We start from the raw sequence: 45,479 nt of genomic DNA, 5'->3' as shown, positions 1-45,479 counted from the left end.
GCCTGCGGCAGCTCCTACAGAGGGGGCGGGGAGTTATCACGTTTAATTTAACTTTACGTGAGGATTTGGCGACCTTCGCGCTCCCATACTCGGCCCCAACGAACAACAACAACCGGGAGCCGGACATGTCGCAGTCAACTGCTTCACCCAAGGCCAGCCATCCACGCTGGCTCAGGCTGACCCACTGGCTCAACGCCCTGGCGGTGCTGGTGATGGTCACCAGCGGTTGGCGAATCTACAACGCCTCACCCATTTTCGAATTCAGCTTTCCCAAGTCGATCACCCTCGGTGGCTGGCTCGGCGGCGCGCTGCAATGGCACTTCGCGGCGATGTGGTTCCTGGCGATCAATGGTGTCATCTACCTGATCATCAACCTCGCCAGTGGTCGTCTCAAGCGACGATTTTTCCCGGTGTCGCCTAAAGGTGTTTTGCATGACCTGGGGGCTGCGTTGCGAGGAAAACTGGGGCATGCCGATCTCAGTCACTACAACCAGGTGCAGCGGGTCGCGTACCTGTTCGTGATGGTCGACATCACGATGCTGGTGATCTCCGGACTGGTGTTGTGGAAGTCCGTGCAGTTTCCGCTGCTGCGTGAGTTGTTGGGCGGTTACGAAGGCGCACGCCGCGTGCATTTCTTCGCGATGGCGCTGCTGGTGGCTTTCGTAGCGGTACATCTGGTGATGGTCGCGCTGGTTCCCAAAACGCTGTTGGCCATGATTGTCGGCCGCAAGGAGCACGTATGAAAAAGCGCATTCAAGGACTGGGGCTGGACGAGTCTTCCATCCTCACCGACGCCCGGAAAATCCTCGCACCTCAGATCGAAGACCGCTCACGCCGTTCGTTTCTGATGCGCGGCCTGACCCTCGGTGGCGTGGCCATGCTGTCCGGCTGCAACCTGACCGACAACGAAAGCGTCGACACGGCGCTGTCGTCCATGTCGCGCTTCAACGACCGTGTGCAGGGCTGGCTGTTCAACCCCAATGCGATGGCGCCGACCTACCCGGAATCGATGATCACCCGGCCGTTCCCCTTCAATGCCTTTTATGGCATCGATGAGGCACCGACGGTGGAAGAAGAAAGCTATCGCCTGGAAGTGACCGGACTGGTGGCGGACAAGCGCAGCTGGCGCCTCGAAGAGTTGCGGGCGATGGCCCAGACCGAGCAGATTACCCGGCACATTTGTGTCGAAGGCTGGAGCGCGATCGGCCGCTGGGGCGGCGTACGTTTCAGCGAGTTCCTCAAGCGAGTCGGCGCCGATACCGACGCCAAATACGTCGGCTTCAAGTGCGCCGACGACTACTACACCAGCATCGACATGGCCACCGCGCTGCATGCGCAAACCCTGCTGACGCTGACCTACGACGGCGCGGTGCTGCCACGCGAGTACGGCTTCCCGATGAAGCTGCGCATGCCCACCAAGCTTGGCTACAAAAACCCCAAACACATTCAGGCGATATTCGTCAGCAACACCTACAGCGGCGGCTACTGGGAAGACCAGGGCTACAACTGGTTCGGTGGCAGCTAATGAACGCCCGGCAACTTCACCCGTCCGCAACCCGTGCTTCAAGGAGTTTCATCATGAAAAAGTTGACCACCGTTGTTCTGTCCATGTGCCTGGCCGTCGGTGCCGCTAGCGTGTTCGCGGCTGACACCATGAGCAACGACAACATGAGCAAGGATTCGATGTCCAAGGACGCCATGTCCAAAGACACCATGAAAAAAGACACGACGATGAAAAAGGATTCCATGGCCAAGGACACCATGAAGAAAGACACCATGTCCAAGGATGCAATGTCCAAAGACACCATGAAAAAAGATGCAATGTCCAAGGACAACATGAGCAAAGACACCATGAAAAAGGACGCCATGTCCCAGTAATCAACCGATACCCCCTGTAGGAGCTGCCGCAGACTGCGCTCTTTTGATCTTTAAAATCAAGATCAAAAGAGCGCAGCCTTCGGCAGCTCCTGCATGCCCTCCCCAAAAACCTGAGGGCCGCGCCATGCGATACATTCGTTTGGGTAACTCCGGCTTCGAAGTCTCCCGCCTGGGCACCATGAACATGGGCATGCACGCCTGATTTGACGTCTGGTTGTATCAAAAGTGAATTTCCGCCGAGTCCGCTGCTCATACCTTTTAGGTAGCGGATTCGAGCCCGCAAAATCATTGATGCAATCAGGGAACGGCACGGTCATGAGTCGAGTATCGACGGCGGGTGAATACCTTCCTGGGGGCGTGATTCTGGTGGTTGAGGACGATCCGCTGATCCTTGAGTTTCTCTGTGAAATTCTTCAGGACGAGGGCTTCGTGGTGCATCCGCACACCAGCGCCGACGCTGCTTGCGAGTATCTGCAACAGCACGCCAACCAGGTGCGCCTGCTACTGACAGATATCACCATGCCCGGCAAGCTCAATGGCGCAGACCTGGCCAACTATTTCGGCGATCGCTGGCCGGACAAGCCGATCATGATCATGTCCGGCTACGAAACCCCTGAAAGCTCTGGCGTGCGGTACGAGGTTGCGTTCATCAAGAAACCTTGGGCGCTCGGGCAGTTGCTCGATTGTGTGGAAGCCGCCCTGAAATCACGCAATACCCTGCGCTGAAACTCTGCATACCCTGTAGGAGCTGCCGAAGGCTGCGATCTTTTGATCTTGATTTTCGGCGGTCTTACATTCGCTGAAAAATCAAAATCAAAAAATCGCAGCCTTCGGCAGCTCCTACGTTGATCGTGTACATTTGGGCGATCGCCATCTGAAACAGGAAGGACCCTTTGTCCACTCCCAAGTCCGTTCTGAATGTCCCGTACCGTGCCTTCCTGTTCGATATGGACGGCACTGTCCTCACCTCCATTGCCGCTGCCGAACGTGTCTGGACCCAATGGGCCGTGCGCCACGGCGTCGATGTCGAAACCTTCCTGCCAACCATCCACGGTGCCCGCGCCATCGACACCATCAATCGCCTGGCATTGCCCGGTATCGATGCCGAGGCCGAGGCCGCGTGGATCACCGAGGCGGAAATCGAGGACGTCGAAGGGATTGAAGAGGTCGCTGGCGCAGGTGCTTTCCTCAAATCATTGCCGGCTCATCAATGGGCCATCGTCACTTCGGCCCCGAGGGAACTGGCGTTGCGGCGAATGGCGGCGGGCGGGATTCCCGAGCCGCAAGTGATGGTCACCGCCGAGGACGTCAGCGCCGGGAAGCCCGACCCTGCCGGTTACCGATTGGCTGCCCGGCGACTGGGCGTTGAGATAACGGATTGCCTGGTTTTCGAGGACGCCACGGTGGGGATACTCGCGGCCGAGGCGGCAGGGGCGGATTTGATGATCGTGACGGCGGCGCATGATCAGCCGATTCGGACGTTGCATTCCACCTTGGCGAGTTATAACGCGGTTGTGGCGCGCGTAGACCCCGATGGCCTGATCCGCCTGCAAACCCTGTAAGAGCTGCCGAAGGCTGCGATCTTTTGATCTTGTCTTTAGCGATTTGACGACCGCCAAAGATCAAGATCAAAAGATCGCAGCCTTCGGCAGCTCCTACAGAGGGAGGTCAGTAAAGGCCGGGGATCAAGCGCCAGCTGTGGGCGCAATAAGCCTCGTATTCACCATCAAACTGCGCCCGCAACAGCGCCTCTTCAGAATGTATCCGCGCAATCAACGGGACCAGCGTCAGCGCTGCCAATACCAGACCCACCACCGAGCGAAACGCCAACGCCCAACCCACGGCGTTTATCACCAGCCCCAAATAACTGGGGTTGCGCAGGCTGCGGTAAATCCCGTCGGTGACCAAGCGATGCCCAGGCTGAATTGCCACCAGTCCACTGAACCGCTTGCCCAGCACGAACACCGGCCACATCCGCAGCGCGCCGCCGATGATAAACAGCAGCACTCCTAACCAGCGCATGCCTTCGCCGCCGAAGGTCCAGACATCGACGCGGTCGGTGTAGGCCGGCAAGTATCCGCTCAACAATCCAATCACCGCGAACGCCGGCAGCACCCAGCGATTGGCCCGGTCTTCACGTTCGCCGGCGCTCAGGTTGACCTCGGTGAACAGCGAGGCAATCGTCATCAGCAGCGTTGCAATCGCGATGACCACCAGCGGCGCATGGGAGAAAAACGCAGCAAAACCACCCAGGCCCCAAACCGCCAGTCCGAGATAGGCGAGGGTGGACACGATGGCGAAAAATGCCAGTTTGGCCGAAATTTTCATGATGCCTCCACGTGTGGCACTCCACTCATTGTAGGAGCTGCCGAAGGCTGCGATCTTTTGATCTTGCTTTTTAAGATCAAGATCAAAAGATCGCAGCCTGCGGCAGCTCCTACATAGAAGCGTCCGCCCTGGCGTTACGCCGGATGACTTGCGGTGGTTGCCCGAACGCACGCAGGAACGCTTCACGCATGCGCCGGCAGTCACTGAAGCCGGTTTCCATGGCAATCTGGTCCAGGGTCAGCCGCCCGCGTTCGAGCATTTGCCGCGCGGCTTCCAGGCGCAGGTTTTCAATGGCTTTGGCCGGCGACTGGCCGGTTTCAGCACGAAACGCGCGGCTGAACTGACGCGGACTGAGGCGAGCAACGTCCGCCAGTTGTTCTACAGACAAGGTCTGCGCAAGGTGCTCGCGGGCGTAGCCGAGCACGGTTTGAATGCGGTCGGATTTCGGTTCCAGCTCCAGCAATGCCGAGTGCTGCGACTGGCCACCGGCGCGGCGGTGGTACATCACCAGTTTCTGCGCCACCGAACGCGCCAGTTCGGCACCGTGGTCCTTTTCGACCATCGCCAGTGCCAGGTCTATGCCGGCGGTCATGCCCGCCGACGTCCAGATCGAGCCATCGACCACATAGATGCGGTCGGCTTCCACCTTGACCGATGGGAAGCGCTCCTGCAGTTGTTGCGCATAGGCCCAGTGCGTGGTCGCGCGTCGCCCATCGAGCAACCCGGCCTGGGCCATGACGAAGGCCCCGGAACAGATAGACGCGGTGCGCCGCGCGGTTGTGGCGCTGGCACGCAGGTAGTCGAGTACACCTTGGGGCGCCTGTTCGAGGATGGAGTCACCGCCGACCACAATCACGGTATCGATCACCCGCTCATCGAACGCTTCGGTGCCGACACTCAGGCCACCGGAGGCGCGCAATGTGCGGCCGTCCTCGGACACCACGCGCACGTCATACAGCGCCTCGCCAGCACTAAAGTTGGCGTACTCAAACACCGGCATGGCGGCCAGCGCCATGGACTGGAAACCCTCGAAAACCACAAACGCCACGGAAATCATCGTTATGTCCTCAAACGGTCATGTCCTGAAAACGTACTTTAAACGTCATTTGAGACGCAGGCGAGTGGCTTTATAACTGCTTACACCCGGCGACTGTCTCGCCTCACTGTGAAGGAAATCGACCATGGCTCTCTCATCCAAAGGCACTGCTCTAATCACCGGCGCCTCGTCGGGCATCGGCGCGGTGTATGCCGATCGCTTGGCCCGGCAGGGTTACGACCTGATTCTGGTGGCCCGCAGCCAGGTAAAACTCAATGCGCTGGCCAATCATCTGAGCGACCAGACTGGTCGTAACGTCGAAGTGGTCGTAGCAGATTTGAAAGACAAGACTGACTTGCTGCGGGTCGAGCAGATCCTGCGCAGCGACGCCAGCATCACATTGCTGGTCAACAACGCCGGGGTCGGCGCGGTTATGCCGCTGCTTGGCAGCCCCGTGGATGACATGGAAGACATGATCACCCTCAATATCACTGCACTCACGCGCCTGGCTTACGCTGTGGCTTCCGGCTTCGTTGCGCGCGGCACCGGAACCGTGATCAACATTTCCTCGATCGTCGCCATCGCCCCTGAAATCCTCAACGGCGTGTACGGCGGGACCAAGGCTTTTGTCCTCGGCTTGAGCCAGTCGATGCACCGCGAATTGGCCGACAAGGGTGTGCGCGTCCAGGCCGTGTTGCCGGGTGCGACCGCCACTGACTTCTGGAGCGAGGCCGGCAACCCGGTGGAGAACCTGCCGCAGGAAATCGTCATGTCCGCCGAGGACATGGTCGATGCCGCACTGGTGGGTCTGGCGAACGGTGAAGTGGTGACCATTCCGGGCCTGCAGGACGGCGCGCAGTGGGACCAATACGAAGCGCAGCGCCAGGTACTTTCCGGGTTGTTCGGCAACTCCACGGCGGCGCCGCGTTACCGTTAGATTGAGGGTGTTTTTTCGGACGCCTTCGCGGGCAAGCCTCGCGCCTACGGGGTAACGCCAAATTCCTGTAGGAGCGAGGCTTGCCCGCGATGGCGTCATCAGCAACACCTCTTTGAACTAAGCTTGGAAAAGGACCGTTCACCGCTGACCCGTGGAACATTCGACGGGCCGGCGGCGTGCAACAGGAGCCGCCATGCTTCACATCAGAACGCCGTTGATTCTGTATCCAGGCCTCTCGACCCCCAGCCGCCGTATCTGGTTAAAACTGGAAAACCTGCAACCGAGCGGCTCATTCAAACTGCGCGGCATGGGGCTTTTGTGCAGTCAGGCCGCCGCTCAGGGCAAAACCAAAGTGGTCTGTCCTTCCGGGGGGAACGCCGGTTTTGCCACTGCTGTGGCTGCTGCCAGCCTTGGGTTGCAAGCCTGCATCGTGGTGCCACACACCACCCCTGAAAGTACCCGCGCCAGGATCAGGAAAACCGGTGCCGAAGTGATCGTCCATGGCAAGGTCTGGGACGACGCCAATCAACGGGCCAAGGAACTGGCGCAGGGCGCGGACACCGAATACGTGCCGGCCTTCGATCACCCGGTGTTGTGGCAAGGGCACAGTACGATGGTCGATGAAATCCTCGAAGACTGTCCGCAGGTCGATGCGTTGGTCACGTCGGTGGGTGGCGGTGGCTTGCTCGCCGGTATTCTCACCGGGTTAATCCGCCATCAGCGCACGGACTGCCGGATCATTGCCTGCGAAACCATAGGCGCAGCGTCGTTCGCGGCAGCTGTCGCGGCGGGGCATCCGGTACGCCTGACGCGTATCGACACCGTCGCCACTTCGCTCGGCGCCTCTGAAGTGGCGGCGTGGCCGGTGCAGCACATCCTCGATTTTCCCCATGACTGTGCGGTGCTCAGCGATGAGGACGCGATCATGGGGGTGGTGCGTTATGCCAGTGATTTTCGTCAGCTGGTCGAGCCGGCGTGCGGTGTTTCGCTGGCGATTGCTTACCTGGATCATCCGGCGATTGCCGAGGCCCATGACGTGGTGATTGTGGTGTGTGGCGGGGTGAGCATCACCGCAGCGCTGGTGGCCGGTTGGTCACGTTGAAAAAAACCAGGCGGGGCTGGAAACGCATCCAGGTTTCACAAGCCCCACCGCTGAGGTTGGCCGTGGTTACTGGCCTGCCGCAACACCTTCCTGGACGAGAATGGCGCGGGCCAGGTCTTCGTCGCTGGCGTTGTTCAGATCCGGATGTTCCTGACGGAGCTGTTTCAGGACCGACTCCAGATAAGCGCCACGAATCGTACCGCCACTGGCCACGAAGCTGGAGGCGTCATCCCGGGCAGGAATCATGAGTTTGTGGTCCTTGAACGTCGAGTACAGCGATGCGGAAACCCCGGCCGAAGTGGCGACATCGCCCGCGTCCACTTTGGCCATTGCGGAACCGAAGGGTAAACACAGCAAAAGAGAAGAAACGATAATCAGACGGCGCATGACGGTGTCCTCTGAAAGCGAAAAGCAAAAAGGAAGTACCTCATCTTTTAGGATGCATGGCGATCGTCAGGAGTTCCCTGCACTCGGCTTCTCGATGGGGCGCCCAGATCAAAAGCAGGATCAGGATCAAAAGATTGCAGCCTTCGGCAGCTCCTACATTCATCCCCTGTAGGAGCTGCCGAAGGCTGCGATCTTTTGATCTTGGAAACCCGTTACCGCGAAAAACGGTTGCGATAATCCCGCGGGGACACGCCCAGGTTGCGTTGGAACGTCAGGCGCATGCGCTCTTCATCGCCGAACCCGCACAGTCGGGAGATTTGATCGATGTTGCGTTCGGAATCTTCAAGCAGGCGTCGGGCGGCTTCCACCCGCAGCACTTCCACGGCTTTGGCCGGGGTGCGGCCGGTCTTGAGTTTGTAGACCCGGGCGAAGTTGCGCGGGCTCATTTGCACCTGCTGCGCGAGCGAGTCGACCGTGAGGTTTTCCCCCGCCAGATTCTGCGTAATCCATAAATGCAGATCGTCGAAAGCGGCGCCGTCGCTGGTTTGGGCTTGCAGCAATTGACTGTACTGGGCCTGTCCGCCAGGACGCTTGAGAAACACCACCATTTCCCGCGCCACCCGTAATGACACTTCACGACCGCAATCTTCCTCGACCAAGGCCAGTGCCAGGTCGATACCGGCACTGACACCCGCCGAAGTCCACATCGCACCGTCCTTGACGAAAATCGCATCGCTGTCGACTTCGATTGATGGGTAGCTTTCCTTGAGCACGTCGCACATCGCCCAGTGGGTGGCGGCACGTCGGCCTTCGAGCAATCCGGCCTTGGCCAGCAGGAACGTCCCGCTGCACACCGATGCGGTGCGTTTGGCTTTTGGCGAGGCCTCTTTGAGCCAGGCGACCAGATCCAGGGAATTGTTCATCGCCTTGAGAATGTACGGTGCGCCCGGAGCGATCAGGGTATCGATCGATTGGCCCGCAAAGTCGAGCAGGGGCACGGTGTGGACGGCCAGCCCTTCCGCCGAGTGCATCAAGCCGCCCGGCATGCTTGCGGTGTGCAGGCTGTAACCCGGCAAGCCACGGCTGTTCATGTAGCGAGAGGCGGCCCAAAACACGGTTTGCGCCCCGGTCAGATCCAGCAGGCCCATTTCGGGATAGGCGAGGAACACGATCAGTCGCGGTTGGTCGGGTTGAAATTCGATGTTGTCGGGAGAGCGGGTGATGTCGTTCATGGGCTTCTGTTTTAGCGAGTAGGAATAATCATAATTCGCAAACGGTATAAGCGTAATCGCACGTCATCGGCTGTCAGGAATTCAGGGTTTTATGTCACTCGGCGGCACAAAATTCAACCCCGACCCGATCCAATCTGTAGGAGCTGCCGAAGGCTGCGATCTGTTGATCTTGATCCTGAAAAACAAGATCAAAAGATCGCAGCCTTCGGCAGCTCCTACAGGTAGCAATGTGATTCGTGACAATCCAGAACAATTGTATTGTCGACAGCGATCTGTTTCCGCACAAAAGGGCTGCGTACCTTTCATGCCTGCCGAGGGGGATGACAAACGCTCATTCCCCGGCCCGTTGTTGTCATTTGTTCGCCTGTGACCCCGCCCCTAGAGTGAAGCGTGCGCGTTAGGCGTATCCCTTCAATTTCAGTGATCGCCTGCCAAACGCAGGCGAGGGAGTTTTTGATGTCCGATATTTTCGGCCAGCAGTTCATCGACGGGCAGCGCAGTGCCTTGGGCCACGAGACGTTGCAAAGCGTTGACGCCAGCACCGGGCAGGCGCTGCCTTATGTTTTTCATCAGGCCACCGATCAGGAAGTGGCGCTGGCGGTAGCGGCGGCAACGCGTGCTTTTTCGCCGTACCGTCAATTGTCGCCGCAGCGCCGTGCCGGATTCCTCGACGCCATCGCCGAAGAAATCGATGGGTTGGGGGACGATTTCATCGCGCTGGTATGTCAGGAAACCGCATTGCCCGCGGGGCGGATTCGCGGCGAGCGCAGCCGCACCACCGGCCAGTTGCGCTTGTTCGCTCAGGTGCTGCGTCGTGGTGATTTCCTCGGTGCACGGATCGACCAGGCACAACCCCAGCGCGCACCATTGCCACGCCTGGATATTCGCCAGTACCGCATCGGCGTTGGCCCGGTCGCGGTGTTTGGCGCGAGCAATTTCCCGCTGGCCTTTTCCACCGCTGGCGGCGACACCGCTTCGGCCCTGGCCGCCGGTTGCCCGGTGGTGTTCAAGGCCCACAGCGGGCACATGGCGACTGCCGACCGGGTGGCGAGCGCTATCGTTCGCGCCGCGCAACGCACGGCCATGCCGACGGGCGTGTTCAACATGATCTACGGCGCGGGCGTTGGCCAGGCGCTGGTCAAGGCCGATGGCATCAAGGCTGTCGGTTTCACCGGTTCGCTCAAGGGCGGTCGGGCTTTGTCGGATCTGGCGGCCGCGCGGGCGCAGCCGATACCGGTGTTCGCCGAGATGTCGAGCATCAATCCGGTGATCCTGCTGCCGGAAGCGTTGATCAGCCGTGGCGAAAAAGTCGCTGAAGAGCTGACGGCGTCAGTCAACCTCGGTTGCGGCCAGTTTTGCACCAGCCCCGGTTTGATCATCGGCTTGCGCTCGCCGCAGTTCAGCGCGTTCCTCGACGTATTTGCGCAAGCCATGGGCAGCCAACCGGCACAGACCATGCTGAATGCCGGCGCACTGAAAAGCTATCGCGCAGGCCTGCAACACATTGCTGCCGATGACCGGGTCGATCATTTGGCCGGTCAACCCCAAGGCGATTCCAGAGCGCAGCCACAACTGTTCAAAGCCGACGTGCAACTGTTGATCGAGGGTGATCCGTTGTTGCAAGAAGAGATCTTCGGCCCGGCCACCGTGGTTGTGGAGGTGGCCGACCAGCAGCAATTGCGCGCTGTACTCGACAGTCTGCACGGTCAACTGACCGCCACGTTGATTGCCGACGCTGCGGATCTGGATCGCTTCAGCGAACTGCTGCCGCTGCTCGAAGACAAGGTCGGACGCCTGCTGCTCAACGGTTACCCCACCGGCGTCGAAGTCAGCGATGCGATGGTGCATGGCGGACCTTATCCGGCCACGTCGGATGCGCGCGGAACCTCGGTTGGCAGCCTGGCCATCGATCGCTTCCTGCGACCGGTCTGCTACCAGAACTATCCTGATGAATACCTGCCCCCAGCACTGCAAAACAGTAACCCGCTGGGCCTCAATCGACTGGTCGATGGCCAGTGGAGTGTGGCGCCCCTGACCTGACCCTCTGGCCCACGCAAGGCATCGGGCAGATGCCGGCGTGGGCTATCACGGATCTACACATTGAATCGAGCACCCACAGACATGGTTCCTTCACTTGGCAGCATCGCTTCACGCCTGCGCCTCAAACAACTGCGGTTGCTGATCGCATTAGATGATCGCGGCTCCCTGCACAAGGCCGCCGAGCAGATTTCGATTTCCCAGTCCGGTGCCACCAAAGCCTTGCATGAAGTTGAATCGCTGCTCGGCATGCCGCTGTTTGAACGTCAGCCCAAGGGCCTGGTGGCCAATGAAATGGGGCGTTGCATGATTCGGTATGCGCGGCTGATCTACAGCGACGTAGAACACCTGCGCGAGGAAATGCTCAGCATCATGCAAGGGCAGGGCGGGCGATTGTCGGTGGGGGTGATCATGGGCGCGGTGCCGTTGCTGACCCGGGCGCTGACCGAGTTGCGGCTCAAGCAACCGGAGTTGTCAGTGGAACTGGTGGAAAACACCAGCGCGACATTGCTCGGGTTGCTGGATCAGGGACGGCTCGACCTGGCGATTTGTCGTACCAGCGTCGGCCAGCGTTCGGACGCCTATGACTGCATCGAACTGAGTGAAGAACCCTTGGCCGTGGTCGCGAGCAAAGATCATCCATTGGCCAGGGCCGAGTCGTTGCAGCTGTCGCAGTTGAGCGATTACCGCTGGGTGGTCTACCCCAAAGACATGCCGATGCGCCAGGCCCTCGAGCGTGAGCTGAATGAGGCAGGGCTGGAGATTCCGCGTTATCCGCTGGAAACCTCATCGACGTTCGCCACCATTTTGCTGGTGCAACAAGACCCGACATTGCTGGCGGTAATCCCGGTAGAAGTCGCGCAGTTTTGCGAGAAATTCGATTTGCTGGTGAAGCTGCCGGTGTCTCTGCGCGCATTGATCGAACCTTATGGCGTGATCAGCCGGGCTGGTGCCGATTTGTCACCGGCGGCGACCCTGCTGATCAACGAACTACAGCAGCTATCGATTACGTAGCCTGCCTCCACCTGTAGGCGCTGCCGAAGGCTGCGATCTTTTGATCTTGATCTTAAAAAAACTACATCAAAAGATCGCAGCCTGCGGCAGCTCCTACCGGGGAGGTCATTTGATCACGATCGGGTTCACCGGTGCGCCCGTGCCGCCGACGATCTTCAGCGGAGCGGCGGTGTAGAGGAACTGCCACTGGCCATCTTCGGCACAGTCGTTGGCCAGCTCATCGAGCAAGGCCACTTCAGTGAAGGTCACGCCGAGGTTGCGCATCAGCGCGTTGTGCAGCGGGATCAGCACGCCAGAAGTCGGGTCGACCGCGATCTCGTTGGCCATGGTATCGGTCACCAGATTGGGGATTTCCATCTGGTGGAACCACTCCACCAATTCACGGCTGAAGGTCAGGCCCGGCTCGGCGAAATCCTTGTAGAACTCTTCCGGTTCTCGCTCATAGAACGAGCCGATCCAGCCGGTGCGGATAATCAGGATGTCGCGTTTCTGGATCTCGATGCCTTGGGCTTTGGCGGCGGCGAGCAGGTCGAGGTGGTTGAAGGTCTCGCCCTTGTCCAGCACCGCTTTGCCACGATGGCGGGCCATGTCGATCAGCACCGCACGCCCGACAATCCCGCGCTCGGCAATCGGCAGGATACTGGCCTTGTCCATGCCGCCAATGGTGCTCATGGCGTCGTAGCCGTTCCACAGTTTGTTGTCGTGCCAGACATGGCCCAGCGCGTCGTATTGGGTCGAGCCTTGCAGGTGCATGAAGATCACGTCGTCGGCGTATTCCACGTGGCCGTCGAAGTGGGTCTTGCCGGCGAGGAAATGCCCCTTGTCCAGCACGTTGACGCGCATCGAGGGGCGGCGGCCGGGCCACAGCGGTTCACCTTTGGGATGACCGATCTGCACTTGCAGGGTGAAGGTCTTGCCCTGGCGCACAGAGGCAATACCGCGCAGGATTTCCGCGCTTTGCAGGTAATTCAGGGCACCGACTTCATCGTCCGGCCCCCACTTGCCCCAGTTGGTCGGCAGGCCTTCGAGCAGGGCTTTGACATCGGGAGAACGGTCGGCGGCGGTGTTATTGGTGTTGTGGTCGCACATGAGGTTGTCCTTTTTATTAACAAATCCCCCTGTAGGAGCAGCCTGTGGCAGCTCCTACAGGGGGTGTGTATTTATCCGGCGGATAACGGTGGCGTTGCGGGGTTATTTGATGGGTGAAAACTGCGCCGGCATCAGCAGCTTCGATTCCATTTTTTCCAGCATCGGGAAGGCGATCGGCACGAAGCCTTCAAGCCAGTCCGAGTCCTGGTACAGCGCGGCGCGTTTGTTGATCCGCTCGTCCAGGCTCTCGTAGGCCCAGATGTGGATCACCTGATTGAGCTCGCCGATTTCCGTGTACCACCAGCCCACCAGCGTGGCGTAACGGGAGATCACCGGCAGGCCGTTTTCCTCGAAGTGCTTGAGGTAGGTTTGCATTTTTCCGATCTGAATCGTGTAGGTGCGCATTTCGTAAAACATGGGTGTCATCTCTCAAGAATGAATGCCGTGGTACGCGTTGCTGATGATTCGTTCGACGTCGGTGGCGCTGGTCAGGCGTGGGTTGACCAGCACGTTGCCGCTGCGCATCGAGTCGCTGACCATTTGCGGCATGTAGTCCAGGTCCACGCCCAGGTCCTTGATGTTGTCGGGGATGCCGATGGCCTTGTTCAGCGCCATGACGTGTTCCACCACTTTGTGCCCGGCGCGGGCAGCGCTCAGGCCGTCGACGTTTTCGCCCATGGCGAGGGCGATGTCGCCGAACAGTTCAGGGCAGGCCGCCAGGTTGAACTCGATGACGTAGGGCAGCAGAGTGGCATTGGCGATGCCGTGGGGAATGTTGAACACGCCGCCGAAGGTGTGGGAGATCGCATGCACGTTGCCCAGTTTCGATTGGGCGAACGCAACGCCGGCGAGGAACGACCCGAGCAGCATCTGTTCCCGGGCATGCAGGTCGGAGCCTGTAAAAAAGGCTTTCGGCAAGTGCGTGCAAATCATCTTGATCGCTTGCAGGGCCATGGCCTGGCTCACCGGGTTGGCCTGCTTCGATACGTAGGATTCGATGGCGTGGGTCAGGGCGTCCATGCCGGTGGCGGCGGTGATTGATGGCGGCAGTTTCAGTGTCAGCTCGGCATCAAGAATCGCCAGTTTCGGAAACAGCGCCGGGCTGATGATCACCGTTTTGAACAGGGTTTTAGTGTTGGTAAACACCGTGGACGCAGTGCACTCGCTGCCGGTGCCCGAGGTGGTCGGAATGGCGAAAACCGGCAGCGGCGGGTGCAGCAGTTTGTCGTAGCCCTCGTAGTCGAGGATGTTGCCGGGGTTGGTGGCCATGGCCGCGACACCCTTGGCGGTGTCGATGCTGCTGCCGCCACCAACGCCGATTACCGAATCGCACTCGTGGTTTTTCAGGAACGCCACGGCGCGTTCCAGCACATCCGTGGTCGGGTTGGGCTCGACGCCGGCGAACACTTCATAGGCAATCTCGCTGGCGGCCAGCGAAGCAAAAAAACTTTCCATCACGCCCGACGCCATCAGACCTTCGTCGGTGACCACCAGCAGTTTTTTTCGAACATGCGGCTTGAGCAATGTGCCGGCCTGACGCACCAGGCCGTTGCCGCTTTTCAACGTCGTGGGGAAATAAAACTGGAACGGGTTCATGTGCTTCTCCGGTTCTTATTGGTCCCGGAACAGTAATTAGCGCGACGGCCCGCCGATAATGAAAAGGTCTGATACAACGATCACCCGTTGTCATCCCCTGACTGGCGGGTGGGCAGTGGTAACGTGAGCGCTTTGAACAATTCAGGAGCATCGTCATGGATTTGGGTATTTCGGGACGCTGGGCGATCGTCTGCGCCGCCAGCAAGGGCTTGGGCCTGGCTTGTGCGCGAGCCTTGGCGAAGGAAGGCGTGAACCTGGTGATCAACGCCCGTGGCGACGCCAAGTTGCAGGTCGCCGCCAATGAATTGCGCAGCCTGGCGCCGACCATCGAGGTGCGCACCGTGGCGGGTGACATCAGCGAAGCGGCGGTGCGCGCGAACGTACTGGCGGCGTGTCCGCAGGTGGACATCCTCGTCAATAACGCGGGTGGACCGCCGCCCGGCGACTTCCGCGACTGGCAGCGCGAAGACTGGCTAAAGGCGCTGGACGCCAACATGCTCACGCCCATCGAGATGATCAAGGCCTGCGTGGATGGTATGGCCGAGCGCGGTTTCGGGCGCATCGTCAACATCACCTCGGGCGCGGTGAAGGCACCGATTGATGTGCTCGGCCTGTCCAACGGTGCTCGCAGTGGCTTGACCGGTTTCATCGCCGGGCTGGCACGTCAGGCGCGATTGGCCGGCAACAACGTCACCGTCAACAACCTGTTGCCGGGGCCATTCGAAACCGAACGCCTGCACAAAACCTTGAGCGCGGCGGCCGATGCCAATGGCAGCAGCGTCGAAAGCGTCGCCGAGCAGCGGCGCAAGAATGTGCCCGCGCAGCGCTTTGGCCAGCCCGATGAATTCGGAGCCTATTGCGCGTTCATTTGTAGCGCCCAGTCCGGTTTTCTGACCGGGCAAAACCTGTTACTGGATGGCGGCAGTTATCCCGGTACGTTCTAAGCGTTTTTTCTGCTGTTGTGGCGAGCGAGCTTGCTCGCGCTGAACTGGGCAGCGGCCCCAAAATCTGACCACCATGGAGATTGTGTGAGTGCTGCGCACTCAAGCGGGAGCTAACTGTGTAAACCCAAAGATTTTTTTCTGACTCAAGGTGAGCTGCTGGGGGATGACTGTCAGTGATCCCCCTATCAGATCCCATCATTATTCAGGGCCTGGGGGCGTGATTAGAGTGGGGCCGCTTGTTCCCACAACAATAAGAGCGCCCCCCACATGAATAATCCGAGTGCCGAAAGCCTGTCGCTGACAGCCGCGACCGCAACCGAGCGTGCCACCAGCGTCCGCTGGCGAATCTTCCTCATCATGCTGTTGCTGACCGCGATCAATTACATCGACCGTGCCTCGCTGTCGGTGGCACTGCCGCTGATTTCCAGCGAATTCCAGATCCCGCCGGCGCTTGAAGGCTTGATGCTCAGCGCGTTTTTCTGGTCCTACGCGTTGATGCAGATCCCCGGCGGCATGCTGCTGGATCGCTTTCAGACCCGCCGCGTGATCGTCGTTGCGACGGTTGCCTGGGGCGCGTTCCAGGCCTTGGCCGCTGGCGCGCACAACTGGATCATTTTGCTGATCACCCGCATGGGCCTGGGCGTCGCCGAATCACCGATCATGCCTGCCGGGGCCAAGCTCAACGGCGCGTGGCTGACCCCCAACGAACGTGGGCGCGGCGCGGTGCTGGTCGACGGCGGTGCACCACTGGGCAGTGCCTTCGGCGCGATCATCATTGCCGGCCTGATCGGCTGGTTCGATTCCTGGCGCATCGCTTTCGTGATTGCCGGCGTTGGCACCATGCTCGCCGGTGTGCTGGCCTGGAAATACATCCGCAACCACCCCAGCGAACACCCCGGCGTCAACGCCGCTGAACTGGCGCACATCACCGAAGGCAATGCCACGGTCAGCAAACCCGGTGCGGTCACCAGCATTGCCTTCAAGGAACTGCTCAAGGACCGCTCGGTGCTGGCGATGTTCGCCGGTTACTGCTGCATTCTCAGCGTGTTCTACGGCTTGCTGACCTGGATGCCGAGTTACCTGCACCAGACCCACGGCCTGAACATTTCGGGCATGGGCGGCGCGACCTTCCTGATTTTCATGTGCGGTTTCGTTGGCGAACTGGTCGGCGGCTACCTGGGGGATAAATGGAAATCCAGCGGTGCCTCGCCGAACCTGGTGATGCGCAGCATGTTCAGCGGCTCGGCACTGGTCGCCGCTCTGTGCATGTTGGGTACCGCCTATACCGCTGACGCCGCCCAAGCGATCGGATTGCTTTGCGTGGCGATGTTTTTCATTCGTTGGTGCGGGATGTACTGGTGCATTCCGTCGATCCTCGGTGGCACCTCGAAAACCGGCGTTCTGGCTGGCACCATGAACTTCTGCGGCAACATGGCCGGGGTGATCGTGCCGATCCTGATCGGCTTGATCGTGCAGTTCACCGGTTCATATTTCCTGGTGTTGATCTTCTTCGTGGTCATGGCCTTGCTGCTGGCCATATTCTCCAGCCTGATCGATTATCGGGAACGAGGACTGGTTTGATAGGGGGGGCAGGTCAGGTGAGTGTCGATATCGACAGTGTGGTGGTGGGTGCCGGTGTAGTCGGGCTGGCGGTGGCCAGGGCACTGGCGTTGAGCGGGCGTGAAGTGATCGTGGTCGAGGCCGGCGAAGGTATCGGTGTGGGCATCAGTTCGCGCAACTCCGAAGTGATCCACGCCGGTATTTATTACCCCGGCGGCAGCCTCAAGGCGCAGTTGTGCGTGGAGGGCAAGCAACGCCTTTACGCCTACTGCGACGAGCGCGGTGTCGATTATCAGCGGCTGGGCAAGCTGATCGTCGCCACGGACGACGCGCAACGTGCTGCGTTGCAAGGGTTGCTGGAGCAGGGGCGGCGCAATGGTGTCGATGATCTGCAGTGGCTGGAAGCCGATCAGGCTCGGGAGCTGGAACCGGCGTTGTCCTGCGTCGCTGCGCTGTGGTCGCCCTCCACCGGCATCGTCGATTCCCATGGCCTGATGCTGGCGCTGCAAGGCGATGCCGAAGCTTGCGGCGCGTCGCTGGTCTTTCACACGCCGTTACTGTCGGCCCGTTGCATCGAACAGGGTTTCGAGTTGCACATGAGCGGTGCCGAACCCATGAGCTTGACCTGTCGTGAGCTGATCAATTGCGCCGGATTGTCCGCCCCGCAAGTGGCCAGTCGAATCGAAGGCTTGCCAGCGCAACACATTCCCCAGGCTCATCTGTGCAAAGGCAGCTATTTCAGTCTCAGCGGCCGAGCGCCGTTTCGCCATCTGGTATACCCGGCACCGGAAAGCGCCGGGCTGGGTGTGCACATGACCCTGGATCTGGGCGGCCAAGCGCGTTTCGGGCCGGACGTGGAATGGGTCGACGCTATCGATTACGTTGTGGATCCACATCGGGCCGAAGGCTTCTATGAGGCGATCCGGCGTTACTGGCCGGGCTTGCCCGAAGGCAGTCTGCAACCGGCCTATAGCGGCATACGGCCGAAAATCACTGACCCCACCGAACCGGCTGCCGACTTTCGCCTCAGTGGCCCGAAAGAGCACGGCGTGCCGGGATTGGTGAACCTGTTCGGCATCGAATCGCCGGGCCTGACCAGTTGCCTGGCACTGGCCGAGCGTGTAACGGATTCGTTGGCGGCATAGCGCTTGTACCGATGATCAGAGGCGGCGCCACGGCGCGTGGATAGCGCTATCCTTGGGAGATGCGCTCATCGCCATCGGAGAAGTCTGATGATCAACGTACGCACTGCCCGCATGCTCGCCGATTACAAAACCTGGGCCAATCAGCGCCTCTTCGACAACCTGGCGCAATTGCCGCCAGGTGAAGTGGAAAAAGAACGCGCTTCGGTGTTCAAGACCATGATCGGTACGTTGAACCACATCTATGTGGTGGACTGCATCTGGCAGGCCCACCTCGAAGGCCGAGGGCACGGCTTCAAAACCTCACATGAATTGGTGCATCCCGCGCTGACCGATTTGCGGCTGGCGCAGCAAGACGTTGATCACTGGTACAGCGACTGGACCGCCAGGCAAACCGACGCCTCGCTGGACAAGCCCGTCCGGTTCACTTTTGTCTCCGGCGAAAGCGGCACCATGAGCGCTGGCGCGATGTTGATGCACGTGGTCAATCACGCCAGCTATCACCGTGGCTGGGTGATCCAGATGTATTTCGAGATTCCGGCCATGCCGCCCATGACGGACCTGCCGATTTACCTGCGTGAGACCGATCCGAATTTCAACTCGCTCAATGCCCCGGCAGTGGAGCCGACATGTGCTCCGCAATTCGCGAGCGCAACCAACGTTCTGCCGGATCGTTATCGTTGACGCCGTTCCAGACCATGGACAGTTCGGACAGCACAATGTCGAAAGGCGGGTCGTCGGCGCGCAACTGGTTGCTGCCTTCGATCAACGCGCACGCCGCGTAATCCGGCACGGTGGCGAGCATGTCGGTGCCCGCCAGCAACGCGCGCAGGCCGGCAAACTGCGGCACCGCCAGTACTACCCGGCGTGAGCGGCCGATGCGTGCGAGGTCGGTATCGATAGCCCCGGACAGATCCCCGGAAAACGACACCAGCGCATGTGGACGTTCGCAGAATTCATCCAGGGTCAGGGCACCGGGACGGTCATCGCCACGCAGGATTTTTACGCTCAAATCCCGCAGTTTCTTGCGCTTGGCGTTGGCCGGCAGTTCAGTGGTGTAACTGATCCCGACGGAAACCTCCCCGGTGGCGAGCATCGACGACATCAGCAGGAAATTAACCCGCCGCACCACCACCACAACGTTCTGCGCCTCTTCGCGAATCTGCTTGAGCAGCGGCGGAAACAGACCGAACTCAGCGTCGTCGGACAGGCCGATGCGAAATACCTCGCGACTGGTGGAAGGGTCGAAATCCTTGGCCCGGCTGACGGCACCGGAAATAGTGTCCATCGCTGGCTGCAATTCCTTGAGGATCACCAACGCTCGTGGAGTCGCCTCCAGCACACGGCCGTTGCGCACCAGCAACGGGTCGTCAAACAAATCACGCAAGCGCGCCAGCGCCGCACTGACGGCAGGCTGGCCGAGGAACAGTTTCTCCCCGGCCCGGGTCAGGTTCTTTTCGAACATCAGGGTTTCGAAAATCACCAACAGGTTCATGTCCACGCGGCGCAGGTCGTTGCGGTTCATGGTCGGGTTCTCGCAAGGAGAAATGGGGTCTATCCAGTAAAGCACCAAACCCCGAACATGCGGTGCACCTGGGTGTTTACCCCTGACCCGTGTAGGCGCGCGCCTGCTCGCGATAGCGTCCTCACGATCGCCATCGCCGACAAGCCGTGCTCTTACAGTCGATTTGGTCGTTCAATCGATCCACGTCGACAGCCATCACCCCTCCAACCCCCGCTCCGTCAACACCTTTCTGAACGTCTCCACCAACGGCCGCAAATTGATCCGGTGCCACGCCGCCCACAGCGGTCGGGTGAAGGCAATCCACGGCACTTCCCGCAGCACCACGCCCGGCGGTGCGTTGCGGCTCAAGCCTTTTTGAATCATGGCGATGCCCAGCCCCGAGCTCACCAGCGCCATTGCGGTGAAGGGGCCGGTGGCTTCCATGCGGATGTCCGGGGTGAAGCCGGCGCGGATGCAGGCGCTGACGAAGTCTTCGCGGCTGGTGTGGTGTTGCACGCCGATCCACTCCTGATCGGCGAGGTCGGCCGGGGTCAGTGTTGCCTGGTGAGCCAGTGGATGATGCTCGGGTAATGCCAGCAACATCGGGTCGTCCAGCACCTGGAAGCCCAGCAGATCCGGATCGTCTTTGGCCGGTGGTTCGCTGACCAGTGCGACGTCGAGGCTGCGCTGGCGCAGGCCTTCAAGTTGTTCGGTGGAGCGCAGGTTGTACAACGCGACGTGCACGTTCGGCCGGTCGACCCGCAGGATGCGCAAGGCATTGGGCAACACCCCGGCGTGCATGGCGTTTTCGATGTAGCCGATGCACAACCCGCCTTCTTCGCCGCGGCCCAGACGTTTGCCGAGGGATTCCAGGCGACTGGCGTGGGTCAGCAGGGCGCGGGTTTCGGCGAGGAACGTCTGGCCGTCGCGGGTCAGGCGGATGCGTTGCTGGCTGCGCTCGAACAGGGTCAGGCCCAGGCGTTCTTCGAGCTGGGCGATCTGCCGGCTCAGCGGTGACTGGGAAATGTGCAACCGTTCGGCGGCGCGACCGACGTGTTCTTCTTCGGCGACGGCGACGAAGTAACGCAATTGGCGGATGTCGATCATGTCAGACCTCGTGGGACTCAAGTGCTGCACATTATGTCTTGGACGGTCCGATGCTCGCAATCTAGGATCTGCTCAACGGTCACAACCGCTGACCCCTGACACTCAAGAGGACACACCCATGAGCTTGAAAGACAAACTGCCCGGCGCGCTGGGTTTCGGTACTGCCCCCCTGGGCAACATGTTCCGCGCCATTCCTGAAGAAGAAGCGTTGGCCACGGTTCACGCGGCTTGGGACGCCGGTGTGCGTTACTTTGATACCGCGCCGTTCTACGGTTCGGGCCTGTCGGAAATTCGTCTCGGTGCCGCACTGTCCCGCTACAACCGCGACGACTATGTGCTGAGCAGCAAGGTTGGCCGGGTGATTCTCGACGAAGTCGAAGACGCCGCTAACCGTGACCTGGGTGAGAAGAGCGGAGTGTTCGCCCATGGTCGCCCGAACAAAATCGTCAACGACTACAGCGCCGACGCAACGATGCGTTCGATTGAAGACAGCCTCAAGCGCTTGCAAACCGACCGACTGGACATCGTCTGGGTGCATGACATCGCCCAGGATTTCTACGGCGATCAATGGCTGGAGTACTTCAATCAGGCTCGCACCGGTGCTTTCAAAGTGCTGACTCGTTTGCGCGAAGAAGGCGTGATCAAGGGCTGGGGCCTGGGTGTGAACAAGGTCGAGCCGTGCGAATTGACCCTTGATCTGAGCGAAGCGCAACCGGACGGCTTTTTGCTGGCGGGTCGCTACACTCTTCTCGACCATGACCGCGCCTTGCAACGCTTGATGGATGCGGCCCTGGCGCAGAATGTCGAAATCGTGGTCGGTGGCCCTTATAGCTCGGGCATCCTGGCCGGTGGCGCGCACTTTGAATACCAGAAGGCCAGCCCGGCGATCATCGACAAGGTCGAGCAAATCAAACGCATCGCGGCTGCCCATGGTGTTGACGTCAAGGCCGCTGCATTGCAGTTCTCCCTGGCAAACCCGGCCGTGGCGGCGGTGATTCCTGGTTCCAGCCGTCCGGAGCGGATTGCTGAGGATGTGGCTGCTTTGTCGGCGGTGATTCCTGCCGCGTTCTGGCAGGCCATGCGTGAGGCTAAATTGGTTTCTGAGCGTGCTCCGCTGCCAAATCAAAAGATTTCAGCCTTGGGCAGCTCCTACATATAAGGGCGGTGACTTATGAAGATTGATTTGAGCGGGAAACTGGCGATTGTCAGTGGTAGTACGGCCGGCATCGGCTTGGGTATCAGCAAGGCACTGGCCGAGTCGGGTGCCACGGTGGTGGTGATCGGTCGTGAAACCGCCAAGGTCGAGCAGGCATTGGCGAGCATTCGCCAGAGCGTACCGGGTGCGCAGTTGCGCGGTTTGACCGCGGACCTCGGTACTGCCGAAGGTGCCGAGCAGCTGTTTGTCGCCGAACCTCGGGCCGACATCCTGGTGAACAACCTCGGGATCTTTAACGAGGTGGATTTTTTCGAGACCCCGGACAGTGAGTGGACGCGGTTTTATGAGGTCAACGTGATCTCCGGCGTACGCCTGTCCCGGCATTACGTGCCGGACATGGTCAAGCAGGGCTGGGGGCGGGTGATATTTCTGTCCTCGGAATCCGGGATCGCCATCCCGGCCGACATGCTCAACTATGGCGTGACCAAAAGTGCCAACCTGGCGGTGTCCCACGGTCTGGCCAAACGGCTGGCGGGCACCGGGGTGACGGTCAATGCGATCCTGCCCGGCCCGACATTGACCGATGGCCTGGAGCAGATGCTCAAGGACGCCACGACTGAGTCCGGCCGCAGTGTGCGGGAAGAGGCCGATGCGTTCGTGCGCAAGGCGCGGCCGACGTCGATCATCCAGCGCGTGGCAAATGTCGAGGAGGTGGCGAACCTGGTGGCCTACATCGCATCACCGTTGTCCTCCGCAACGACCGGCGCGGCGCTGCGGGTCGACGGTGGCGTCGTCGACAGCATGGCCATCTGAGCCTTATTGATTAAGAGAGAACTGTACATGGCAACTGCATCAGCGTTCATCGACATCCCGGCCTCGGCCGATCAGGTCTGGCAATTGATCGGCGGCTTCAACGCGCTGCCGGACTGGCTGCCGTTTATTCCCAAAAGCGAACTCAGCGAAGGCGGGCGCGTGCGCAGCCTGCAAACGGCGGACGGCGGCGTGGTGATCGAGCGTTTGCAAGCGTTCGACAATGACGCGAAAGCCTACAGCTACTCGATTTTGCAGGCACCGTTTCCGGCCACGGCTTACTTGGCAACAATCAAAGTCGAGGCACAAGGCGACGGCGCTCGGGTGACCTGGTCCGGGCAGTTTGAACCGGTTGGCGTAAGTGACGAGGAAGTGGTGGCGTTGTTTACCGGGATTTATCAGGGCGGCCTTGAAGCCCTGCGGGCGAACTACCCGGCCTGAACCCATCACCAATCCCCCTCAGATCAAAAGATCGCAGCCTGCGGCAGCGCCTACAGAGATTCATGTAGGCGCTGCCGCAGGCTGATCTTTTGATTTTCAGGTCTGCACAATCAAACCCTGCCGACAATCCAGCACCAACTGCGCACCGCCCAGTTCGCCACGGCCCACCTCCAGCGTAAAGCCGTGCAAGCTGACAATCGCCGCGACGATCGACAGCCCCAACCCGAAACCGCTTTTCTGATTGCCCGCCTCGGCGCGATAGAAACGCTGGAACACCGCTTCGCGTTCGGCCTCCGGGATGCCGGGCCCGGAGTCGAGTACTTCGATGCGGGTATGCCCGCCCTCATTGACGCCGCGCAAAATCACCCGGCCGCCGGGCGGGGTGAATTTGATCGAGTTGCTCAGCAGGTTCGCCACCGCTTCAAACAGCAATGCGCGATCACCGTTCAGTGGCGGCAATGACGCCGGCAACTGCAACTCAAACGCCAGGTCATCGTCTTCCGCCAAGGGCAGATAAAACTCATGCAGTTCCTGTAACAACGAAACCGGGTCCAGTTGCACGAAGCCTGATCGGCGCTGGCGATCTTCCAGTTCAGAGATGCGCAACAAACCACGAAAACGCGCCATCAGTGTGTCTGCCTCACCCAGCACCGAGTCCAGTTGCGCCGCCTGGGTCGAGCCTTCACCGGCCTGTTGTTGCATGCGGTAGAGCTGCGCGCGCAAGCGGGTCAGCGGGGTGCGCAGGTCATGGGCGATGTTGTCGCACACGCCTTTGACTTCGTTCATCAGGCGCTCGATGCGTTCGAGCATCGCGTTGACGATGGCCGCGAGCATGTCCAGTTCATCGCGGCGATTGGACAGCGGCAGGCGCTTGGTCAGGTCTCCGGCGACGATGGCCTCGGCGCTGGCCTGAATGGCGCGGATGCGTCGCAGCGGACGACGGCGCAACAGGTGCCAACCGACGATGCCCGGCAGGATGGTCAGGGTCACGCCCCAGAACAAGGCGTGAAGGATGATCCGGGTCACGGCAAACAGCGAACCGTTATCCCGCACCAGCACCAGCCAGCGCCCGTCCCGGGTTGGAGTCGCTACCGCATCGCAGCTGTCGGCGGGCAGGGTCGGGTCGTCGGAATCGGTGCAGTCGCTGAGCATGTGGATCTGGCCGTCCAGCGGCAAACCACTCGGGATGTGGCGCAGGGCACCGCTGAGGTAACGGTGTTGGGCATCGAACAGACCATAAGCGTCGAGGCCACGGATGTCGAAAGTCATGCTGACGGCAAGCGCGTCGACCAGCTGTTCGCCGGAAAAACGCGAGAACAAATGCTGACGTTGCATCAGCGAATGTTTGGCCAGGTTGTCCAGGTACGCGGAGACCTCGTAGTACATGACGCCCATGAGAATCCCGCTCCAGATCACGAACAGCGAACTGTAGAGCGCCAGCAAACGACTGCTGGAAGAACGCCAGCCTTTAGACGGGTTCGGCAATGACATAACCCGAGCCTCGCACGGTTCGAATCAGGGGCGCATTGCCAGGTGGGTCGATTTTCTTGCGCAGGCGGCCGATGTGCACGTCGATCAGGTTGGTGCCGGGATCAAAGTGATAACCCCAGACCTCTTCGAAAATCATCATTCGCGAGAGGATTTGCCCGGTGTTGCGCATCAGGAATTCCAGCAGTTTGTATTCGGTGGGCAGCAGGGTGAGCAGTTGCCCGTCGCGACTGGCTTCATGACTGATCAGGTTCAGTTCCAGATCCGCCACCCGCAGTGTGGTGGCGTGCGCGGTCCCGGTGTTCTGCCGACGTAGCAGGACTTCGACGCGGGCGGCCATTTCATCGGTAGCAAAGGGTTTGGTCAGGTAATCGTCGCCGCCGGCACGCAAACCGCGCACACGCTCGTCGACATCGGAGAGGGCACTGATCATCAGGATCGGCGTGGACACACCCATGGTCCGTAGCGTGGTGACAATCGCCAGGCCATCGAGCTCGGGCAGCATGCGGTCGAGGGTAATCAGGTCGTAGTTGCCGCTGACCGCACGCTCCAGCCCCTCACGACCATTGTCGACCCAGTCGACGTCGAGGCCGTGGCTGCTCAGTTCGGCGACTATTTCCTGGGCGGTCACGGCGTCGTCTTCGATGGTCAAGATGCGGGTCATAGGGCTGGCCTGATTAAAGTGTTCACAACGTTGTGCGCCATTTTGCCAAGAAATGATCGCAGGCTTACTAAATAAAAGTTCATAGAGGATCAAAAGATCGCAGCCTGCGGCAGCTCCTACATTTAAACCGCAATCCGCTATAGGAGCTGCCGCAGGCTGCGATCTTTTGATCTGTTCAATGCATAAAACCCGCTGAGCATAGCGCTTCGTTGCATATTGCATGGATTTGGGAAGTTCAAACTTTATAAGTCATTGAAGTACATCGAGTTATTTAAAACCCACGACTGGCACGGTGACTGCAATTGCTCATTCGAAGAGTTGTAACACCATCTTTCTGCCTGGAGCGATACAACGATGAATAGATCCTCTGATGGTTTCTATCCTGCCGTAGATGAATCGAGCACGCTCTCTGGCGTGTCCTGGGGGGCGATATTCGCCGGGGCCGCGGCTGCGGCGGCGTTATCGCTGATCCTCGTGTTACTGGGTTTTGGCTTGGGTTTTTCGGCGGTATCGCCATGGGCCAATGAAGGCGTAAGTGCCAAGGGCCTGGGCATCTCGACGATCGTCTGGCTGGCTTTCACACAAATTGTCGCTTCCGGCGCCGGTGGTTACATTGCCGGGCGGTTGCGGGTGAAGTGGGCGTACATGCATGGCGACGAAGTCTACTTCCGTGACACGGCCCATGGTTTTCTGGCCTGGTGCGTGGCGACGTTGGTGACTGCAACGCTGGTGGCCGGATCTGTCAGCAGTCTGGTCAGCGGTGGGGTGCAAGCCGGAGCGCATATGGTCGGTGGCGCTGCGAGTGCCATGACCCAGGCGGCTGGTACGGCCGCTGCCAATACTGACAGCGATCAGTACGGTTACTACATCGACAGCCTGTTTCGCGATGATCGCCCAGCCGCCGTCAGTGATGACGCCGCTCGCGGCACTGTGACTCGTATCTTTGTTCGCTCCCTGAGCAATAACGGTCAACTTGCCGCTGAGGATCGCACTTACCTGGCGCAACTGGTTGCACAGCGGACCAACCTCACGCAAGCGGACGCGGAACGTCGTGTCGACGAAGTTTATGCCCGTACGCAAAAAGCAGTGGCCGACGCCAAGCTGGCGGCGCAACAGGCGGCGGACACCGCCGCAAAAGTTGCCGCCTGGACCACATTGTGGATGTTTGTTGCGTTGTTGCTCGGTGCGTTCTTCGCCAGTTTTGCCGCGACTTTCGGCGGTCGTCGTCGGGATGCCGTGGTGTATCTGGAAACCGACACTTACGTCACCACCGCACCGATTCGCTAACCCAGGAGAATTACCATGCGCTCACTACTGCTGTTCTTTCTTGGCGTACCGATCCCGATCATTATCCTGATCGCCTTGTTTATGCACTGATCTATTAAAGGCAAAAGATCGCAGCCTGCGGCAGCTCCTATATGGGTTTATGTAGGAGCTGCCGCAGGCTGCGATCTCTTGATCTTTAAAATCTCATTCCATCGGTGTACTCACGAATTCCTGCAATCCTTCAGCATAAGCGGTGTACGCAGTGATCCGCGGAAACCGCGCCACGTCAACCTGATCCGGCACCACCAAATTGGTGAAGCTCCAGGCAACGGCCAGGGTAATACCATCCTGTTCAATCGAGCCGTCGGTTTTCAACGGTTGCTTCTCCAACTCCCGTTCCAGCGCCGCATAGGCTGCCGCCAATTGCCCTTCGACCCGTTCAACCCATGGTTCGAATTGAATCTCCGCCGGGCGCAGATTGCGCTCGTAATACAGCTGCACGGATTTCTCGCAGGCCGCCAATGCCAGGCCAATCAGGCGCAACGAACGCAGGCGTTGCGCGATGTCGTTGGGTATCAGGCTGCGGTCGGAGCCGGCGAGCGCTTCCAGGTAATCGATGATCAGCGTCGAATCCATCAGCACTTCGCCGTCATCCAGCACTAGAGTCGGTGCCTTGACCACCGGGTTGATCTCCTGGAAATGCTCGAAGTGCCTGAACACCGAAACCGACTCGTGCTCCAGCGCAATACCCAGGCGTTTCGCAGAAATAGCGACGCGTCGTACGTAAGGCGAATCCAGCATGCCGATCAGCTTCATTTAACCGCTCCTTGATATAGCCGTTTCGGGAGGGACAACCTTAGCTGAGGTTGCGCGACCTGCAAATGGCGGAGGGGCGTAGCCGTTTGTCTTCTATATACCTGTGCTCAATTGAATTTCTTGCTATAAACGCACTCCGATAACCGCCGCGATGCCTGTCATAGCGCATTTTCCAGGCCTTGTCGGACAAATTCGCTGTCTTTTCAGTTGCTGAGGCCTCAAGTCGGCCTTAGACTGCCGCCCCTCGTAAATTGAGTGCCGGGTGGCGCTTGGAACAAATGGCGCCTTTCCGATGACCTGCCAAGGTCCGCCGGAACGCTCCCTTATTCGCCTTAATGCACGTTTTTTTATAGAGATATCAATGACAAAGGACAAGTTGCTGGCCATGCCGGCGGATGACTACATGAATGCCGAGCAACATGCTTTTTTCTCCGAGCTGTTGCAAAACATGAAAGTCGAAACCCATGAGCGCATCGAACAGAACCGCATCGCCATCGAGAGCCTGGACACCCCGGCCGACCCGGCTGACGCTGCTTCTGTCGAAGAAGAGCGCACCTGGCTGGTGAACGCGATCGATCGCGATCAGCGCATGCTGCCTCAGTTGGAACAAGCCCTGGAACGCATCAAAGAAGACAGCTTTGGCTGGTGCGACGACAGCGGCGAGGCCATTGGCCTGAAACGCCTGCTGATCAGCCCTACCACCAAGTACTGCATCGAAGCTCAAGAGCGTCATGAGCAAATCGACAAGCATCAGCGTCAGGCCTGATTCTGTGAGGTAGCCCATTTGATGTGGGCTGCTTTGAAAAGATCGCAGCCTTCGGCAGCTTCTACAGGTTTATGTGAACCCCTGTAAGAGCTGCCGCAGGCTGCGATCTTTGCTTTTCGACGTCTGCAGAAATACCTCGTACTTCTATTGATCTGCTAAAGCATTCGCGACTAAAGGCTTATAGATAATGGCTTTATAGTGGCGTTTAGTGCGAAGACAACAATTAGAAGATGTCGGGGTGATAACGATGACGAGAGACGGATCTCTGGTTGCGGCTGTGCCAGCACCAGTGCTTTTGCCGAAAAACCGCTGGTTGACGCCGACCCTGCAAAGCATCGCCCTGATGCTGTTGCTGTGTGGCATGACGCTTGGAAGTTGGTCGCTTTATATTGGCCTGCCGTTGGCCGTGCTGATTATCTGGCTGCCTCGCCTGCGTTCGCGCGCGACGCCTCAAGTCGCTTCTGCCGATACCTCCAGTGCCATCTCCGCATTGACCCGCGATCTTTCCTACACCACCAGTCATAACGCGCTGTCAGCGGCTGGCGTGGCGTTTTCGGTCAAGCAGTTGGCAGACAAGCTGCAATCGCAACTCAGTGCAGCGGCGCAAATTGTCAGCAACGCCGAAGTCATGATTGCTACCGAACAAGCCACCTCGACGCTCAGTCGCGAGGCGCTCAGCGCTGCCAGCGAGGCGCATCAGAGCGGTGCGGCTGGACGTACCGAGTTGATTGAGTCCATTGCGCGCATGCATCAGTTAAGCCAGCGGGCCAGTAATAGCCGTGAACTGATCGAGGAGCTGAGTCAGCGCAGCGACGACATTCAACGGGTCACGCTGGTGATTCAGTCCATCGCCAGCCAGACCAATCTGCTGGCCTTGAATGCCGCGATTGAAGCGGCGCGGGCCGGGGAACATGGGCGCGGCTTTGCGGTGGTGGCCGACGAGGTCCGCGGACTGGCTGCGCGCACCGCGACCGCAACCGGGGAAGTGGGCGAGATGGTTGCCGATATCCAGCAACGCACGGCGCAAGTGGTGGAACAGATCCGGCAACTGTCCAGCGATCTCGACACGGGCGTTCAACAGGTTGAGCACACTGGTCAGCACCTGGAAAACATTGCGCGCCTGGCGGCCAGCGTCGAAAGCCAGGTCGGGGAAATCGCCCGAGGCGCCGACACCAATCGCGAACAACTCGACAGCCTGTTTCACGCCATCGAGCAAATGCGCAGCGACCTGGCCATCAGCGACGAACAAACCCGGCGTCTGGCCCAGGCCGCGGTGCAAATGGAAGGTCAGGCCGAAAGCATCAGCGAACGCCTGGCAGAAGTCGGACTGGATGACTATCACCAGCGGATCTACGACCTGGCCCGCGAAGGCGCGAGCCAGATTACGGCACGTTTTGAAGCCGACATCGAGGCAGGTCGTATCAGCCTCGACGACCTGTTCGACCGCACTTACCAGGCCATTGCCAACACCAGCCCCGCCAAGTACCAGACACGCTTCGACCGCTACACCGATCAGGTCTTGCCGGCTATTCAGGAGCCGCTGTTGCCGCGCCATGAAGGTCTGGTGTTCGCCATCGCCTGCACTCAACAGGGTTATGTGCCGACCCACAACAAAGTTTTTAGCCAGCCACTGACCGGGGATGTGCAAGTCGATACCTTGCAAAACCGCACCAAGCGCAAATTCGCCGACCGCACCGGCATCCGTTGCGGCAGTCATCAACAAGCCGTGTTGCTGCAAACTTATACACGTGACACCGGTGAGCTGATGCATGACCTGTCGGTGCCGATCATGCTCAAGGGGCGGCATTGGGGCGGGTTGCGTTTGGGGTATAAGCCGGAAGCGCCTCGGTAGAGGTGTTTTTTCATCAGGACCAAGTGGTCTTTTTCGCGGGCAAGCCTCGCTCCTGCAGGTGCGAATATGTGTAGGCGCGAGGCTTGCCTGCGAAAGCTATTGTTACGGTTTTGGCAACGAAGCTGTACAAAGTCGTTATTGTTTCCGTGCTGGAGAACTCATTACCATACCAACATAGTTAGGTTGCTAACGGAGTTCCAGAGGTCAGCATGCAAAGCAAAGTTGATGTCGCGGTGATGATTGGCAGCGGTGTACCCGCCAGTTTGCGGGCGTTGGGGCAGAGTGTCTGCTGGGTCGTGTTGCTCAACGGCGAGCGCCGGGGGACGGCATTTTCCAGTCGCGATGAAGCGGAAGAGTGCAGGGCTGCCTGGTTGGCGCAGTTAAACGCCGAAACACCAGCCAGCCTGCATTGAATCTGAAACTAGTGAATTTGGTGCATGCGCAGGTTCAGGTCGTCGACCACCCGCGCCCAGTCGGCATCTTCACGCAGTTGTTCTTTGAGAAAGCCTGCCTGTTGCGGCGTCCAGAATTCGGCGTCAATGAGCTTCTTGTCGTCGGGCAGCGGTGAATGGCTGGCAATGAAATCGTCGATAGCTTTCTGGGTGGAGTCCAGGCCGAGCTGGTCGAACAAACCTTTCAAGTCGTGGGTCGGTGATTCCATCTTCATCTCCTTGCAGGTAGTCGGTCGAATCGAGTGCGAGAACCGAAGTACGGCCCCATTGCATCTGAGGGAGCCGCGCTTCAGAGGTTCGAAACGATGTGCAAACTCAGGAGAGAGCATAGACCGCAATCCCGATCGTCAGGCTTTCAATGCACCTGCATCGACGGCTGCCTTCAGCTCTTTGGCTGACTCCTGGGCAGCGATGGCGGCGACGTCCGAGGTTTTGAACCAGCGATCTTTTTCGACCTGGTGATAGGTCACGGTTTTTAGTGGCGGCTTGGCGCGCATGACAATGACAGCCTGGTACTCGCCGTCGATCTCTCTGGCTTCACCCCGGATAAAAAATTCGCCGATATCAAATTCCGTCACGTAGCTGCCTTCCCTTGGAAATATATTGTTGTGTGAACGCAATCCTCCCGCAGAGGGGGAGCGTTTCTTTGGCCGGGCAGTATGGCAGTAGTTGCATGCCGGCGGCTGAGATAAGTCGCCGGCATGACGAAACGTCTATACCCGTGAACGGGGCAAACGGCTCAAACGCGTGATTCAAGTGAACGGGCGAGCGCACAGGCTTCGTTGTGGTCGCCGCGGAAACCTCTTACATGCCCCGTGGAAGTTTCCTTGATATGAAAGAAGGCATTGCCGGCCAATATCACTTGAAACCTGGGCGGGCCAGGGTCTTGAATGGAAAGTTCAGGGTGATGCAACATCGCAGGAGGCGAAGCTTGGGGATGAGTGAAGTGTGTCAGTGTGCACATATGAAGTCCTTTTCGTTGTTTTACCGACGTATGTACGTCGGTATGGGTAGTCTCGGTGAGCATCGCTGCTCTAGAATCACCGTCACTGGTGGGTGATGATGGTTATCTAAAGCAATTTTTGGCTGGCGATATGTCAGAAAAGTGCTTTTTTTTTGAGAGTTTTTTCCCTGAAGTTGATAGTCCGTATTTCTCTGGCCGTACAAAGGGCGTTTTCCTTCAACCTTTGACGAATGCCAGGCAAGACGATGTGAGCGACATCCAGTAGTCTGCTCAAGCCTTGTGATGCATGGGCGCACTGCTCATAAAGGATATCAACCCGGGTTATCTGGCTTCACCTTCGGCATTGCTGCTTTTTTGGCTGAGCGCTTTTTTCGCGTGCAGCGTCATTTTCAGATGTGGGGATGTTTCCTTGGCAGTAAGTAATCTCGATATGCATGCTTTGTTCGTGCTGGGTGATTTGCGCGCAAAGCTGGTTAAACAGTTTCAGTCACGTTTCGTTTACATCACCGAACAGACTGCTGAAGGCATCTACATTGCCGAAATCGACACCGAATCAGCGTTGGTGGTGGACGACAAACCCGGGCTTAAACTCAAGGTGGGCGATCATTTCAGCGCTTCGGTATTGCCCAGCCGCGAAGGCGGAAAACTGGAAATCAAATTCCGCGATATCAAGCTGACGGTCTACGGTCTGGGCGATTACGCCTTTGTGACCACTGCCGACGGCCAGGCCATCGTGTTCAAGGAAGGTCACAGCACAGTGACGGTGTTTGCCGCCCACCAGCAGTTGCAGGAAGGCCTGACCAAAACCTTGAAAGCAGTGACCGGCAAAGCTGCCAAGTGGCGCAAAGGCGAACTGGTGACGTTCAAGGCCAGCGAGTAATGAGCCTGACCCGCGCCGACTTCCACGAACAGAATCTTGCCAGCGCTCAAATCGAAGCCCGGCGGTTGTTCGAGCAGAAGGCTGTTCTGCAGGGAGCCTGGCTGAATTGGGTGGCCTCACAGATCTACACGTTGCGCCCGGTGGAATACGCCAGCATGGTCAGAAGAGAACTTGCGCGCTTGCAGGAAATTTCCGAAAACTAAACCATGCCCCCTCGAAAGCAGGAACCTCTACTACAGTCAGTTGACTGACTATTCAGAGGCTTCGCGGTCATCTGCCAGGCCATCCTGCTATTGCTGTGAACAGCACGAGGTGCAAAAGCATGAAAGGTTTTCGACGGTTGCTGGCCGCTGCCCTGGCCACTTTCTGTTTGTTGGCGTCATCCGTTCCGGTATCGGCCGCCCAGACGCCGATCCACTTCGCCGACCTGAACTGGGAAAGCGGCAGCCTGATCACCGATATCTTGCGGATCATCGTTGAGAAGGGCTACGGGCTGCCGACCGATACCTTGCCGGGCACCACCATCACCCTGGAAACCGCGCTGGCCAACAATGACATTCAAGTCATTGGCGAAGAATGGGCGGGGCGTAGCCCGGTCTGGGTCAAGGCGGAAGCCGAAGGCAAGGTCGTCAGCCTGGGCGACACGGTCAAAGGCGCTACCGAAGGTTGGTGGGTACCGGAATACGTGATCAAGGGCGACCCGGCCAAGGGCATCAAGCCGTTGGCGCCGGACCTGCGCAGTGTCAGCGACCTGCCCAAATACAAAGACGTGTTCAAAGACCCCGAAGCCCCGAGCAAGGGGCGTTTCCTTAACAGCCCGATTGGCTGGACATCGGAAGTGGTCAACAAGCAGAAGCTCAAGGCGTATGGGCTGGACGACAGCTATGTGAACTTCCGCAGTGGTTCCGGGGCGGCACTGGACGCGGAGATCAGTTCGTCGATCCGTCGGGGCAAGCCGGTGTTGTTCTATTACTGGTCACCTACGCCATTGCTCGGGCGTTTCAAACTGATTCAGCTCGAAGAACCGCCATTCGATGCTGAAGCCTGGAAAACCCTGACCGACGCCGATAACCCGAATCCAAAACCGACCCGGTCGCTGGCTTCGAAGCTGTCCATCGGCGTGTCGACGCCATTCCAGAAGCAGTACCCGCAGATTGCCGAGTTCTTCACCAAGGTCGATCTTCCCATCGATCCGTTGAACAAGGCCCTGGCTGAAATGAGCGAGAAACACACGGCGCCGCGTCAGGCGGCCGAAGACTTCATGAAGAAGCACCCGGATGTCTGGAAAGCCTGGGTGCCCAAGGATGTGGCGGACAAAGTCGCCGCGGAGCTGAAATGATACGGTGATCCTGAACCCCGCAACCCTGTAGGAGCTGCCGCAGGCTGCGATCTTTTGATCCTGTTTTTAAGAAGGTCAAAAGATCGCAGCCTGCGGCAGTTCCTACATGAATGAGTCCATCATCAGATGCCGCGTGCACTTCGATAAATGCCGACTAGGATGATTCTGGCCAAATCCCTTTCAAGGATTCTCGACCATGACGTTTGTGCTGGCTCAATGGCTGGTGACGATTTTCGCTGTGATCAGCCTGATACATGTGTATTGGGCGTTGGGCGGCGAGTGGGCAGCGGTGGCTGCGGTGCCGCAAGTGCCTGACGAGAGTGGTTCGCGGTTGCGGCCAGCCTTCAAGCCGCGCGGCTGGATCACGCTGATGGTGGCTGCGGCGTTGCTGTTGATTGCGCTGTTGGTGTGTTTACGGGTTGGCTGGTGGGTGCCTGCGGTGTCCCATTGGTCGCTTCAGTGGCTTATAAGTGCTATCGCGCTGCTGATGTTTGCCAGGGCCATTGGCGATTCGAACCTGGTGGGGTTTTTCAAGGAAGTCAAAGGCTCACCTTTTGCCTGGCTGGATACGTGGGTCTACTCGCCCCTGTGCATGCTGTTGGGCGGCGGGTTGTTGGCTGTTGCCTGGATGTGAGGTCGATCAAAATCAAAAGATCGCAGCCTTCGGCAGCGCCGCAGGCTGCGATCTTTTGACCTTTGACTAACTTCCGCTTTCCGTGCGCCGACTGGATACCTCTGCCGGCACATCATCCCCCGCCATACGCTTGCGAAACAGCGCCGCCCGCGCCAGCAGCAAAGTGGTCACGGGCACGGTAATCGCCAGCAGGATCGGAATCAGCCAGGCGTGCAGCACCAGCCCGGACTTCATTCCCGAAAAGTAAATGATCGACGCCAGTGCCACGCACCAGGCACCCAAGGTCGAGGCCAGGGCCGGTGGGTGCATGCGCTGGAAGTAATCCTTCATCCGCACCAGGCCAATGGCGCCAATCAGCGCAAACAGGCTGCTGAGCACCAGCAGGATGGCCACAGGGATTTCCACCCACAGAGACAGTTGCGCGCTCATTCGATGACCTCGCCACGCAGCAGGAATTTCGCCAGGGCAAACGAGCCCACGAAGCCGAACAGCGCGATCAGCAGCGCCGCTTCGAAGTACGTGTCACTGGCATAGCGAATGCCCAGCGCCAGCATCATCAGCATCGCGATGATGTACAGGTAGTCCAGCGCCAGAACCCGGTCCTGGGCCGAGGGGCCTTTGAACAGACGGATCAGGGTCAGGATCATCGCCACGGAAAACAGGAACAGACTCAACACAATTGCATTCGACAGCAGGGCGCTCATTCGAATATCTCCATCAACGGACGCTCGTAAGTCGTCTTGAAGTGCTCGATGAACAAGGCGTCGTCCTCCAGATCGAAAACGTGCAGCAACAGAATGCTGCGGTCCAGCGCCAACTCCGACCAGACGGTGCCGGGCACCACGGTGCAGATCATCGCCAAGGTCGCCAGGCCGTTGGCATCGCGCAGGTCCAGCGGCACCTTGATGAACTTCGAGCGTGGCGGGCGGCGACTGGCGTTGAGCACGCCCCAGGCCACGACGAGATTGGACAGCAGCACATCGCGACCGACCACCAGGAACAGATGCAAGATGACCCCGGGCCGGCGAATGCGGATAGGCAGCGGGCGCAATTTGCGCATCATCAATGGGGCGCAGAACCCCAGCATGGCACCCAGCAACAGGTTGCCCGGGCTCATCGACAGGTTCAACACCAGCCACAGCAGCCACAAGGACAGCGACAGCCACGGCGCAGGAAACAAACGCTTCATGGTTGCACCTCCAGCAGCGCTGCCTTGGCTTCCGGACTTGGAACCGCGCGCGTACCGAGCACCGCCATCACATACTGCTGCGGGTTGTTCAAGGCATCGGCGGCCGCCTGGGTATAGCGCAGCAGTGGTTCAGCCTTGAAAGTCAGCAGAATGCTCAAACCCAGCAGCGCGAAGATCGGCACACATTCCAGGCGCCGCAGGATCGGCGACGGCCGTTCTTCGGGGGTCCAGAAGCGCTGGATGCCCAGGCGCGAAAAGGCGATCAGCGATGCCAGCCCGGAGAGCACCAGCAATGCCAGCAAACCCCACGCCGCATTCGATACTGGCGCGTCACTGCCGTTGCCCAGGCCCAGCGGGTTGAGCAGGGCGTTGAGCAGGCTCAGTTTGCCGATGAACCCGGAGAGCGGTGGCATGCCGATGATCAGCAGGGAGCAGGCGATGAAGCTCAAACCGAGAAAGGCCATGGTCCAAGGGATGACCTGGCCGATCACAGCCTTCTGATCGTCGTCGAGGTTGATGCCCTTGACTGGTTGCGACGATTCAATCGGCCGCGCCAGCATCTCATTTTCATCTTCCAGCGGGATCTCGATGGCCGAGCGCGAGCGTTCAATCAACTCAGCCAGCATGAACAACGCGCTCAACGCCAGGGTCGAGCTGACCAGATAAAACAGCGCCGCGCCGATCAGGTTGGGCTGGGCAAAGCCGATGGCCGACAGCAAGATCCCAGCCGACACCAGAATGCTCAGGCTGGCCATGCGTTCCAGTCGTTGCGCAGCGAGGATAGCCAGTGCCGCGCAGACGATAGTCGCCATGCCGCCGTAGATCAGCCAATCGCCACCGAAATACGCCGACGCCCCAGCCTGACCGGAGAACAGCAGGGTCCACAGGCGCAGCAGGGTATAGATGCCGACCTTGGTCATGATCGCGAACATCGCCGCCACTGGCGCGCTGGCCGAGGAATACGCCGGCACCAGCCAGAAGTTCAGCGGCCACATACCGGCCTTGGCCAGGAATGCGACGGCGAGAATCCCCGCGCCAGCATGCAGGAGCCCGCGATCGGCTTCCGGCACCAGCGGGATTTTCAGTGCAAGGTCGGCCATGTTCAGCGTGCCAGTGACGCCATAGATCAGCGCCGCGCCAATCAGGAACAAGGTCGACGCCAGCAGGTTGATCGAAATGTAATGCAAGCCCGCCGACACTCGCGCCCTTCCCGAGCCGTGGAGCATCAGCCCGTAGGACGCGGCCAGCAGCACTTCGAAGAACACGAACAGGTTGAACAAGTCCGCTGTCAGGAACGCGCCGTACAGGCCCATCAACTGAATCTGGAACAGCGCGTGGAAACTCGAACCGGCGCTGTCCCAACGTGCCATGGCGAACAACAATGCACTGACGCCGATGATCCCGGTCAGCACCAGCATCAGCGCCGACAGGCGATCGACCACCAGCACCAGCCCGAACGGCACCTGCCAGTTACCCGGCAAGTACACGCCGATGGAACCGGGTACGCCGGTGGTTTGCGTCCATTGCAGCAGCAAGACGGAAATACCGAGCCCGAGCAGGCTGGAGAACAAATTGATCTTGGCTTTGAGCGGGCGATGTTTCTCGCCGAGCATCAGCATGATCGCGGCGGTCAGCAGCGGCAGCAGAATCGGCGCTGCGATCAGGTGCGTCATTGCATTCATTCTTTAGGCTCCCGGCCATCCACATGGTCGGTGCCGGTCAGGCCGCGGGAAGCGAGCAACACCACGAGGAACAGCGCGGTCATGGCGAAGCTGATGACGATGGCGGTCAGCACCAGTGCTTGCGGCAATGGGTCGGTGTAATGCAGTAAGTCCTGCGGCACGCCGTCCTTGATGATTGGCTCTTTGCCGATGAACAGGCTGCCCATGCTGAAGATGAACAGATTGACGCCATACGACAGCAGGCACAGGCCCATGACCACCTGAAACGTCCGAGGCCGCAGGACCAGCCAGACGCCGGACGCGGCGAGTACGCCGATGGCGATTGCGATGACTTCTTCCATCAGACGGCTCCCTTCGTGGCGACGGATTTAGGTTGGGCAGCGGTTTTGTGGCCGCGTACCGATTGGTGGGCGAGGGCGGTGAGGATCAACAGCGTCGAACCGACCACCACCGCGTACACGCCGATGTCAAAGAACAGTGCGCTGGCCAGGTGAATGTCGCCGAGCAGCGGCACGTCAAGATGCCAGGTGTGGGTGGTCAGGAACGGATAGCCAGCGGCCATCGCCCCAAGCCCGGTGACCGTGGCGAACAGCAGGCCGGTGCTCATCCAGCGCAGCGGTCGCAGACTCATTTGGGCCTCGACCCACTGGGTGCCGGCGACCATGTATTGCAGGATGAACGCCACCGACATCACCAGACCGGCGACAAAACCGCCGCCCGGTTGGTTGTGCCCACGCATGAACAGGTAGAACGACACCACCACGGCAATCGGCAGCAACAGACGCACCAGCACCGCCGGGACCATCATGAAGCCGAGCGCGGTGTCGCTGGCGTGACGCGGGTTGACTAGGTCGGTGACCACGTCAGGCGCGAGCAAACGCTGCTGGGCAGGCAATTGCAGGCTTTCTTTCGGCGGACGGAAACGCCGCAGCAGGGCGAACACAGTCAGCGCCACGGCCACCAGCACGGTGATTTCACCGAGGGTGTCGAAGCCACGGAAGTCCACCAGCATCACGTTGACCACATTGCTGCCGCCGCCTTCAGGCAAGGCACGGCTCAAGTAGAAGGAGGAAATGTCGTTCGGCGTCTGCCGCGTGAGCATCGCGTAGGCCAGCAACGCCATGCCGCCGCCGACCACGGTCGACAACAACAAGTCACGGATACGCCGGATACGCGCCTTGCGCAGGCTGCTCGGCAGTGGCGAAACCTCTTCGATCCGTCGTGGCAACCAGCGCAGGCCCAGCAGGATCAGCACGGTGGTCACCACTTCGACCACCAGTTGCGTCAACGCCAGGTCCGGCGCCGAAAACCAGACGAAGGTCACACAGGTCATCAGGCCGCAGACGCTGACCATCGTCAGGGCCGCGAGCCGGTGGTACTTGGCTTGCCACGCGGCGCCGAGGGCGCAGGCAATCGCCAGCAGCCACAGGATCACGAAGACGATCGAGCCAGGGATTTTCGGCCGGTCGCCCCAGTGCAGGCTGCTGTGCAGCATAGGAATCAGCCCGGCCAGCACCGCCGCGAGCACCATCAAAAATAACTGGGTTTGCAGGCGCTTGGTGCTGATGCGCCGCTGCAGGCGCCGGGCCAGGCGCATCATGATCACCAGGCTGCGCTCGAACAGGCGTTTGCCATTCAAACGGCCAACGAGAGGCGGGTAACGGAAACGGCCGCGCTTGAGTTGATTGCGCAGCAGCAGGTACACCACGATGCCGCCGGACATGGCGATCAGGCTCATGATCATGGGGGCGTTCAATCCATGCCAGATTGCCAGGCTGTATTCCGGCAAGGTGCCGCCAACTACCGGCAGCGCGGCGGCGGCGAGCAAGGGGCCGACCACCTGAGCCGGGAAGATCCCCACCACAAGGCAGGTAAACACCAGCAACTCGACCGGCGCACGCATCCAGCGCGGCGGTTCGTGCGGGGTATGGGGCAGGTCGGTGGCGGTCGGACCGAAGAACACGTCGACGGTAAAACGCAGCGAATAGGCAACGCTGAATGCGCCAGCGATGGTCGCGACAATCGGCAAGGTCATTTCGACCCAGGCCGTTGCGTTGATGAACACGGTTTCGGCGAAGAACATTTCTTTCGACAGGAAGCCGTTGAGCAGCGGCACGCCGGCCATGGAGGCACTGGCGACCATGGCCAGGGTGGCCGTAAACGGAATCAGCTTGAACAGGCCGTTGAGTTTGCGGATGTCGCGGGTGCCACTTTCGTGGTCGATGATCCCGGCAGCCATGAACAACGAGGCCTTGAAGGTGGCGTGGTTGAGGATGTGAAACACCGCTGCCACAGCGGCCAACGGACTGTTCAGGCCCAGCAGCAGGGTGATCAGGCCGAGGTGGCTGATGGTCGAGTAGGCCAGCAGACCCTTGAGATCGTTCTGGAACATCGCGCAGTAAGCGCCGAGCAACAGGGTGCAGGCTCCGGCTCCGCTGACGATGTAGAACCATTCTTCGCTGCCGGACAGCGACGGCCACAGCCGCGCGAGCAGAAACACCCCGGCCTTGACCATGGTTGCCGAGTGCAGATAGGCCGACACCGGTGTCGGCGCGGCCATCGCGTGGGGGAGCCAGAAGTGGAAGGGGAATTGCGCACTTTTGCTCAGCGCGCCGATCAGGATCAGGGGTAACAGAATGGGGTAGAGGGCATGTGCGCGGATCAGATCGCCGGCGGCCAGGACCTTGTCCAAATCATAGCTGCCGACCACATGGCCAAGCAGCATGACCCCCGCTAACAGACACAAACCGCCCGCGCCGGTGACCATCAACGCCATGTAGGCGCCGCGTCGTGCATCGGCGCGGTGGTGCCAGTAACCGATCAGCAGGAACGAGAAGAGGCTGGTCAACTCCCAGAAAAACACGATCTGGATCAGGTTGCCGGAGATCACCAGCCCGAGCATGGCGCCCATGAACGCCAGGAAAAACGCAAAGAAGCGCGGCACCGGATCATCCGGCGACATGTAGTAACGGGCATACAGCGACACCAGCGTGCCGATGCCCAGCACCAGAATCGAGAACAGCCAGGCAAAGCCGTCCATGCGCAGGACGAAGTTCAGGCCCAGGCTGGGCAGCCAGAAGAACTCTTCGCGGATGACGCCACCATGGGCGATTTGCGGGTACAGGAGGGCGACCTGAATGGTGCCGATCAAGGCGACCAGGCCAGCCAATAGCGATTCGGTGTTACGCGCGTTGTGTGGCAGCAATGCCGCCAGACAGCTGCCGATAAAAGGCAGAAGCAGTAGAACTATCAGGGACATAGGCTTCTATTCTGCGGAAGTTTGTGAAGCATCATACGTGCCAGCTCCCGGATCGCCAAACGCCAAGCTGTCGCAGAATCCTACACGTTAGACGGAAAAAGCCTGCTTCACATTGTTTCGGCGGTATCCCCCCAAAAGATCGCAGGCTGCGGCAGCTCCTACACACGTACCCTATAGGAGCCGTCGAAGGCTGCGATCTTTAGATCTTGCTGTTTAATTGCCGCTTTCGCTTTCCAGCGCCTCATCAACCTCGGTACCCGCCTTACCCTTGGTCTTCAACTCACTGACAATCACCGCCGCCACGATAAGCCCGGCCCCGAGCAGTGCAATCGCCGGCAACCGCTCCCCGGCGATCCGCCCGACAATCCCGGCCCACACCGGCTCACCGGCATAAATGAGCGTCGCCCGCGTCGGTGAAACGCTCTTCTGCGCCCAGTTCATCGCCACCTGAATTGCCGCACTCGCCGCGCCCAGACCCAACGCGCTGCACAGCAGCAGCCAGGAGAAATCCGGAATGTGTTCCTGGGTCGGCACCACCATCAGGAACGACAGCAGCGAAGTCACCGCCAGTTGCACCACGGTCACCCGTTTCACATCGACCTGACCGGCAAAGTTGCTGATCAAGATGATTTCCGCAGCAATCGCAATCGCGCTGATCAATGTGGCGATTTCGCCGGGGCTGAAGTTGAACGAAGCACCGGCAGGTCCCGACAGCAACATCAGCCCGGTGAAGGCCAGCATGATCCCGATGCTCGGCATCAGCCCCGGACGCCGCCCCAGCACCAGCCATTGCAGCAACGGCACGAAGGGTACGTACAACGCGGTGATAAATGCCGACTGGCTGCTGGGAATGCTCTGCAATCCGACCGTCTGCAGGCCGTAACCGAGCATGATAGCGATGCCAATAAAGGCGCCGGCCTTGAGTTCGAACAAGGTCAGTTCCCGCAGGCTGCGCCAGGAGAACAGGGCGACAATAGTCGCGGCGGCGGCGAAGCGCAGGCCGACGAAGAACATCGGACCGCTGACCGTCATCGCATGCTGAACCAACAAAAAAGTCCCGCCCCAGACCATAGTGATCAGCACCAAAACGCATTCGGCCTTGCTGAGCTGCAGGAAACGGGAAGGAGCCCGGGAAGCATTCACCGACGTCATGATCTTGCACACACCTGAGGGGGGCCGCACAATGCGCCCAATGTTGCGCAGTATACTGCCCAGCCCCTCCAAGTGAGCAATATAGTGCACAAAGATTCCTCGCCACGGGCTTCGGTCCTTCAGCACGTCAGTCAGAATGTTCGACGCCTACGTCATGCAGCGGATATGAGCCAGACCGCTTTGGCCGATAAATCCGGGGTCAGCCGCCGCATGCTGGTGGCCATCGAGGCCGGTGAAAAAAACGTCAGCCTGACCACGCTTGATCGTGTGGCCGAAGCCTTGGACGTGGCATTCAGCGACCTGATCCAGGCGCCCGATGTGCGCGACCACAGCCGCATCAATGAGCTGGCCTGGGCCGGCACGATCCCCGGCAGCAAGGCCGTGTTGCTGGCCAAGGCCAACGCCAGCCGTGAAGTCGAACTTTGGGAATGGCGCCTCGAACCGGGTGAGCATTACCCGTCGGAGCCCGATGCCGATGGCTGGAGCGAACAGTTCTACGTCTTCGAAGGCTGCCTGACCTTGATGGTCGGCGATGTTCCGCACAAGATCGGCACCGGTGAGTTCTTCATGTTCGCCAGCAACCAACCGCATTCCTATCGCAACGATGGGCCGGTGGCGGTGCGGTTCGTACGCAATGTGGTGATCTGAACTGTTGAGGGAGCAACAGCGGATCGACACTTTGCTGTTTCAATGCTGTGATTGTTTCTGTGAATTTAATTTAACTAATTGAATTTAAACGATTTAAAAGTAGGCATGACTCCTGCAAAAGCGCTGGGAATATCCCTCTGCTTCAGGAGTGCCGTTTAATGGCCCGTGAAATTCGTCTCAACGCTTTTGACATGAACTGCGTCGGCCACCAGTCGCCGGGGCTATGGGCGCACCCGCGTGATCGCTCGTGGCAGTACAAGGACCTGGAATACTGGACCGATCTGGCGAAGATTCTTGAGCGTGGCAAGTTCGACGGTTTGTTCATCGCCGATGTGCTCGGCATCTACGACGTCTACAACGGCAACGGTTACGCGGCGATCCGTCAGGCGGCGCAAGTGCCGGTCAACGATCCATTGCAACTGATTCCGCCGATGGCGCTGGTGACTGAGCATTTGGGCTTCGGCCTGACCGCATCGCTGTCGTTCGAACATCCGTACCCGTTTGCCAGGCGTCTCTCGACCCTCGATCACCTGACCAAAGGCCGCGCCGGCTGGAACATTGTCACCTCGTACCTGGAGAGTGGCGCAAAGAACCTCGGGCAGAAAACCCAGACCGAACACGACGCCCGTTACGACTTCGCCGAGGAATACCTGGAGGTTTGCTACAAGCTTTGGGAAGGCAGTTGGGAAGAGGGCGCGATCCTGCGTGATCGCGAGCGCCGGGTGTTCAGCGATCCGGGCAAAATCCATGAGATTCAGCATTTCGGCAAACACTTCCAGGTGCCGGGGATTCACCTCTGCGAGCCGTCGCCGCAACGCACGCCAGTGCTGTATCAGGCCGGCGCGTCGAGTCGCGGCAAGCAGTTCGCCGCCGAACATGCCGAGTGCGTATTTGTCGCCGCGCCTTCGAAAGTGCTGCTGAAGAAAACCGTAGCGGATATTCGTCGTCGCGCGGCAGAGGCGGGGCGCGATCCGTCGAAGATCCTGATCTTCAACTTGCAGACGGTGATCCTTGGCGAAACCGACGCCAAGGCCAAGGCCAAGTTCGAGGAATACAAAACCTGGGTCAGCTATGAAGGCGCCATGGCGCTCATTTCCGGCTGGACCGGGATCGATTTCAACCAGTTCAAACCGGATGAACCGCTCAAGAACGTGCACACCAACGCCATTCAATCGGCGGTGGAGGCGTTCTCCACCGCCGACCCGAACAAGGTCTGGACCCCCAACGAATTGGCTGACTGGGTAGGCATTGGCGGGTTTGGCCCGCTGTTTGTCGGCAGCCCGGAAACCGTTGCCGATCTTTTGCAGGAGTGGGTCGAGGAAACCGATGTCGATGGCTTTAACCTGGCGTATGCGCTGACCCACGAAACGTTCATCGACGCTGTGGAATTGCTGGTGCCGGAGTTGCAGAAACGCGGGGCCTACAAAACTGAATATGCGCCGGGGACCTTGCGCGAAAAGCTTTTTGGCGAAGGCCCGCGATTGCCGGAAATTCACCCGGGCAACGGTTATCGCGATTTGGCGGCGCTGCATCAGCAGGAGCAGAGAGCGGTGTGGCCTCCGGCGACCAGCAGCAGATGATTGCCATCATTCAGGCGTTGATGACACATTTGTATGACTTCTCTCCAGACAAACACAGATCAGCGAGAACGGCATGAGTGAAACCCAACACGGACAGGCGACCGACGCCATCCGTCACGCGGACATCCTGATCATCGGCGGAGGCCTCAGCGGTGCGATGCTGGCTGCGCAGTTGTTGCGCCTGCCGGGCAAACGCGAGGTGTTGGTGATCGAGCCCCGTGCCGAACTCGGCCGGGGCGAAGCCTACAGCGCCGTGGAGTTGGGCCATACGCTCAACGGCAACGCGGCGCGCATGAGTGTCGACCCGGACAACGCCGACGACCTGACCCAATGGTTGACGGAATACATCGCTGCCGGCGGCTGGCCGGAGTCGGATGAGCAACATGTGCTGGTCAGTGAGTTGTTTCCACCACGCGGGATTTTCGGCTTGTACGTGCAGCAGCGTCTGGCTGAGGCCCAAGCGGTTGGCGCGCGGAACGGCTCAACGGTCGAGCATGTGCGGGCCGAGGTGGTCGATCTGCAATGCGATGCCGATTCGGTGCGGCTGACGTTAAGCGACGGTCAACGCTTGCAGGGCGCTTTTGCCGTACTCGCCACCGGGATGTTCCCCGCCGCGCGTACACCGCAAACCGAATCCAGCGGTATGAATGCGACGGCGCTCGATCCGTGGGATGTGGCCGCCATGCAGCAACTCGACCCACAGTCGACGGTGCTGATCATTGGCTCGGGGCTGACCATGGTCGACGCGGTGGTGTCGCTGGAGCAGGCCGGGCATCGCGGGCCCATCGAAGTGTTTTCCCGGCACGGCTTGTTACCCCATGTGCGGCGGCAACCACCGGTCTGGATCGACTTTCTTGCCGAAGATCACGCTATTCGTACCCCTCGACAGTTGGTGCGCGAGCTGCGTCGGCATTGCCGTGATGCCGTCGCTCAAGGCATCGACTGGCAGGCACCGCTGGACACGGTGCGGGCGCACATCGGCCGCTTGTGGAGTCAGGCCACTGACGTGCAACGCCGCCAGTTCGTGCGGCATGTGCGACCGTGGTGGGAAAGCCATCATCACCGCTCGCCGCCGTTGAGCGCCGAATTGGTGGAGCGCCTGCACGGGGAAGGGCGGTTGCGGATTCAAGCGGCGTCGTTCAAAGGGCTTGAACCGTCGGTGATCGGTGAAGTTAGCATCCGCATTCGGCGGCGCGGTGAGGCTCATACCACCGTCGTCAGTGGAGCGGCGCTGATCAACTCCAGTGGCATTGAATACGACTGGCGCCGGGTCGCGCGTCCGCTGCCGCAACAATTGCTGGCGCGTGGACTGATCCGGCCGGGGCACTTGGCGTTGGGAATTGCAGCGCAGGTTGACGGTGCGGTGCTGGACGCCGATGGCCAGGCGGCACCGCGACTGTTTGCCATGGGACCACCGTTACGCGGGATGTGGTGGGAAAGTACCGCAGTCACCGACGTTGCAAGCCAGGCCAAAGCCCTGGCCGTACGCCTGACAACACCGCACCCCATGCCGCCAACCCTGTAGGAGCTGTCGAGCCCCGGCGAGGC

At 59.8% G+C, this 45,479-nt stretch carries 50 protein-coding genes; 28 read left to right on the top strand and 22 right to left on the bottom strand.

Annotated features, from left to right (window positions below; genetic code table 11):
* Window positions 1-125: 125 nt before the first annotated feature.
* From KUF73_RS29980 to KUF73_RS29960, 5 genes are all read left to right on the top strand, one after another.
* Window positions 126-743 carry a cytochrome b/b6 domain-containing protein gene (locus tag KUF73_RS29980; RefSeq protein ID WP_218441562.1) on the top strand — a complete coding sequence of 206 codons (618 nt, stop codon included), beginning with the start codon at window positions 126-128 and terminating at the stop codon, window positions 741-743.
* Complete coding sequence (locus KUF73_RS29975) at window positions 740-1,525, top strand: molybdopterin-dependent oxidoreductase (RefSeq protein WP_218441561.1); 786 nt, start codon at window positions 740-742, stop codon at window positions 1,523-1,525. The genes KUF73_RS29980 and KUF73_RS29975 overlap by 4 nt, the downstream gene beginning before the upstream one ends.
* 53 nt (window positions 1,526-1,578) lie before the next feature.
* The gene (locus KUF73_RS29970; RefSeq protein WP_218441560.1) at window positions 1,579-1,878 is read left to right on the top strand and encodes a pentapeptide MXKDX repeat protein; all 300 of its coding nucleotides are present in this window, start codon (window positions 1,579-1,581) and stop codon (window positions 1,876-1,878) included.
* Window positions 1,879-2,193: 315 nt separating this feature from the next.
* Window positions 2,194-2,604: a response regulator gene (locus KUF73_RS29965; protein ID WP_218441559.1), complete on the top strand. Its 411-nt coding sequence runs from the start codon at window positions 2,194-2,196 to the stop codon at window positions 2,602-2,604.
* 167 nt (window positions 2,605-2,771) lie between these two features.
* Complete coding sequence (locus KUF73_RS29960) at window positions 2,772-3,440, top strand: HAD-IA family hydrolase (RefSeq protein ID WP_218441558.1); 669 nt, start codon at window positions 2,772-2,774, stop codon at window positions 3,438-3,440.
* Window positions 3,441-3,546: 106 nt separating this feature from the next.
* Here KUF73_RS29960 and KUF73_RS29955 read toward each other — a convergent pair whose 3' ends face one another.
* Window positions 3,547-4,206 carry an isoprenylcysteine carboxylmethyltransferase family protein gene (locus KUF73_RS29955; RefSeq protein WP_218441557.1) on the bottom strand — a complete coding sequence of 220 codons (660 nt, stop codon included), beginning with the start codon at window positions 4,204-4,206 and terminating at the stop codon, window positions 3,547-3,549.
* A gap of 109 nt (window positions 4,207-4,315) precedes the next feature.
* On the bottom strand, window positions 4,316-5,263 hold the full coding sequence (locus tag KUF73_RS29950; protein ID WP_218441556.1) for a GlxA family transcriptional regulator: 948 nt from the start codon (window positions 5,261-5,263) through the stop codon (window positions 4,316-4,318).
* A gap of 124 nt (window positions 5,264-5,387) precedes the next feature.
* Here KUF73_RS29950 and KUF73_RS29945 point away from each other — a divergent pair, with 124 nt between their 5' ends.
* Window positions 5,388-6,179, top strand: a complete 792-nt coding sequence (locus tag KUF73_RS29945) for an SDR family oxidoreductase (protein WP_218441555.1) — start codon at window positions 5,388-5,390, stop codon at window positions 6,177-6,179.
* Between the two features lie 193 nt (window positions 6,180-6,372).
* On the top strand, window positions 6,373-7,281 hold the full coding sequence (locus KUF73_RS29940; RefSeq protein WP_218441554.1) for a pyridoxal-phosphate dependent enzyme: 909 nt from the start codon (window positions 6,373-6,375) through the stop codon (window positions 7,279-7,281).
* Window positions 7,282-7,347: 66 nt separating this feature from the next.
* Here the strand turns inward: KUF73_RS29940 and KUF73_RS29935 are convergent, their stop codons facing one another.
* Together KUF73_RS29935 and KUF73_RS29930 are read right to left on the bottom strand one after the other, a co-directional pair.
* A complete protein-coding gene (locus tag KUF73_RS29935; RefSeq protein ID WP_218441553.1) occupies window positions 7,348-7,668 on the bottom strand; it encodes a DUF2388 domain-containing protein in 321 nt (106 codons plus the stop codon).
* A gap of 212 nt (window positions 7,669-7,880) precedes the next feature.
* The gene (locus KUF73_RS29930) at window positions 7,881-8,900 is read right to left on the bottom strand and encodes a GlxA family transcriptional regulator (protein ID WP_218441552.1); all 1,020 of its coding nucleotides are present in this window, start codon (window positions 8,898-8,900) and stop codon (window positions 7,881-7,883) included.
* A gap of 91 nt (window positions 8,901-8,991) precedes the next feature.
* On the opposite strand from KUF73_RS29930, the gene KUF73_RS29925 reads away from it, so the two are divergent.
* From KUF73_RS29925 to KUF73_RS29915, 3 genes are all read left to right on the top strand, one after another.
* Window positions 8,992-9,270 carry a hypothetical protein gene (locus tag KUF73_RS29925; RefSeq protein ID WP_218441551.1) on the top strand — a complete coding sequence of 93 codons (279 nt, stop codon included), beginning with the start codon at window positions 8,992-8,994 and terminating at the stop codon, window positions 9,268-9,270.
* Between the two features lie 86 nt (window positions 9,271-9,356).
* Window positions 9,357-10,940 (top strand): aldehyde dehydrogenase (NADP(+)), encoded by a 1,584-nt coding sequence (locus KUF73_RS29920; protein ID WP_218441550.1) that lies wholly within the window; start codon window positions 9,357-9,359, stop codon window positions 10,938-10,940.
* A gap of 81 nt (window positions 10,941-11,021) precedes the next feature.
* The gene (locus KUF73_RS29915) at window positions 11,022-11,951 is read left to right on the top strand and encodes a LysR family transcriptional regulator (protein ID WP_218441549.1); all 930 of its coding nucleotides are present in this window, start codon (window positions 11,022-11,024) and stop codon (window positions 11,949-11,951) included.
* Between the two features lie 105 nt (window positions 11,952-12,056).
* On the opposite strand, the gene KUF73_RS29910 is transcribed toward KUF73_RS29915, so the two are convergent.
* The 3 genes from KUF73_RS29910 to KUF73_RS29900 all read right to left on the bottom strand — a co-directional run bounded on the left by KUF73_RS29910 (window position 12,057) and on the right by KUF73_RS29900 (window position 14,636).
* Window positions 12,057-13,040 carry a cyclase family protein gene (locus KUF73_RS29910; protein WP_218441548.1) on the bottom strand — a complete coding sequence of 328 codons (984 nt, stop codon included), beginning with the start codon at window positions 13,038-13,040 and terminating at the stop codon, window positions 12,057-12,059.
* A gap of 102 nt (window positions 13,041-13,142) precedes the next feature.
* Window positions 13,143-13,457 carry an NIPSNAP family protein gene (locus tag KUF73_RS29905; RefSeq protein WP_218441547.1) on the bottom strand — a complete coding sequence of 105 codons (315 nt, stop codon included), beginning with the start codon at window positions 13,455-13,457 and terminating at the stop codon, window positions 13,143-13,145.
* 12 nt (window positions 13,458-13,469) lie between these two features.
* Window positions 13,470-14,636: an iron-containing alcohol dehydrogenase gene (locus KUF73_RS29900; protein WP_218441546.1), complete on the bottom strand. Its 1,167-nt coding sequence runs from the start codon at window positions 14,634-14,636 to the stop codon at window positions 13,470-13,472.
* Between the two features lie 155 nt (window positions 14,637-14,791).
* Here KUF73_RS29900 and KUF73_RS29895 point away from each other — a divergent pair, with 155 nt between their 5' ends.
* The 4 genes from KUF73_RS29895 to KUF73_RS29880 all read left to right on the top strand — a co-directional run bounded on the left by KUF73_RS29895 (window position 14,792) and on the right by KUF73_RS29880 (window position 18,966).
* Window positions 14,792-15,580 (top strand): SDR family oxidoreductase, encoded by a 789-nt coding sequence (locus KUF73_RS29895; protein WP_218441545.1) that lies wholly within the window; start codon window positions 14,792-14,794, stop codon window positions 15,578-15,580.
* A 267-nt stretch (window positions 15,581-15,847) separates the two neighbouring features.
* On the top strand, window positions 15,848-17,161 hold the full coding sequence (locus tag KUF73_RS29890) for an MFS transporter (RefSeq protein WP_218441544.1): 1,314 nt from the start codon (window positions 15,848-15,850) through the stop codon (window positions 17,159-17,161).
* A gap of 17 nt (window positions 17,162-17,178) precedes the next feature.
* Complete coding sequence (locus KUF73_RS29885) at window positions 17,179-18,285, top strand: NAD(P)/FAD-dependent oxidoreductase (RefSeq protein ID WP_218441543.1); 1,107 nt, start codon at window positions 17,179-17,181, stop codon at window positions 18,283-18,285.
* Window positions 18,286-18,372: 87 nt separating this feature from the next.
* Window positions 18,373-18,966, top strand: coding sequence for a DinB family protein (locus tag KUF73_RS29880; RefSeq protein ID WP_218441542.1), 594 nt, complete (start codon window positions 18,373-18,375; stop codon window positions 18,964-18,966).
* On the opposite strand, the gene KUF73_RS29875 is transcribed toward KUF73_RS29880, so the two are convergent.
* Both KUF73_RS29875 and KUF73_RS29870 read right to left on the bottom strand, forming a co-directional pair.
* The gene (locus KUF73_RS29875; RefSeq protein WP_218441541.1) at window positions 18,887-19,807 is read right to left on the bottom strand and encodes a LysR substrate-binding domain-containing protein; all 921 of its coding nucleotides are present in this window, start codon (window positions 19,805-19,807) and stop codon (window positions 18,887-18,889) included. The two genes, KUF73_RS29880 and KUF73_RS29875, sit on opposite strands and share 80 nt — an antisense overlap.
* Window positions 19,808-20,002: 195 nt before the next feature.
* A complete protein-coding gene (locus KUF73_RS29870; RefSeq protein ID WP_218441540.1) occupies window positions 20,003-20,893 on the bottom strand; it encodes a LysR substrate-binding domain-containing protein in 891 nt (296 codons plus the stop codon).
* Between the two features lie 118 nt (window positions 20,894-21,011).
* Between KUF73_RS29870 and KUF73_RS29865 the strand changes: the two genes are divergently transcribed.
* Genes KUF73_RS29865 through KUF73_RS29855 form a run of 3 tightly spaced genes read left to right on the top strand, consistent with a single transcriptional unit; the run spans window position 21,012 to window position 23,300 of the window.
* Window positions 21,012-22,052, top strand: a complete 1,041-nt coding sequence (locus KUF73_RS29865; RefSeq protein ID WP_218441539.1) for an aldo/keto reductase — start codon at window positions 21,012-21,014, stop codon at window positions 22,050-22,052.
* A 12-nt stretch (window positions 22,053-22,064) separates the two neighbouring features.
* Entirely contained in the window at window positions 22,065-22,862 is a 798-nt protein-coding gene (locus tag KUF73_RS29860; RefSeq protein WP_218441538.1) for an SDR family NAD(P)-dependent oxidoreductase, read from the top strand.
* Window positions 22,863-22,889: 27 nt separating this feature from the next.
* Window positions 22,890-23,300 carry an SRPBCC family protein gene (locus KUF73_RS29855; protein ID WP_218441537.1) on the top strand — a complete coding sequence of 137 codons (411 nt, stop codon included), beginning with the start codon at window positions 22,890-22,892 and terminating at the stop codon, window positions 23,298-23,300.
* 96 nt (window positions 23,301-23,396) lie between these two features.
* Here KUF73_RS29855 and KUF73_RS29850 read toward each other — a convergent pair whose 3' ends face one another.
* Together KUF73_RS29850 and KUF73_RS29845 are read right to left on the bottom strand one after the other, a co-directional pair.
* Complete coding sequence (locus tag KUF73_RS29850) at window positions 23,397-24,791, bottom strand: HAMP domain-containing sensor histidine kinase (RefSeq protein WP_218441536.1); 1,395 nt, start codon at window positions 24,789-24,791, stop codon at window positions 23,397-23,399.
* On the bottom strand, window positions 24,769-25,452 hold the full coding sequence (locus tag KUF73_RS29845; protein ID WP_218441535.1) for a response regulator transcription factor: 684 nt from the start codon (window positions 25,450-25,452) through the stop codon (window positions 24,769-24,771). Before KUF73_RS29845 ends, KUF73_RS29850 begins: the two co-directional genes overlap by 23 nt.
* A 354-nt stretch (window positions 25,453-25,806) precedes the next feature.
* Between KUF73_RS29845 and KUF73_RS29840 the strand changes: the two genes are divergently transcribed.
* Window positions 25,807-26,739, top strand: coding sequence for a hypothetical protein (locus KUF73_RS29840; RefSeq protein WP_218441534.1), 933 nt, complete (start codon window positions 25,807-25,809; stop codon window positions 26,737-26,739).
* Between the two features lie 183 nt (window positions 26,740-26,922).
* On the opposite strand, the gene KUF73_RS29835 is transcribed toward KUF73_RS29840, so the two are convergent.
* The gene (locus KUF73_RS29835; RefSeq protein WP_218441533.1) at window positions 26,923-27,534 is read right to left on the bottom strand and encodes a glutathione S-transferase; all 612 of its coding nucleotides are present in this window, start codon (window positions 27,532-27,534) and stop codon (window positions 26,923-26,925) included.
* 361 nt (window positions 27,535-27,895) lie between these two features.
* Here KUF73_RS29835 and KUF73_RS29830 point away from each other — a divergent pair, with 361 nt between their 5' ends.
* The 3 genes from KUF73_RS29830 (at window position 27,896) to KUF73_RS29820 (ending at window position 30,565) form a co-directional block, all read left to right on the top strand.
* The gene (locus KUF73_RS29830; protein WP_007907888.1) at window positions 27,896-28,300 is read left to right on the top strand and encodes a TraR/DksA family transcriptional regulator; all 405 of its coding nucleotides are present in this window, start codon (window positions 27,896-27,898) and stop codon (window positions 28,298-28,300) included.
* A gap of 247 nt (window positions 28,301-28,547) precedes the next feature.
* On the top strand, window positions 28,548-30,152 hold the full coding sequence (locus tag KUF73_RS29825) for a methyl-accepting chemotaxis protein (protein ID WP_218441532.1): 1,605 nt from the start codon (window positions 28,548-28,550) through the stop codon (window positions 30,150-30,152).
* A 209-nt stretch (window positions 30,153-30,361) separates the two neighbouring features.
* Window positions 30,362-30,565, top strand: a complete 204-nt coding sequence (locus KUF73_RS29820; protein WP_218441531.1) for a hypothetical protein — start codon at window positions 30,362-30,364, stop codon at window positions 30,563-30,565.
* An 8-nt stretch (window positions 30,566-30,573) separates the two neighbouring features.
* Here KUF73_RS29820 and KUF73_RS29815 read toward each other — a convergent pair whose 3' ends face one another.
* From KUF73_RS29815 to KUF73_RS31510, 3 genes are all read right to left on the bottom strand, one after another.
* Complete coding sequence (locus KUF73_RS29815) at window positions 30,574-30,813, bottom strand: DUF2789 domain-containing protein (protein ID WP_047530030.1); 240 nt, start codon at window positions 30,811-30,813, stop codon at window positions 30,574-30,576.
* Window positions 30,814-30,951: 138 nt separating this feature from the next.
* A complete protein-coding gene (locus KUF73_RS29810; protein WP_218441564.1) occupies window positions 30,952-31,182 on the bottom strand; it encodes a hypothetical protein in 231 nt (76 codons plus the stop codon).
* Between the two features lie 161 nt (window positions 31,183-31,343).
* On the bottom strand, window positions 31,344-31,568 hold the full coding sequence (locus KUF73_RS31510) for a hypothetical protein (protein WP_256345714.1): 225 nt from the start codon (window positions 31,566-31,568) through the stop codon (window positions 31,344-31,346).
* Between the two features lie 430 nt (window positions 31,569-31,998).
* On the opposite strand from KUF73_RS31510, the gene KUF73_RS29805 reads away from it, so the two are divergent.
* The 4 genes from KUF73_RS29805 to KUF73_RS29790 all read left to right on the top strand — a co-directional run bounded on the left by KUF73_RS29805 (window position 31,999) and on the right by KUF73_RS29790 (window position 34,421).
* Window positions 31,999-32,448, top strand: a complete 450-nt coding sequence (locus KUF73_RS29805; protein ID WP_218441563.1) for a hypothetical protein — start codon at window positions 31,999-32,001, stop codon at window positions 32,446-32,448.
* On the top strand, window positions 32,448-32,651 hold the full coding sequence (locus KUF73_RS29800) for a hypothetical protein (RefSeq protein WP_218441530.1): 204 nt from the start codon (window positions 32,448-32,450) through the stop codon (window positions 32,649-32,651). Before KUF73_RS29805 ends, KUF73_RS29800 begins: the two co-directional genes overlap by 1 nt.
* A gap of 119 nt (window positions 32,652-32,770) precedes the next feature.
* Window positions 32,771-33,787, top strand: a complete 1,017-nt coding sequence (locus KUF73_RS29795; RefSeq protein WP_218441529.1) for an ABC transporter substrate-binding protein — start codon at window positions 32,771-32,773, stop codon at window positions 33,785-33,787.
* 196 nt (window positions 33,788-33,983) lie between these two features.
* On the top strand, window positions 33,984-34,421 hold the full coding sequence (locus tag KUF73_RS29790) for a DUF3995 domain-containing protein (RefSeq protein ID WP_218441528.1): 438 nt from the start codon (window positions 33,984-33,986) through the stop codon (window positions 34,419-34,421).
* A gap of 66 nt (window positions 34,422-34,487) precedes the next feature.
* On the opposite strand, the gene KUF73_RS29785 is transcribed toward KUF73_RS29790, so the two are convergent.
* The 7 genes from KUF73_RS29785 to KUF73_RS29755 form a co-directional block, all read right to left on the bottom strand.
* Entirely contained in the window at window positions 34,488-34,850 is a 363-nt protein-coding gene (locus tag KUF73_RS29785) for a Na+/H+ antiporter subunit G (protein ID WP_218441527.1), read from the bottom strand.
* Entirely contained in the window at window positions 34,847-35,125 is a 279-nt protein-coding gene (locus KUF73_RS29780) for a K+/H+ antiporter subunit F (protein ID WP_218441526.1), read from the bottom strand. Before KUF73_RS29780 ends, KUF73_RS29785 begins: the two co-directional genes overlap by 4 nt.
* A complete protein-coding gene (locus tag KUF73_RS29775; RefSeq protein ID WP_218441525.1) occupies window positions 35,122-35,610 on the bottom strand; it encodes a Na+/H+ antiporter subunit E in 489 nt (162 codons plus the stop codon). The genes KUF73_RS29780 and KUF73_RS29775 overlap by 4 nt, the downstream gene beginning before the upstream one ends.
* Window positions 35,607-37,292 carry a monovalent cation/H+ antiporter subunit D gene (locus KUF73_RS29770; RefSeq protein WP_218441524.1) on the bottom strand — a complete coding sequence of 562 codons (1,686 nt, stop codon included), beginning with the start codon at window positions 37,290-37,292 and terminating at the stop codon, window positions 35,607-35,609. The genes KUF73_RS29775 and KUF73_RS29770 overlap by 4 nt, the downstream gene beginning before the upstream one ends.
* Complete coding sequence (locus KUF73_RS29765; protein WP_003202835.1) at window positions 37,289-37,633, bottom strand: Na+/H+ antiporter subunit C; 345 nt, start codon at window positions 37,631-37,633, stop codon at window positions 37,289-37,291. The genes KUF73_RS29770 and KUF73_RS29765 overlap by 4 nt, the downstream gene beginning before the upstream one ends.
* Entirely contained in the window at window positions 37,633-40,551 is a 2,919-nt protein-coding gene (locus KUF73_RS29760) for a monovalent cation/H+ antiporter subunit A (RefSeq protein WP_218441523.1), read from the bottom strand. The genes KUF73_RS29765 and KUF73_RS29760 overlap by 1 nt, the downstream gene beginning before the upstream one ends.
* 213 nt (window positions 40,552-40,764) lie before the next feature.
* Entirely contained in the window at window positions 40,765-41,793 is a 1,029-nt protein-coding gene (locus KUF73_RS29755; RefSeq protein ID WP_218441522.1) for a DMT family transporter, read from the bottom strand.
* On the opposite strand from KUF73_RS29755, the gene KUF73_RS29750 reads away from it, so the two are divergent.
* The 3 genes from KUF73_RS29750 to KUF73_RS29740 all read left to right on the top strand — a co-directional run bounded on the left by KUF73_RS29750 (window position 41,788) and on the right by KUF73_RS29740 (window position 45,456).
* A complete protein-coding gene (locus tag KUF73_RS29750) occupies window positions 41,788-42,351 on the top strand; it encodes a helix-turn-helix domain-containing protein (RefSeq protein ID WP_218441521.1) in 564 nt (187 codons plus the stop codon). The genes KUF73_RS29755 and KUF73_RS29750 overlap by 6 nt on opposite strands.
* 158 nt (window positions 42,352-42,509) lie before the next feature.
* Complete coding sequence (locus tag KUF73_RS29745; RefSeq protein ID WP_218441520.1) at window positions 42,510-43,931, top strand: LLM class flavin-dependent oxidoreductase; 1,422 nt, start codon at window positions 42,510-42,512, stop codon at window positions 43,929-43,931.
* Window positions 43,932-44,004: 73 nt separating this feature from the next.
* Window positions 44,005-45,456, top strand: a complete 1,452-nt coding sequence (locus tag KUF73_RS29740; RefSeq protein ID WP_218441519.1) for an FAD/NAD(P)-binding protein — start codon at window positions 44,005-44,007, stop codon at window positions 45,454-45,456.
* Window positions 45,457-45,479: the final 23 nt, after the last annotated feature.

The sequence above is a fragment of the Pseudomonas sp. PD9R genome (genome assembly GCF_019200975.1).
GTDB lineage: Bacteria > Pseudomonadota > Gammaproteobacteria > Pseudomonadales > Pseudomonadaceae > Aquipseudomonas.
Note: the sequence above shows the minus strand (reverse complement) of the source record. Positions and strands in the feature narration are given on the sequence as shown.

Excerpts from the sequence above, each read along its gene's own strand:
- KUF73_RS29980 (WP_218441562.1), top strand. The coding sequence starts at position 126 with ATGTCGCAGTCAACTGCTTCACCCAAGGCCAGCCATCCACGCTGGCTC.
- KUF73_RS29975 (WP_218441561.1), top strand. The coding sequence starts at position 740 with ATGAAAAAGCGCATTCAAGGACTGGGGCTGGACGAGTCTTCCATCCTC.
- KUF73_RS29970 (WP_218441560.1), top strand. The coding sequence starts at position 1,579 with ATGAAAAAGTTGACCACCGTTGTTCTGTCCATGTGCCTGGCCGTCGGT.
- KUF73_RS29965 (WP_218441559.1), top strand. The coding sequence starts at position 2,194 with ATGAGTCGAGTATCGACGGCGGGTGAATACCTTCCTGGGGGCGTGATT.
- KUF73_RS29955 (WP_218441557.1), bottom strand. The coding sequence starts at position 4,206 with ATGAAAATTTCGGCCAAACTGGCATTTTTCGCCATCGTGTCCACCCTC.
- KUF73_RS29950 (WP_218441556.1), bottom strand. The coding sequence starts at position 5,263 with ATGATTTCCGTGGCGTTTGTGGTTTTCGAGGGTTTCCAGTCCATGGCG.
- KUF73_RS29945 (WP_218441555.1), top strand. The coding sequence starts at position 5,388 with ATGGCTCTCTCATCCAAAGGCACTGCTCTAATCACCGGCGCCTCGTCG.
- KUF73_RS29940 (WP_218441554.1), top strand. The coding sequence starts at position 6,373 with ATGCTTCACATCAGAACGCCGTTGATTCTGTATCCAGGCCTCTCGACC.
- KUF73_RS29935 (WP_218441553.1), bottom strand. The coding sequence starts at position 7,668 with ATGCGCCGTCTGATTATCGTTTCTTCTCTTTTGCTGTGTTTACCCTTC.
- KUF73_RS29930 (WP_218441552.1), bottom strand. The coding sequence starts at position 8,900 with ATGAACGACATCACCCGCTCTCCCGACAACATCGAATTTCAACCCGAC.
- KUF73_RS29925 (WP_218441551.1), top strand. The coding sequence starts at position 8,992 with ATGTCACTCGGCGGCACAAAATTCAACCCCGACCCGATCCAATCTGTA.
- KUF73_RS29920 (WP_218441550.1), top strand. The coding sequence starts at position 9,357 with ATGTCCGATATTTTCGGCCAGCAGTTCATCGACGGGCAGCGCAGTGCC.
- KUF73_RS29915 (WP_218441549.1), top strand. The coding sequence starts at position 11,022 with ATGGTTCCTTCACTTGGCAGCATCGCTTCACGCCTGCGCCTCAAACAA.
- KUF73_RS29910 (WP_218441548.1), bottom strand. The coding sequence starts at position 13,040 with ATGTGCGACCACAACACCAATAACACCGCCGCCGACCGTTCTCCCGAT.
- KUF73_RS29905 (WP_218441547.1), bottom strand. The coding sequence starts at position 13,457 with ATGTTTTACGAAATGCGCACCTACACGATTCAGATCGGAAAAATGCAA.
- KUF73_RS29900 (WP_218441546.1), bottom strand. The coding sequence starts at position 14,636 with ATGAACCCGTTCCAGTTTTATTTCCCCACGACGTTGAAAAGCGGCAAC.
- KUF73_RS29895 (WP_218441545.1), top strand. The coding sequence starts at position 14,792 with ATGGATTTGGGTATTTCGGGACGCTGGGCGATCGTCTGCGCCGCCAGC.
- KUF73_RS29890 (WP_218441544.1), top strand. The coding sequence starts at position 15,848 with ATGAATAATCCGAGTGCCGAAAGCCTGTCGCTGACAGCCGCGACCGCA.
- KUF73_RS29880 (WP_218441542.1), top strand. The coding sequence starts at position 18,373 with ATGATCAACGTACGCACTGCCCGCATGCTCGCCGATTACAAAACCTGG.
- KUF73_RS29875 (WP_218441541.1), bottom strand. The coding sequence starts at position 19,807 with ATGAACCGCAACGACCTGCGCCGCGTGGACATGAACCTGTTGGTGATT.
- KUF73_RS29870 (WP_218441540.1), bottom strand. The coding sequence starts at position 20,893 with ATGATCGACATCCGCCAATTGCGTTACTTCGTCGCCGTCGCCGAAGAA.
- KUF73_RS29865 (WP_218441539.1), top strand. The coding sequence starts at position 21,012 with ATGAGCTTGAAAGACAAACTGCCCGGCGCGCTGGGTTTCGGTACTGCC.
- KUF73_RS29860 (WP_218441538.1), top strand. The coding sequence starts at position 22,065 with ATGAAGATTGATTTGAGCGGGAAACTGGCGATTGTCAGTGGTAGTACG.
- KUF73_RS29855 (WP_218441537.1), top strand. The coding sequence starts at position 22,890 with ATGGCAACTGCATCAGCGTTCATCGACATCCCGGCCTCGGCCGATCAG.
- KUF73_RS29850 (WP_218441536.1), bottom strand. The coding sequence starts at position 24,791 with ATGTCATTGCCGAACCCGTCTAAAGGCTGGCGTTCTTCCAGCAGTCGT.
- KUF73_RS29845 (WP_218441535.1), bottom strand. The coding sequence starts at position 25,452 with ATGACCCGCATCTTGACCATCGAAGACGACGCCGTGACCGCCCAGGAA.
- KUF73_RS29840 (WP_218441534.1), top strand. The coding sequence starts at position 25,807 with ATGAATAGATCCTCTGATGGTTTCTATCCTGCCGTAGATGAATCGAGC.
- KUF73_RS29835 (WP_218441533.1), bottom strand. The coding sequence starts at position 27,534 with ATGAAGCTGATCGGCATGCTGGATTCGCCTTACGTACGACGCGTCGCT.
- KUF73_RS29830 (WP_007907888.1), top strand. The coding sequence starts at position 27,896 with ATGACAAAGGACAAGTTGCTGGCCATGCCGGCGGATGACTACATGAAT.
- KUF73_RS29825 (WP_218441532.1), top strand. The coding sequence starts at position 28,548 with ATGACGAGAGACGGATCTCTGGTTGCGGCTGTGCCAGCACCAGTGCTT.
- KUF73_RS29820 (WP_218441531.1), top strand. The coding sequence starts at position 30,362 with ATGCAAAGCAAAGTTGATGTCGCGGTGATGATTGGCAGCGGTGTACCC.
- KUF73_RS29815 (WP_047530030.1), bottom strand. The coding sequence starts at position 30,813 with ATGGAATCACCGACCCACGACTTGAAAGGTTTGTTCGACCAGCTCGGC.
- KUF73_RS31510 (WP_256345714.1), bottom strand. The coding sequence starts at position 31,568 with ATGTGCACACTGACACACTTCACTCATCCCCAAGCTTCGCCTCCTGCG.
- KUF73_RS29805 (WP_218441563.1), top strand. The coding sequence starts at position 31,999 with ATGCATGCTTTGTTCGTGCTGGGTGATTTGCGCGCAAAGCTGGTTAAA.
- KUF73_RS29800 (WP_218441530.1), top strand. The coding sequence starts at position 32,448 with ATGAGCCTGACCCGCGCCGACTTCCACGAACAGAATCTTGCCAGCGCT.
- KUF73_RS29795 (WP_218441529.1), top strand. The coding sequence starts at position 32,771 with ATGAAAGGTTTTCGACGGTTGCTGGCCGCTGCCCTGGCCACTTTCTGT.
- KUF73_RS29790 (WP_218441528.1), top strand. The coding sequence starts at position 33,984 with ATGACGTTTGTGCTGGCTCAATGGCTGGTGACGATTTTCGCTGTGATC.
- KUF73_RS29785 (WP_218441527.1), bottom strand. The coding sequence starts at position 34,850 with ATGAGCGCGCAACTGTCTCTGTGGGTGGAAATCCCTGTGGCCATCCTG.
- KUF73_RS29780 (WP_218441526.1), bottom strand. The coding sequence starts at position 35,125 with ATGAGCGCCCTGCTGTCGAATGCAATTGTGTTGAGTCTGTTCCTGTTT.
- KUF73_RS29775 (WP_218441525.1), bottom strand. The coding sequence starts at position 35,610 with ATGAAGCGTTTGTTTCCTGCGCCGTGGCTGTCGCTGTCCTTGTGGCTG.
- KUF73_RS29770 (WP_218441524.1), bottom strand. The coding sequence starts at position 37,292 with ATGAATGCAATGACGCACCTGATCGCAGCGCCGATTCTGCTGCCGCTG.
- KUF73_RS29765 (WP_003202835.1), bottom strand. The coding sequence starts at position 37,633 with ATGGAAGAAGTCATCGCAATCGCCATCGGCGTACTCGCCGCGTCCGGC.
- KUF73_RS29760 (WP_218441523.1), bottom strand. The coding sequence starts at position 40,551 with ATGTCCCTGATAGTTCTACTGCTTCTGCCTTTTATCGGCAGCTGTCTG.
- KUF73_RS29745 (WP_218441520.1), top strand. The coding sequence starts at position 42,510 with ATGGCCCGTGAAATTCGTCTCAACGCTTTTGACATGAACTGCGTCGGC.
- KUF73_RS29740 (WP_218441519.1), top strand. The coding sequence starts at position 44,005 with ATGAGTGAAACCCAACACGGACAGGCGACCGACGCCATCCGTCACGCG.